The sequence below is a fragment of the Trinickia sp. genome (genome assembly GCF_036503415.1).
Taxonomy (GTDB): Bacteria; Pseudomonadota; Gammaproteobacteria; order Burkholderiales; family Burkholderiaceae; genus Trinickia.
Genome location: NZ_DASXWY010000170.1, coordinates 1 through 57,671 on the forward strand (window position 1 = coordinate 1; position 57,671 = coordinate 57,671).

48 protein-coding genes (1 of these 48 running past the window's edge) are annotated in these 57,671 nt (G+C 62.5%); 25 read left to right on the forward strand and 23 right to left on the reverse strand.

Annotated features, from left to right (window positions below; all coding sequences use genetic code 11):
• Positions 1–263: 263 nt before the first annotated feature.
• On the forward strand, positions 264–1,187 hold the full coding sequence (locus tag VGL01_RS21280; RefSeq protein ID WP_331572872.1) for a glutaminase: 924 nt from the start codon (positions 264–266) through the stop codon (positions 1,185–1,187).
• 31 nt (positions 1,188–1,218) lie between these two features.
• On the opposite strand, the gene VGL01_RS21285 is transcribed toward VGL01_RS21280, so the two are convergent.
• On the reverse strand, positions 1,219–2,013 hold the full coding sequence (locus tag VGL01_RS21285; RefSeq protein ID WP_331572873.1) for a hypothetical protein: 795 nt from the start codon (positions 2,011–2,013) through the stop codon (positions 1,219–1,221).
• Positions 2,014–2,168: 155 nt separating this feature from the next.
• Here VGL01_RS21285 and VGL01_RS21290 point away from each other — a divergent pair, with 155 nt between their 5' ends.
• From VGL01_RS21290 to VGL01_RS21305, 4 genes are all read left to right on the forward strand, one after another.
• Positions 2,169–3,326: a hypothetical protein gene (locus tag VGL01_RS21290; protein WP_331572875.1), complete on the forward strand. Its 1,158-nt coding sequence runs from the start codon at positions 2,169–2,171 to the stop codon at positions 3,324–3,326.
• Between the two features lie 249 nt (positions 3,327–3,575).
• Positions 3,576–5,084: an NfeD family protein gene (locus tag VGL01_RS21295; protein WP_414720321.1), complete on the forward strand. Its 1,509-nt coding sequence runs from the start codon at positions 3,576–3,578 to the stop codon at positions 5,082–5,084.
• Complete coding sequence (locus VGL01_RS21300; protein ID WP_331572879.1) at positions 5,084–5,839, forward strand: slipin family protein; 756 nt, start codon at positions 5,084–5,086, stop codon at positions 5,837–5,839. The genes VGL01_RS21295 and VGL01_RS21300 overlap by 1 nt, the downstream gene beginning before the upstream one ends.
• Before the next feature lie 190 nt (positions 5,840–6,029).
• Positions 6,030–7,331, forward strand: coding sequence for an NCS2 family permease (locus tag VGL01_RS21305; RefSeq protein WP_331572959.1), 1,302 nt, complete (start codon positions 6,030–6,032; stop codon positions 7,329–7,331).
• A gap of 54 nt (positions 7,332–7,385) precedes the next feature.
• On the opposite strand, the gene VGL01_RS21310 is transcribed toward VGL01_RS21305, so the two are convergent.
• Positions 7,386–7,676, reverse strand: coding sequence for a DUF1488 domain-containing protein (locus VGL01_RS21310; RefSeq protein WP_331572881.1), 291 nt, complete (start codon positions 7,674–7,676; stop codon positions 7,386–7,388).
• A 259-nt stretch (positions 7,677–7,935) separates the two neighbouring features.
• Here VGL01_RS21310 and VGL01_RS21315 point away from each other — a divergent pair, with 259 nt between their 5' ends.
• Complete coding sequence (locus VGL01_RS21315) at positions 7,936–8,235, forward strand: 2Fe-2S iron-sulfur cluster-binding protein (RefSeq protein ID WP_331572883.1); 300 nt, start codon at positions 7,936–7,938, stop codon at positions 8,233–8,235.
• Positions 8,236–8,296: 61 nt separating this feature from the next.
• Here the strand turns inward: VGL01_RS21315 and dbpA are convergent, their stop codons facing one another.
• Positions 8,297–9,694 (reverse strand): ATP-dependent RNA helicase DbpA, encoded by a 1,398-nt coding sequence (gene dbpA / locus VGL01_RS21320; protein ID WP_331572885.1) that lies wholly within the window; start codon positions 9,692–9,694, stop codon positions 8,297–8,299.
• Between the two features lie 150 nt (positions 9,695–9,844).
• A complete protein-coding gene (locus VGL01_RS21325; protein ID WP_331572887.1) occupies positions 9,845–12,757 on the reverse strand; it encodes a hypothetical protein in 2,913 nt (970 codons plus the stop codon).
• A gap of 525 nt (positions 12,758–13,282) precedes the next feature.
• Here VGL01_RS21325 and VGL01_RS21330 point away from each other — a divergent pair.
• Positions 13,283–14,140, forward strand: a complete 858-nt coding sequence (locus VGL01_RS21330; RefSeq protein WP_331572889.1) for a class I SAM-dependent methyltransferase — start codon at positions 13,283–13,285, stop codon at positions 14,138–14,140.
• A gap of 13 nt (positions 14,141–14,153) precedes the next feature.
• Here VGL01_RS21330 and VGL01_RS21335 read toward each other — a convergent pair whose 3' ends face one another.
• Entirely contained in the window at positions 14,154–15,053 is a 900-nt protein-coding gene (locus VGL01_RS21335; protein WP_331572891.1) for a DMT family transporter, read from the reverse strand.
• Between the two features lie 204 nt (positions 15,054–15,257).
• Here VGL01_RS21335 and VGL01_RS21340 point away from each other — a divergent pair, with 204 nt between their 5' ends.
• The 4 genes from VGL01_RS21340 to VGL01_RS21355 are packed head-to-tail and all read left to right on the forward strand — an operon-like array spanning position 15,258 to position 19,346.
• Entirely contained in the window at positions 15,258–16,310 is a 1,053-nt protein-coding gene (locus tag VGL01_RS21340; protein ID WP_331572893.1) for an NADP(H)-dependent aldo-keto reductase, read from the forward strand.
• 47 nt (positions 16,311–16,357) lie between these two features.
• Positions 16,358–17,335: a quinoprotein relay system zinc metallohydrolase 2 gene (locus VGL01_RS21345; protein ID WP_331572895.1), complete on the forward strand. Its 978-nt coding sequence runs from the start codon at positions 16,358–16,360 to the stop codon at positions 17,333–17,335.
• 23 nt (positions 17,336–17,358) lie between these two features.
• On the forward strand, positions 17,359–18,243 hold the full coding sequence (locus tag VGL01_RS21350; protein WP_331572897.1) for a quinoprotein dehydrogenase-associated SoxYZ-like carrier: 885 nt from the start codon (positions 17,359–17,361) through the stop codon (positions 18,241–18,243).
• A gap of 2 nt (positions 18,244–18,245) precedes the next feature.
• Positions 18,246–19,346 (forward strand): MBL fold metallo-hydrolase, encoded by a 1,101-nt coding sequence (locus VGL01_RS21355; RefSeq protein ID WP_331572899.1) that lies wholly within the window; start codon positions 18,246–18,248, stop codon positions 19,344–19,346.
• 35 nt (positions 19,347–19,381) lie between these two features.
• Here the strand turns inward: VGL01_RS21355 and VGL01_RS21360 are convergent, their stop codons facing one another.
• Positions 19,382–19,939, reverse strand: a complete 558-nt coding sequence (locus VGL01_RS21360) for a hypothetical protein (protein WP_414720319.1) — start codon at positions 19,937–19,939, stop codon at positions 19,382–19,384.
• 414 nt (positions 19,940–20,353) lie between these two features.
• On the opposite strand from VGL01_RS21360, the gene VGL01_RS21365 reads away from it, so the two are divergent.
• Positions 20,354–21,043 carry a hypothetical protein gene (locus tag VGL01_RS21365; RefSeq protein WP_331572901.1) on the forward strand — a complete coding sequence of 230 codons (690 nt, stop codon included), beginning with the start codon at positions 20,354–20,356 and terminating at the stop codon, positions 21,041–21,043.
• Here the strand turns inward: VGL01_RS21365 and VGL01_RS21370 are convergent.
• On the reverse strand, positions 21,040–21,717 hold the full coding sequence (locus VGL01_RS21370) for an HAD family phosphatase (protein ID WP_331572902.1): 678 nt from the start codon (positions 21,715–21,717) through the stop codon (positions 21,040–21,042). The two genes, VGL01_RS21365 and VGL01_RS21370, sit on opposite strands and share 4 nt — an antisense overlap.
• Positions 21,718–22,026: 309 nt before the next feature.
• On the opposite strand from VGL01_RS21370, the gene VGL01_RS21375 reads away from it, so the two are divergent.
• From VGL01_RS21375 to VGL01_RS21410, 8 genes are all read left to right on the forward strand, one after another.
• The gene (locus tag VGL01_RS21375; RefSeq protein WP_331572903.1) at positions 22,027–23,373 is read left to right on the forward strand and encodes an MFS transporter; all 1,347 of its coding nucleotides are present in this window, start codon (positions 22,027–22,029) and stop codon (positions 23,371–23,373) included.
• Between the two features lie 36 nt (positions 23,374–23,409).
• Complete coding sequence (locus VGL01_RS21380) at positions 23,410–25,242, forward strand: ATP-binding protein (protein WP_331572904.1); 1,833 nt, start codon at positions 23,410–23,412, stop codon at positions 25,240–25,242.
• A complete protein-coding gene (locus tag VGL01_RS21385; RefSeq protein ID WP_331572906.1) occupies positions 25,239–26,576 on the forward strand; it encodes a sigma-54 dependent transcriptional regulator in 1,338 nt (445 codons plus the stop codon). Before VGL01_RS21380 ends, VGL01_RS21385 begins: the two co-directional genes overlap by 4 nt.
• A 100-nt stretch (positions 26,577–26,676) precedes the next feature.
• The gene (locus VGL01_RS21390; RefSeq protein ID WP_331572908.1) at positions 26,677–28,029 is read left to right on the forward strand and encodes a hypothetical protein; all 1,353 of its coding nucleotides are present in this window, start codon (positions 26,677–26,679) and stop codon (positions 28,027–28,029) included.
• 80 nt (positions 28,030–28,109) lie between these two features.
• Positions 28,110–30,254: a LodA/GoxA family CTQ-dependent oxidase gene (locus VGL01_RS21395; RefSeq protein ID WP_331572910.1), complete on the forward strand. Its 2,145-nt coding sequence runs from the start codon at positions 28,110–28,112 to the stop codon at positions 30,252–30,254.
• A gap of 83 nt (positions 30,255–30,337) precedes the next feature.
• Positions 30,338–31,429: a tryptophan 7-halogenase gene (locus VGL01_RS21400; protein WP_331572963.1), complete on the forward strand. Its 1,092-nt coding sequence runs from the start codon at positions 30,338–30,340 to the stop codon at positions 31,427–31,429.
• Between the two features lie 97 nt (positions 31,430–31,526).
• On the forward strand, positions 31,527–32,180 hold the full coding sequence (locus VGL01_RS21405) for an HAD-IA family hydrolase (protein ID WP_331572912.1): 654 nt from the start codon (positions 31,527–31,529) through the stop codon (positions 32,178–32,180).
• 228 nt (positions 32,181–32,408) lie between these two features.
• A complete protein-coding gene (locus VGL01_RS21410; protein WP_331572914.1) occupies positions 32,409–32,708 on the forward strand; it encodes a DUF3331 domain-containing protein in 300 nt (99 codons plus the stop codon).
• A gap of 23 nt (positions 32,709–32,731) precedes the next feature.
• On the opposite strand, the gene choX is transcribed toward VGL01_RS21410, so the two are convergent.
• The 3 genes from choX to VGL01_RS21425 all read right to left on the reverse strand — a co-directional run bounded on the left by choX (position 32,732) and on the right by VGL01_RS21425 (position 36,437).
• Positions 32,732–33,694, reverse strand: a complete 963-nt coding sequence (gene choX / locus VGL01_RS21415; RefSeq protein ID WP_331572916.1) for a choline ABC transporter substrate-binding protein — start codon at positions 33,692–33,694, stop codon at positions 32,732–32,734.
• Entirely contained in the window at positions 33,691–35,256 is a 1,566-nt protein-coding gene (gene betC, locus VGL01_RS21420) for a choline-sulfatase (protein WP_331572918.1), read from the reverse strand. The genes choX and betC overlap by 4 nt, the downstream gene beginning before the upstream one ends.
• Positions 35,257–35,480: 224 nt before the next feature.
• Positions 35,481–36,437 carry an oxidoreductase gene (locus tag VGL01_RS21425; RefSeq protein WP_331572920.1) on the reverse strand — a complete coding sequence of 319 codons (957 nt, stop codon included), beginning with the start codon at positions 36,435–36,437 and terminating at the stop codon, positions 35,481–35,483.
• 276 nt (positions 36,438–36,713) lie between these two features.
• On the opposite strand from VGL01_RS21425, the gene VGL01_RS21430 reads away from it, so the two are divergent.
• Positions 36,714–36,968: an XRE family transcriptional regulator gene (locus VGL01_RS21430; RefSeq protein ID WP_331572922.1), complete on the forward strand. Its 255-nt coding sequence runs from the start codon at positions 36,714–36,716 to the stop codon at positions 36,966–36,968.
• Positions 36,969–37,169: 201 nt separating this feature from the next.
• Here the strand turns inward: VGL01_RS21430 and VGL01_RS21435 are convergent, their stop codons facing one another.
• Complete coding sequence (locus tag VGL01_RS21435) at positions 37,170–38,111, reverse strand: LysR family transcriptional regulator (protein ID WP_331572924.1); 942 nt, start codon at positions 38,109–38,111, stop codon at positions 37,170–37,172.
• A gap of 178 nt (positions 38,112–38,289) precedes the next feature.
• On the opposite strand from VGL01_RS21435, the gene VGL01_RS21440 reads away from it, so the two are divergent.
• The 3 genes from VGL01_RS21440 (at position 38,290) to purU (ending at position 41,928) form a co-directional block, all read left to right on the forward strand.
• Entirely contained in the window at positions 38,290–39,801 is a 1,512-nt protein-coding gene (locus tag VGL01_RS21440) for a CoA-acylating methylmalonate-semialdehyde dehydrogenase (protein ID WP_331572926.1), read from the forward strand.
• A gap of 155 nt (positions 39,802–39,956) precedes the next feature.
• Complete coding sequence (locus VGL01_RS21445; protein ID WP_331572928.1) at positions 39,957–40,895, forward strand: choline sulfate utilization transcriptional regulator; 939 nt, start codon at positions 39,957–39,959, stop codon at positions 40,893–40,895.
• Between the two features lie 154 nt (positions 40,896–41,049).
• On the forward strand, positions 41,050–41,928 hold the full coding sequence (gene purU / locus VGL01_RS21450; protein ID WP_331572930.1) for a formyltetrahydrofolate deformylase: 879 nt from the start codon (positions 41,050–41,052) through the stop codon (positions 41,926–41,928).
• 50 nt (positions 41,929–41,978) lie between these two features.
• Here purU and VGL01_RS21455 read toward each other — a convergent pair whose 3' ends face one another.
• From VGL01_RS21455 to VGL01_RS21505, 11 genes are all read right to left on the reverse strand, one after another.
• Positions 41,979–43,109, reverse strand: a complete 1,131-nt coding sequence (locus VGL01_RS21455) for an acyltransferase (protein ID WP_331572932.1) — start codon at positions 43,107–43,109, stop codon at positions 41,979–41,981.
• Positions 43,110–43,423: 314 nt separating this feature from the next.
• Entirely contained in the window at positions 43,424–44,290 is an 867-nt protein-coding gene (locus VGL01_RS21460) for a glycine betaine ABC transporter substrate-binding protein (protein WP_331572934.1), read from the reverse strand.
• Positions 44,291–44,406: 116 nt separating this feature from the next.
• Entirely contained in the window at positions 44,407–45,567 is a 1,161-nt protein-coding gene (locus VGL01_RS21465; RefSeq protein WP_414720320.1) for a 2Fe-2S iron-sulfur cluster-binding protein, read from the reverse strand.
• A gap of 27 nt (positions 45,568–45,594) precedes the next feature.
• Positions 45,595–46,836 (reverse strand): aromatic ring-hydroxylating dioxygenase subunit alpha, encoded by a 1,242-nt coding sequence (locus VGL01_RS21470; RefSeq protein ID WP_331572936.1) that lies wholly within the window; start codon positions 46,834–46,836, stop codon positions 45,595–45,597.
• An 88-nt stretch (positions 46,837–46,924) separates the two neighbouring features.
• Positions 46,925–47,719: an electron transfer flavoprotein subunit beta/FixA family protein gene (locus tag VGL01_RS21475; protein WP_331572938.1), complete on the reverse strand. Its 795-nt coding sequence runs from the start codon at positions 47,717–47,719 to the stop codon at positions 46,925–46,927.
• A complete protein-coding gene (locus VGL01_RS21480; RefSeq protein ID WP_331572941.1) occupies positions 47,716–48,900 on the reverse strand; it encodes an electron transfer flavoprotein subunit alpha/FixB family protein in 1,185 nt (394 codons plus the stop codon). Before VGL01_RS21480 ends, VGL01_RS21475 begins: the two co-directional genes overlap by 4 nt.
• A gap of 5 nt (positions 48,901–48,905) precedes the next feature.
• On the reverse strand, positions 48,906–50,831 hold the full coding sequence (locus tag VGL01_RS21485; RefSeq protein ID WP_331572943.1) for a (Fe-S)-binding protein: 1,926 nt from the start codon (positions 50,829–50,831) through the stop codon (positions 48,906–48,908).
• 2 nt (positions 50,832–50,833) lie between these two features.
• Entirely contained in the window at positions 50,834–52,897 is a 2,064-nt protein-coding gene (locus VGL01_RS21490) for an NADH:flavin oxidoreductase (protein ID WP_331572945.1), read from the reverse strand.
• 43 nt (positions 52,898–52,940) lie between these two features.
• On the reverse strand, positions 52,941–53,471 hold the full coding sequence (locus tag VGL01_RS21495) for a DUF5943 domain-containing protein (RefSeq protein ID WP_331572947.1): 531 nt from the start codon (positions 53,469–53,471) through the stop codon (positions 52,941–52,943).
• A gap of 55 nt (positions 53,472–53,526) precedes the next feature.
• Positions 53,527–54,498 (reverse strand): dipeptidase, encoded by a 972-nt coding sequence (locus VGL01_RS21500; protein WP_331572949.1) that lies wholly within the window; start codon positions 54,496–54,498, stop codon positions 53,527–53,529.
• Between the two features lie 71 nt (positions 54,499–54,569).
• On the reverse strand, positions 54,570–55,844 hold the full coding sequence (locus tag VGL01_RS21505) for a serine hydroxymethyltransferase (protein ID WP_331572951.1): 1,275 nt from the start codon (positions 55,842–55,844) through the stop codon (positions 54,570–54,572).
• 390 nt (positions 55,845–56,234) lie between these two features.
• Here VGL01_RS21505 and VGL01_RS21510 point away from each other — a divergent pair, with 390 nt between their 5' ends.
• Positions 56,235–57,263 (forward strand): GlxA family transcriptional regulator, encoded by a 1,029-nt coding sequence (locus VGL01_RS21510; protein ID WP_331572953.1) that lies wholly within the window; start codon positions 56,235–56,237, stop codon positions 57,261–57,263.
• On the opposite strand, the gene VGL01_RS21515 is transcribed toward VGL01_RS21510, so the two are convergent.
• A protein-coding gene (locus VGL01_RS21515; RefSeq protein WP_331572955.1) for a PLP-dependent aminotransferase family protein crosses the window boundary here: on the reverse strand, positions 57,253–57,671 show its final stretch. It continues 1,030 nt past the right edge of the window; only the last 419 of its 1,449 coding nucleotides appear in the window; its start codon lies off the right edge, out of view; the stop codon is at positions 57,253–57,255. The genes VGL01_RS21510 and VGL01_RS21515 overlap by 11 nt on opposite strands.

Genomic DNA, 57,671 nt, shown 5'->3' on the forward strand with positions numbered 1-57,671 from the left:
TGCAGCCCTTCTCGTACATCGTCAACTGGTTTTTTCTCGCTTCGCTTAAAACCCGTCGACCGCGGCACGCTGCAATCCTGCGCCTCTCAAAGAGGATGCGAATAGTAGGCCAAGCAGACTCGCATGACAAGCCCGTGAACCCAACATTTTTTCAGCGCCCGCGCGCGGCCGCCACGACCGCCTCCAGTGGAGGCCGCACGCGCGCCAAACCTGCTGCGGTATCATCGCGGCCGCACTCACTGCTGCCTTCAGATGCGCCGTCAATGACCGAGCAGAACTATCAATCGATTCTCGAGCAGATTCGTCGCGACATCGAACCTTGGCGCACCGCCGGGCGTGTTGCCAATTACATTCCCGAACTCGCCAGAGTGCCCGCTGAACGCTTCGGCATGGCTGTCGTCACCGTTGGCGGGAACGTCTTCAGCATCGGCGACGCCAACGTACGCTTTTCCATTCAGAGTATCTCGAAGCTATTCGCCTGCACGCTCGCGTTCCAGTTGCTGGGCGACGCACTATGGGAGCGCGTCGGCCGAGAGCCGTCGGGTACGGCATTCAATTCGCTCGTGCAACTCGAGACCGAACGCGGCAAACCGCGCAACCCGTTCATCAACGCCGGCGCACTCGTCGTCACGGACATCCTCTGCCGCCGCTTCGTCGGCGCGGAGACTGCACTCGTGCAATTCATGCGGCGGCTGACAGGCGCCACGGACATCGACTATGACCTGCGCGTCGCCCACTCCGAACTCGCGCACGCCGAACGCAACCGCGCCATGGCGCACTTCATCGCAAGCTTCGGCAATCTGCAGATGCCGCCTGAAGTCGTCATCGACGCATATTGCCGCCAGTGCGCGATCGAGATGAATTGCGTCGAGCTCGCCAAGGCGGCGCTGTTTCTCGCCAACGGGGGCGTCGCCCCCGTGTCGGGCGAACGCATTCTCGACGAAAGCTCGACCAAGCGTCTGTCCGCACTGATGTTGACCTGCGGCACTTACGACGCAGCGGGCGACTTCGTTTATCGCGTCGGGCTGCCGGCGAAAAGCGGCGTCGGGGGTGGCATCGTCGCCGTGCTGCCTGGCGAAATGGCGGTGTGCGTGTGGTCGCCCGGGCTCGATGCCAATGGCAATTCACTCGCCGGCACGTTGTCCCTGGAATGGTTGACCACCCTGAGCAAGCGGTCGATCTTTTAAGGACAGCGATCGCTCGGAACCTCGCTCGAACTCAATCGGTAGCAACGACGTTCGTTGCCGCACTCTTTGCTCGCGGCATGGTTGCCAGTCGCCTGGTACCCCACTGCACGATCATGGCCAACAGTGACGCCTCCAGGAACGCGACAGCCGGATGCTGATGAGGCAACGAGAACGCAAGCAGCAAGCAAAAAGCCGCAAACGAGAATCTGCCGAGCACCATGCCTCGCAGCAGCGAAATCACAAAGTCTGGTCCATACGCGCGGTGCGATGAGACCGACAAGACGATTCCGAGCAGCGGAAAGACCGCGAGCAAACCGCTCCATGCGGCGCCCAGCCGACCAGACAAGGAAGTAACCAGCAGCGTGAGGACCGCGCCTGCAACCATCCGGCCGATCAAGTCGGAGCGCCCAAGCGATGCGCCTGCGGCGCTGGACGAACTGCGCGGCAAGAAGAACTGGCCGAAGCTCACAGCAGCGAGGGCTGCGGTGACGGCCCAGCCAGGCGATGCCGGCAGCATCGACAACCCGCACGCAGACATGAACCACGCAACCAGGCCGGCAGCTAACGCTATCGGCCACGAATGGGAGCGACAACTCCACGCATAGGCGAAATTGAATGCTTCCGATGCGAGGATCGCGGAGAGGGAAAGCGTAGCAGCATGCGCGCCGAAGACAGGGCCATGCGTGAGCACGAGGATGAACAATATCGGCCCGGCGACAACGGGTAAGCCGGCTAACCATCCAGCAATCGATGGCCCCCACCACCTGCCCGACATTGAAACGATAGCCAAGAAGAACGGAACAAGCGTCAGTTTGAGCGCGAGCATGCCGGATCGAGCTGATTTAAAGCACGATCATACCTTTGCGAGCGCGAACGGCTGGCTAAAAAAGCGATTTTCCTCTGACCGATATAGGCACGTCCGTTGCGGTTATCCCACCATCCGGATGCCGATAGGCCGTAGCCAACCGGGAGGAGGCAATCATGAGACAAACCGTCGTAGGCGTTTATGACGGCTATGCCGATGCGTGCGCGGCACAGCGCGCGCTGACTGAAGCCGGTCTATCGCAGGCCGACATTTCGATTTACGCGGCGTCGGTTGGCACGTCGTCCACGGGCGGCCCGCGCGTCTATGCTCCCGGGGGCACAGAGGTGCGCCGCGAAAAGCCGGTCTTCGATCAACTCGAACAATTGTTCTCCAGGCTGTTCAAGCCCGGCGAGTATCCACCCGAGACGGAAGATTATCGAGAAGTCATCCGGCGCGGCGGAGCGGTCGTCAGCGTCGATGTACCGGACGTGCAAACCGATCTCGCGTGCGACGTCATGCGCCGAACCGGTGCGAACGACATCGCAGAACGTGCCAAAGCGTGGCGCGATCGCCTGGACGAACAGTCCCGGCGGGCACAGGATGAAGAGCGCACGATGAGCAGCCGTGAAGAGCCGCCACTGGCATCTGCGCCGCAGCATTCACTCGGGCAGCAACAGCATCAATCGACGAATACGAGCGAAGCAAGCTCGGCCTCCGTCGGCGATATGCCCGCCGCCGGCGGAACGCCGACGCCTCGTACTACACCGGCACCGTTTGCCGCATCGGCTCCAAATTCGAGCAGCCGCATGCAGCAAGTATCGACACGCACGGATGACGGCACGCTCCTTCGCACCAACGAATCCGCCGCGCAACCGGGGCTTTCCTCGGGCGTTCCAGGCGATGCTTCAGACGTCTTCGAGAGAGAGCCGCAGTCTGCTGGCACGACTCGCGAGTCGGAAGACAATCCATCGGATTCCGATCGACGGCGCGACGAGGCGGTGAAGGCATCCGCGCCACAATACACCCCCGGTACCGGATACGCCGGCGACCCGGGTATGGACACGGCGTTCAGCGACGATAGTGCATACGATGAAGAATTCCGCCGTGACTATGACAGCCGTTATGCGAATGCGGACGCGCCCTACGATGACTATCGCCGCGCATATGTCCACGGCGTGTCGGTCGCGCAGGACGAACGAAATCGCGGACGGGATTGGTCTCAAGTGGAACCCCATGCACGCGAGCATTGGGAAACACGCTATCCGGAAAGCGCCTGGGAACGCTTCAAGGCCGCCGTCCGGCACGGATGGGAGCGGGTGACGGACAAGCGATAGCGCTCGCATCGCCTCTGCTAGAACAACGGGGAAGCGCCGGCCGAGCGGCGCTTCCCCGCCTTCCCTCCGCCCCTCTCTCCCAGCGTCAGCCGTATCGATCGACGTGTCGCTCCTCGGGCGCTACGTTTTCTTCGATACGTATCTACCGATTCCCCCTTACCGCTGCGTGCCGATTCATCCTAAGCTTTAGCCATCAGCGCGGCCTTTCGCCGCCGGCGGCGGCGTCTCGGAGGGCGCCGGATGAAAAAAATGGAAACCCGCCTGTTCCCGCAGCGTCACTGCCCGCCGTTTGCCTGCGCGCCTAGGCGCCGGGCGCGATCCATTCCGATACCGTTCGGCAGGGTAGTCGCCTTCCTTTCGGTGTGCCTCGCTTGCGCGCTCGCCGGTGCGCAAGCCAGCGCGAACGAAGTCGTCGTCGCGACGGTCGCGGGTGCCATTGGGCCGGCCAGTGCGGATTTCATCATGCGAGGCCTTGCCCGAGCGGCCCATGACCGGGCCGAACTCTTCGTCCTGGAGATGGATACCCCCGGTGGGCTCGATACGTCGATGCGGCAAATCATCAAGGCGATCCTGGCGTCGCCGGTGCCGGTCGCCGCGTACGTCGCCCCGAGCGGCGCACGCGCCGCGAGCGCGGGAACCTATATCGTCTATGCGAGCCATATAGCGGCAATGGCCCCCGGCACAAACCTTGGCGCCGCTACGCCGATCGAACTAGGTGTCGGCGGGAGCCCCGCATCGCCGCCCACGCCCGCCGCAGCGCCACGCGACCGTCCCAACGACGCGAATACCGAAGCCGCCTCCGCCGCCTCTACACCGTTGCCGTCCGATACGCGATCGACAGAAGCTCGGAAGCGCATGGCAGACGCCGTGGCCTATATCCGCGGCCTCGCGCAAATGCGCGGGCGCAACGCCGAATGGGCCGAACATGCGGTCCGCTATGCGGCAAGCCTGCCTGCGGGCGACGCCGCAACACAGCATGTCGTCGATTTCATCGCGAACGACCTGCAAGACCTGCTTGCCAAGTCAAACGGTCGTACGGTGCAGACCTCGACCGGCGCTCACCGCCTCGACACATCGCATGCCAACCTCGTCGTCCTCGAGCCTGACTGGCGCAGCCGCTTGCTTGCCGTCATCACCGATCCGAACGTTGCGCTGATCTTGCTGACCATCGGGGTGTACGGTCTTTTCTTCGAATTCGCGAATCCAGGGTTCGTATTGCCCGGCGTGGCAGGCGCAATTTCCCTGCTCATCGGACTCTTTGCGCTGCAACTTCTGCCGATCAACTACACCGGCCTGGCGCTCGTATTTCTCGGCATCGCCTTCCTGATCGCGGAAGCATTCCTGCCGACCTTCGGCGCGCTCGGCTTCGGCGGCATCGTCGCGTTCGCGGCCGGTGCGCTCATGCTGATCGATACCGACGTCCCCGGTTACGGAATCCCGTTGCCGGTCATCGCCGCGCTCCTCACGGCAGGCATCGCGTTCGTCTTCCTCATGTCCCGGTTCGCTCTCAAGGCGAGACGCCGGCCCGTCGTAACGGGAGCCGAGGCAATGATCGGCAGCGTCGGCGAGGTGATCGACGACGGTCTGTCGCCGGCGCTGAGCGGATCGCCCGAGAGCGAAGGAATGACAGGATGGGCGCGCGTACATGGCGAGCGCTGGCGCGTACGCGCACAGGCCGCCCTGCCCGCCGGCACGCGCGTGCGCGTCACGCGCCGCGACGGGCTCGTGTTGATCGTCGTCCCCACAGGAGAATCGTAATGATCGGATTTACCTTCGGCTTCAGCAGTCTGCTCATTCTCTTCGCCATCGTTCTCGTTGCCTCGTCGATCCGTGTGTTTCGCGAATACGAACGGGGAGTAGTGTTCACGCTGGGCCGGTTCTGGAAAGTCAAAGGCCCCGGGCTCGTGCTGATCGCCCCTGTGATCCAGCAAGCCGTACGTATGGATTTGCGCACCATCGTCTTCGACGTGCCGCCGCAAGACGTCATCACTCGCGACAACGTGTCCGTCAAAGTCAATGCGGTCGTGTATTTCCGGGTCGTCGATCCCGAAAAGGCGGTCATTCAGGTCGCGCGCTTTTTCGAAGCGACGAGCCAGCTTGCGCAGACGACGCTGCGGGCCGTTCTCGGCAAGCACGAGCTCGACGAACTGCTGGCGGAACGAGAGCAATTGAACGCCGATATTCAAAAGACGCTCGATACCCAGACCGACGCATGGGGAATCAAGGTCTCGAACGTCGAAATCAAGCATGTCGATATCAACGAAACGATGATTCGCGCCATCGCGCGCCAGGCCGAAGCCGAACGCGAACGCCGCGCGAAGGTGATCCATGCGGACGGCGAACTGCAAGCGTCGGAAAAACTGTTGCAAGCCGCGCAGACGCTCGCTCGGCAGCCGCAGGCCATGCAATTGCGATATCTGCAAACACTCACTACAATCGCTGCCGACAAAAACTCCACTATCGTTTTCCCGCTCCCGATCGATGTCCTGGAGAGCCTGCTGAGCCGCCGCTAAGGCGCGCGCCGCCTGATTTTCGGGGCATGTTCGATGCGCGAGCGATGGCGCGGCTCAAATAGTCGCTATTACGCCTGACAGCTGGCATCGGTATATCGGCTGTGTACAGTGGGACCCACCGCATTCGACGTCGGACCGCACCGCATCAGGAGACACACCGTCCATGGAACAAGTGAAAGCCTTCCCCTTGCTGGAATCGGCAAAACGGTATTTCGGCTTCGAGGAAGCCGGCACGAATCTGCGCACCGAATTGCTTGCCGGACTCACCACGTTTCTGACGATGGCTTACATCATCTTCGTCAATCCGGCCATTCTGGGCGATGCCGGCATGCCGAAGGAGTCGGTGTTCGTCGCAACCTGCCTCGTCGCGGCGCTGGCCACGCTCATCATGGGTCTTTATGCGAACTACCCGATCGCCTGCGCGCCGGGCATGGGCCTCAACGCCTATTTCGCCTATACCGTCGTGAAAGGCATGGGCTTTACCTGGCAAGCCGCGCTTGGAGCCGTTTTCATCTCCGGTTGCCTTTTTCTCGTCGTCACGCTCTTGCGTGTGCGCGAAATGATCGTGGACGGCATTCCGCACTCGATCCGTGCTGCCATTACAGGCGGCATCGGGCTGTTCCTTGCCATCATTTCGCTGAAAACGGCCGGCATCGTGGTCGGCAATGCCGCCACACTCGTAACGCTCGGCGATCTGCACAAGCCGCCCGTCATCCTCGCGACGATCGGCTTTTTCCTGATCGTCACGCTGGACTTCCTGCGCGTGCGCGGTGCCATTCTCATCGGCATCCTCGCCGTGACGGTGCTGTCATTCTTCTTCGCCGGCAATCAGTTTCACGGCGTCGTTTCTCCGCCGCCCTCGATCGACGCGACACTCTTTCACCTCGATATCGCCGGTGCGCTGTCGACTGGCGTCATCAACGTCATTCTCGTCTTCTTCCTCGTGGAGTTGTTCGATGCCACCGGGACGCTGATGGGCGTTGCCAATCGGGCGGGCTTGCTCGTCGAGGGCAAGATGGATCGGCTCAATAAGGCGCTGCTGGCCGACAGCACCGCCATCGTCGCCGGCTCGGTGCTCGGCACCTCGTCCACCACCGCCTATATCGAAAGCGCATCGGGCGTGCAAGCCGGCGGCCGGACGGGCGTCACGGCGATCACCGTCGCCGTGCTCTTTCTTGCCTGCCTTTTCATTGCGCCGCTGGCCGGCGTGGTGCCGGGCTACGCAACGGCGCCGGCGCTGCTCTACGTCTCGTGCCTGATGCTGCGCGAGCTCGTCGAGCTGCCCTGGGACGATGCGACCGAGGTCGTTCCGGCCGCGTTGACCGCGCTTCTGATGCCGTTCACTTATTCCATCGCCAATGGCGTGGCATTCGGATTCATTTCCTATGCCGGACTGAAGCTGTTCACGGGGCGCGCTCGCCAGGTGAAAGCCATCGTATGGATCATCGCGGCAGTCTTTCTGTTCCGATTCTTCTATCTCGGCTCGGAATGACAATGCGCGCGGCGCAGGCCGCGCGCATTCAGTGAATCGTCCGCCCCCCGCGCTTCAGGCGCGGGCGTTCGCTTCGTAAAAGCGTACGTAACCGCTTCTCAGGACCGCGCATTGGGCGCGCGTCTCGTAGAGCAACCGGCGGGCTGCCGCTTCGATGCGCGCACGATGCGCGTCGAAGGCGCCGACCATGTCCTCCAGCCGCGGGGAGGCTGCGCCGAAATGGTCTTCCAGCGCCTCCGCCGTGATCTCGCATTGCACACGCTCCCCGTCGACCAGCGCTGGGAACGCCAGCGTCAACTCGCGTGCCGAGTATTCGGGAATTTCGTTCGGAAAACTGATCTGCATGGGATTCGCCTTTGCCATGACGAAAGCACCGAACCGCGCCGTGCGGGGATTGCTGCCTTCTTGAAGACAGCGCGGGCTACACGGCGGAAAATGACAGAATTCCGACCGTTGGATGTACTTTAGGCGTTTTGCGGCGACAAGCAAGTTTTCGCGAGCCGTGCTTGTCCCGTACCGCCTTGCGTTGTCTTCGTCGCTCGTCAGGTATGCTGCGCTGCAAAACTCATCTGCCGGCGCTCCGCCGCTCGCGCCCAAACCACTCATGTCCGACATTGCCCGCTACCCGTTGGTCCGCATCGAACCGCTCGGTCTGGAATTCGATGCGCCGGCGCACTTGACGCTCCTAGAGGCGGCTACCGCCGCCCGGCTCAGACTGCCGAGGTCGTGCCGCAACGGGGCATGTCGCACGTGTATGTGCCGCTTGGCGAGCGGCCGAGTCAGCTACCGCATCGAATGGCCGGGACTGACGAAGGAGGAAAAGGCTGAAGGCCTCGTGTTGCCCTGTGTCGCGGTAGCCGAGACGGATCTCGTGTTGACGGTGCCGGATGCCGAAGCGCTTTGATCCGGAAGCAGCGACGTCACTGCGCGTGCCCTGAGAACGCGTCACCACCGCGTTGGGCAGGCTATTCGTCCATCAAACGAACCTTCACCTTCTTCCCCTTCACCTTGCCCGCGCCGAGCTTGTGCAACGCATCGCGCGCAACGCCGCGTTCGATCGCCACGTATGTCGAAAACTCGGTCACATTGATCTTGCCGATCTGCTCGGCGCGAAAACCTGCTTCGCCGGTGAGCGCACCCAGCACGTCGCCGGGCCGAATCTTCTCCTTGCGGCCACCGAGGATTTGCAGCGTTTCCATCGGCGGTAACAACGGCGCGGTGCTTGCGGGTGTCAGCTCCGCAAGCGGGTGCCATTCCACTTCGCGCATTTGCGCCTGTTCTAGGTTCCCGACGCGCCCCATCTCGTCCATGCTCGCGAGACTCAGCGCCCAGCCGTCCTTGTCCGCCCGGCCCGTGCGGCCGATTCGATGCACGTGGACTTCCGGATCGGGTGTCACGTCGACATTGATGACCGCTTCGAGATCCGCGATGTCGAGACCACGCGCGGCGACGTCGGTGGCGACGAGCACCGAGCAGCTACGATTCGCGAATTGGATCAGCACCTGATCGCGTTCGCGCTGCTCGAGTTCGCCGTGCAACGCCAGTGCATGAAAACCCTGTGCACGCAGCACGTCGAGCAGATCCCGGCATTGTTGCTTCGTGTTGCAAAACGCAAGCGTGCTCACAGGTCGGAAGTGGTTCAACAGCATGCCGACCGCATGCAGCCGCTGATCCTCGGTCACTTCGTAAAAGCGCTGGCGAATCTTGCTGTCATCGTGACGCTCTTCGAGCACCACTTTTTTCGGGTCGCGCAGGAACTGCTGGCTCAGCTTGCCGATGCCTTCCGGGTAGGTCGCCGAAAACAGCAGCGTCTGGCGCTGCGCCGGACATTGACGCGCCACCGTCGCGATATCGTCGAAGAAACCCATGTCGAGCATGCGGTCTGCTTCGTCGAGTACGAGCGTATTCAGCGTATCGAGCGTCAGACTGCCTCGCTCGAGATGATCGATGATGCGCCCCGGTGTGCCGACGACGATATGCGCGCCATGTTCGAGGCTTGTCGTTTGCGGACGCATCGGTGTGCCTCCGCTCAACGTCAGCACCTTGATGTTCTCCTCGGCTCGCGCAAGACGCCGGATTTCCCGCGTGACCTGGTCGGCCAGCTCGCGAGTCGGACATAGCACCATCGCCTGGACCCCCGAGCGGCGTACATCGAGCCGCGCGAGCAGCGCGAGCGCAAACGCCGCGGTCTTGCCGCTTCCGGTCTTCGCTTGCGCGATCAGGTCTTGTCCCGCGAGCGCAATCGGCAGGCTCGCGGCTTGGATCGGCGTCATGTCGACATAGCCGAGTTGGGCAAGATTGGCGAGCGTGGCGGGCGCAAGCGGAAGGTCGCCGAAGTGTGAGACTGTCGATTTATTTATCATGTCGTGGCGCGGGAAACAGCTTGCGCAGCAAGGCTTGCGGCGATACCTGGCTTCGGGTCGAAGCCAGTACGCACACGGGAATCCGCGGGCGTCGTCGGCACCAGCACTGGCCGCGTAGGAGGCGTCATTGTCTCCTATCGGCGTCTCGGATCAAAGCCCCAATATGTCCGCGACATCCTCCTCGAGGCCCTCGCCCGCCCTGCTCGTGACTTCGTGGATGCCCAGGCCGCGCAAAACTTCCCGTCCAGCTTCGTACCGCTCGTCAGGCCGCGCGTCGGACGGTGCATAGAATTCGATGAATGGATCGTAAAGCTTCTGGCCGCGTGACATGGGGGCGTTGAGTAGCACAAATGTCCGTTTGCGCATCAGCGGATCAGCTGCGCCGATCTCGACACCCGTCTCTTCCGCCTTTTGCACCGCAGCGTTCACCGCGGCCACGAATGCCAGTTCCTGAAGCGTGCCGTCACCGCCTTTATCGACGAAACCGAAATCCGCCGGCGTCACGATTTGCTTCATTCGCATCACGATGTCGGAAGCGATATGCCCGATATGGAGCCATGACGGCAACCGACCGTCCTCGTTTTCGAGCTTGATGACCATCGGTGTACTCACGCCCAACAGGCGCTGGTCCGCGTCGCGGGATCGCACCGTATCCACAAAGGTCTTTGCGGCGTGGAGCATCATCGCCTTCGAGCCTGCACCGTAGCCCATGTCGAAACCGTTTTCCGCCATGAAACGCCCGATGGCCTCGGAGCCGCGGAGTAGTTCGTCGTTGACCGACTTGGCCGAACTGAAAAAGGCCCCCAGCGGTGGGCGCTCCACCCTCCCCTCCATGAGCTCGGCCTCAGGGTCGAACAGATCGAACGGGTCGATCCGTGACGCGGGCACACGCCGGTATTCTTCCCAGTGCTTCCGGACACGCGCCAGAGCATGCGCGCCATCGGTGTACACACTCGACAACAAGCTCGGTTTCTCGGCCAGGCCGTTTCCGTAGACTACCCGGGACTGGCGTCGCAGAATCTCGAGCTTGGGATCGCCGCCATTGAGTAGCACGAGCATACGCTTGCGATCGGGATGCTCGTGTTTTGCAACATGAGCCGAAAAGTATGCGTACGCAGCTTTCGAAAGATCGAGCACGTCATCGGTTGTGTGTGCGAGAACGAGTGCATCGTTTCCGTACATCCGCCACTCGATTTCATGAGGATCGAAAAACGCCTGCGCAGCGGACAAAGCGGCTGAAGACGCCAATTCCGGTGGCTCGGACGATTTGATCAACGCTGGTGTTTGCAACAGCAACGACTTTGCCTCGGCGCGCATCGTTCGTTGCAATTGCTGACCGAAGATGGTCGCTTTTTCGTCTCCGAACGTATGAATTCTGTAGTCGTGAACGAGCGGCCTGTCTCCCGTATCGACAAACTGCACGCCTGAGGCCACCATCGCCGCCTTCACTTTCATCCAGGGCAGATCCTCCACGTATCGGCCGTCAATACCAAGTTCGATGCGCTCCTCGACAGATCGATTGTCGATGCCGACTTCGTCTTCGGGCACGCACCACGAGAACGAATCGTTTTGATCCACATGCTCAGGGGGCCTCCTTAGCGCGTACGTGGTACTGCCCGAGAAATTGCGCACGACAGGCTTCGCCTCGCGAGCGCTTTGCGCATCGCGACCCAGCTCGACTTGTACGAGTGTCGCCGCGCATACGCTGCGAATGCGACGCTTGAGCCGGACGCCCGGGTTGGCCTTTTCGTACGCGTCATACGCCTCGTCGATCAGTTCGAGTGCCGCGTGGACACCGCCGAACTTGTTGAAGAACCATGTCGTTTCCGCGCCCGGCATCGATTGCAGTTTGGGATCGTGGCCGCCTACCTTGTCGTCTACTTCCTCGAAGAACTTCTCCAACATGTGCGCCGGGAAGTATGGCCCGATCAGATGCCAGTCCGGGCACTCGATGCCGCGATCGTCTGTGATGAAAGTCAGCTTGTCGCCGCGATCGGCATCGATGCCAAGCCCCTTCAGGCGCGCGAGGAACTCCTCGCGCGTCACGGTCGGATGTTCGCCCGTCAAGGCATGATAGATCGTCCGGTAGAACGACTCCGCCTTACCGGATCGTCCGTCGAGCGCGGGAGACCGGCCGCCGGAATTGGCCTCGTAGGCGTGGTAGCGCTCACTAGGCTCGCCCAATGGAAGATCCGTCTGGATCAGAGAAAGCAACTGAGTAACCTCTTTGCCGAACGCTCCTTCCCAATGAGCGAGCTTGTGCTGCTGAGCGCTGCCAAAGAAAGGGTGACTGACGATGATTTTTTCACCTGCCGACTCTGCCGACGGGAGGGTGCCGGGCTGCGCATTTTTCGCTTTCGTCGCGTCACCTGGCGCGCGCGATACCGGTACCTGCTTCAGCGAGTCGGCAAATACGACTCTCGCTCGGGGCGAGCCGTCGTGCGTGGTGCCGACGATTTTTTCGAGCGCTTGCCGATAGTACTCGCGCACCGGTGCGTTGCCTGGCGCAGCGTCGCCCGGCGGCAAGCCAAAGAGTCCTAGCAACAGGGGACGATAGAATCCGTAGTTGGTGACGACCAATTCCTTGGGCAACCTGTCGGCCGACTGTTCATCCGCCATACCAGCCCGCAACTGCCGCACAACCTCGAGGAACTGTTGCGCCGCATGCGGACCGCCTTCCGGCAGCACGAATACATCCGCGTCAGCGTAGCGGGCGAACCGCTCTTCGTGCTCGCGCGGATTCTCGTTCGTGCCGAGTATCGTTACGCGTGGGACGCCGATGAAGTGCGTGCGCGCAGCGCTGAGGGCGCGCACCGCATCGCCCGACAACGCGACGCCGGCCGTATGAATGTGATCCGTGCGGGACTTGCCGGCCTGGTTGACGTATTCCGCGCCGTGCTGGGTCACGAAGTCGAACCGCTTCATGTTCTCCAACTGCCTCGGCACCCACGATTCGGATGCATCGAGAAACGGCTTGCGGGTCACATAGGGATCGCTGAGCATATCGAAAATCTTCGCGGCCCGCCCGATCGCACTTTCGGCATGGCTGATAGCTGCGTTCAATTCCAGGTTCGGCCGAGACACCGCACGCGGCCCAATGGAAGGCAACCCTCTCAATTGCCCCGACGCCACACGCCGGCGCAACGCTGCGCCTTGGAGATAATCGAGCCCGCCCTCTGGCGGCTGACTTCTGCTCTGCGCCGGTTCCAAAGGCCGGCCCGCAAGCGCGTCTCGTCCTGCCCCGGCACCCCTCGTGGTCATGTCGTTCACTCGTTCACCTTTTAAGAAAAGCGTTGGGCCATGCGCACGGTTGCGCGCGAGGCGCATTGTCACGGAATGACCGCACCTGCCGTTACGCGCACAACGAAGTGACAAGCGACGATCCGAATCGATTGGTGCAACGCATCAATCAATTCAGGAATGGCCCATTTCGATGTCTTTTCGGGTATTCCGCCCAGGCGGATGCGCTCGACCCGGGCGGGATGCCGAGTTCGAAGCCCTCCCGTGCGCCGAGCGGATAAACTCGTCGGCACACCGTGGATCGCTACCCACGCTCACTCACTCTCGAATTCAATAGGGAAATGAGCCATGCCTGACAAACCATCCGCCACCCCCGACAGCACGGCGGTGCGCGTTGCGCTTTGGCGAGCCCTGCACACCGAGGTCGATGCCCCGCCGCACGTGCTGGAAGACACGATCGGTCTGCAGATCGCCGCGCCCGACGAGGACTGGCGCGCGCGACCCGATATGCATCCGGAAGGCACAAGCGGCTATCGCGCATCGATCGTCGCGCGCGCCCGCTTCGTCGAAGACGAACTCGCCGAGGCGCTCGCATGCGGCGTAACGCAATATGTCATCCTCGGCGCCGGCATCGATACGTTCGCGCAACGCCGGCCCGAGCTTGTCGAGCGGATGCGCCTCTACGAGGTGGACCAACCGGGCCCGCAAGCATGGAAGCAGCAACGTCTGGGCGAGATGGGTCTGGCTATTCCAGACGGGCTGAAATTCGTACCCGTCGATTTCAAAGCGGGCGATTCGTGGTGGGAAAAGCTGGTCGCGGGCGGCTTCGATACAGCCCGCCCGGCCATGGTCGCGTCGACCGGCGTCTCGATGTATCTGACGCGCGAGGCCGTGGCGGCCACGCTGCGTCAGATCGCAACGCTCGCATCCGGCTCAACGCTCGCCATGACATTTCTGGAGCCGCTGGAGCTGATCGATGTCCCGGAGCGCGCGCAGCATCAGGCGGTTTACGAACGGGCGCGCGCAGCCGGGACGCCGTTCCTGAGCTTTTTCGCTCCCGATGAAATGCTGAAACTCGCGCTTGAAGCCGGCTTCAGGCAAGCGCGGCATGTGTCGACAGCCGATCTCATCGATCGATACTTTGCCGATCGAACCGATGGCTTGCGACCGTCGAGCGGCGAATCGATTCTCGTCGCCGGGACCTGACGAACGGTGGCCTTCAGCGCCGCGAGGCCACGACGATTCCGCCGACGATCAACGCGAAGGCTTCACCGTGATAGAGCTGCGGCCATTCGCCAAGAAACGCCGCGGACATCAGCGCAGCAAAAAGCGGCGCGAGATTGGCGAAAAACCCGGCAATATTCGGTCCGACACGCTGAACGCCGAGTCCCCAGCAACAATAGGCGAGGATGGCCGGTCCCAGGCCGACATAGAGCAGCGCCGTAACCAAGGGCCAGCCCCAGACGATATGCGCACCGGTCAACGCCCATTCGCCGGCTGAAAAAACCCCGGACCAAAGCAAACCGAACGCGATCTGCGCCACCAGAAACGCCGACCAGTCGTTGCGCCATCGAGCGGGCTCGCGTGTACGCATGAGCAGCCAGCTGTATAGCGCCCAGCCGAACGCCGCCACGAGCATATAGAGATCGCCCGCCACGAGATGAAACTGGGCCAGCGCGGTCCAATGCCCGCGGCACAGCACCAGCAAAACGCCGGCAATCGAGAGCGCGGTGCCAACCCATTGCCGCCCGGTAATTTGCTGCCCGAAGAAAAGCCGTCCCACACAGAGCATCCAGATGGGAATGCTCGCGGCCATCAGCGTCACGTTCAACGGCGTTGAAGTCTTCAGTGCAAGGTATTGCAACGCGTTATAACAACCGACGCCGAACAGGCCGAGCAGCGCAAACCGGCGCCAGTGCGCCCACAATCCGCTCGATGGGTGCAGCACACGGCCCGCGAACGGCGCGAGAAAGACAAAGGCTACGAGCCACCGCAAAAAGTTGAGCGTAAGCGGCGGTACGAGCCCACCGACCATCCGGCCGACGACGGCATTGCCCGCCCATAGAAAAGGCGGCACGGTAAGCAGCAAGGCGGTGCCCGGTGTTAAGCGCTGTTGCATGGAATGCGCACTTATGTGCGTTCTCGCGTGAGAGGTGGGGGACATCGGCAATTCGTGCAGATCATAGCGAGATTGCCGTAGCCGACGCGGACTATCCCTCATAGACGCAAGGTCTTGGCTACGGTGCTCGGGACTCATCGCCTGCACGATCAACGCCGTCATGGTAGTTTCGCGTCTTTATTCGACAACGAATGGATCGGATCGATGGAATACCGCAAACTCGGCGACTCGGACGTCAAAGTCAGCGCAATTGGCCTCGGCACGATGACTTGGGGCGAGCAGAACACGGAAAGCGAAGCACACGCGCAGATCGACTACGCACTCGATCAAGGCGTCAATCTGATCGATACCGCGGAGATGTACCCAGTCCCGCCTAAAGCCGATACGCAGGGTTCGACCGAACGCTATATCGGCTCTTGGCTGGCGAAGCACCCCAGCGCACGCGAGAAGATCGTGCTCGCGACGAAAATCGCGGGCCCGGCGCGTCAGCCGCACAACCCGCGTCACATTCGCGGCGAACAGAACCAGTTCGATCGGGCGAATCTCACCGAGGCACTGAACGGCAGCCTCGAACGTCTACATACGGACTATATCGACCTATACCAGTTGCACTGGCCGGATCGAAGCACCATGACGTTCGGAAGGCCAACCTATCCATGGATCGACGACGAATACACGGTGCCGATCGAGGAAACGCTGAGCGTACTCGCCGAATTCGTGAAAGCGGGCAAGATCCGTCACATCGGCGTATCGAACGAGACTCCGTGGGGGGTCTCGCAGTTCCTGCGCGCCGCCGAACGCCTCGGTTTGCCGCGCATCGTCAGCATTCAAAATCCTTACAGCTTATTGAACCGGACATTCGAAACCGGACTGTCCGAGTTCAGCCATCGCGAACGGATCGGTTTGCTCGCTTATTCGCCCCTCGCATTCGGTTGGTTATCGGGAAAATACGAACGCGGGGCGCGGCCGGCCGGAGCGCGCATCACGCTTTACGAGCGTTTCCAGCGGTACAGTAAGCCGCAAGCAATCCAGGCGACGAGCGCTTATGTTGCGCTGGCCCGACGCTACGGTCTCTCGCCCGCGCAATTCGCGCTGGCATTCGTGAATTCCCGGCCGTTCGTGACGAGCAACCTGATTGGCGCGACCTCGCTCGACCAATTGCGCGAGAATATTGCGAGTATCGACGTGACGCTGCCCGAGGCGGCGTTCGCCGAAATCGATGCGCTTTACGAGGCGCAGCCCAACCCGGCGCCCTGAGCTGGGGGCGGTGCTCCTCGCGCGTCCTTAGGAGTCCTCACGAAGCCATGCGTCTTTCGCGACATTGGCGTCTTTCGAGCGGCGCGCTTGCCCAGGCAATCGGCGCCGCGCTCGCATGGGTCGTGACGTTCTCGCCGGGATACGCCGCGGCGCCCTCACCGGCCGCGCCGCTCAGCGTGAAAGAGCTGGCGCCGGGACTCTACGCGCACCGCGGACATGACGACGTGGCCACGCCTCGAAACGGCGGCGATATTGCCAATATCGGCTTCGTCATCGGCACGCGTTGCGTCGCAGCGATCGACACGGGCGGCACACTGGCCGAAGGGCGCGCACTGCGGGCGGCCATCCGCCGCGCCACGCCGCTGCCGGTTTGCTATGTGATCAACACACATATGCATCCCGACCACATCTTCGGAAACGCCGCATTCCTCGACGATCACCCGCAGTTCGTCGGCAGCGACAAGCTCCCGGAAGCCGAGCTCTCGCATTCGCAAAGCTATCTGCACGTGCTGACGCGCGAACTCGGCAGCGTTGCCGCGGGCAGCCGGGTGATCCCGCCGACGCTGCTCGTTCACGGCACGCTCGATCTGGACCTGGGTTCCCGGGTGCTGACGCTGCAAACCTGGAAAACAGCACATACGAACAGCGATCTGACCGTCTACGATAAAAGCAGTGGGACGCTGTGGCTCGCCGATCTACTCTTCGCGGGCTGCCTGCCGGTGGTGGACGGCAGTGTAGCGGGTTGGCTCGACGATCTCGCCGCAATCCGCGCGTTGCCGGGAGTCCGGCGCGCGGTGCCGGGCCACGGTCCGCTCGACGCGCCCTGGCCCCAGGCGCTCGACGCCGAGCGCGGCTATCTCGAGCGACTCGCCAACGACGTGCGCGCGGCCATTCGCGCGGGCCGGACGATGCGGCAGGCCATCGACACGATCGGTGCGAACGAACGCCCGCAATGGAAGTTGTTCGATGTCTATCAACGCCGCAACGTCACGACGGCGTATGCTGAGCTCGAGTGGGAGCCCTAGCTGCCTAGCTGTGGAGGCGACACATGAAGACCGAATCTATTCGTCGGGCAATTGCGGCCGCGGCGTTCGCCGTGGGCGCGATAGGCTCGCTCGTCGCAGCGCCCGGTGCCCGGGGCGCGACACCGTCGGCCGATGACGACCCCAACAAGGTAGCCAGTTGGGTCGATTTCCGCGACGGCACCTTCAAAGACCGCCAGATCGATCCGCACGGGGAGGCGGTCATCAAGCTCGATGCACCCGCCCGCGCGGCGGACGCCGCGATCGTGCCCATCTCGATCACGGCGCAGTTTCCTCAAACGCCGGCGCGCTACATTCGGCGGATCTACCTGTTCATCGATCAGAACCCCGAGCCCTACGCGGGCTGGTTCGAATTCACGCCCGAATCGGGGCGCGCGAGTATCGAAACGCGCGTACGCGTGGAGGACTACACGTTCATGCGCGCGATTGCCGAGACCAACGACGGCCACCTCTACAGCGCGATCCGCTTCATCAAGGCATCGGGAGGCTGCTCGGCTCCCGTCGGTAAGGATGACGAAGCGGCGCTCGCAAACATCGGAAAGATGCGTCTGCGCGCGCAAGGGAGTGCCGCCGCGGGCCAACCGCAGCTTGCGCAGTTGATGATCAGCCATCCGAACCGCACCGGCATGGCGATGAACCAGATCACTCGGCAATACGCATCGGCGTATTTCGTCCGCAAGATCGAGGTCTCCTACGGGGGCAAACCGGTGATGACCGCAAACGTCAACTTCTCGATCAGCGAGAATCCGAATTTCCGCTTCTACTTCCTGTCGCGCACGCCCGGCGAGTTGAAAGCGACGGTCCGCGATTCACAGGAGCACGTGTTCGAAGCCACCATGCCGGTGCCGGCCAAGAACGCGAGCGCCGAGCCGGCGCCCGCGCGGATGTGACGATGGGGGAAACGCCTCTATCGCGCACACGCGGCGCGCGGGTCGGGCTGCTCGGAAAAACCGCCGCGCGCGCGCTGCGCGTGAGCGTTGCGACGGTATGGGTGGCGAGCGTCTGCATCATGGCGCTACCCGTCGCGGCCGCAACGCCCACCGCACAAATCAGTGCGGCGAGCACAGAGCAGACGATCAGCGCGGCGTCCGGGGCGGCGGCCGCCGTCGATCGCGAGCCAGAAGTCGCGAACGAGCGCGACATCCCCCGCCCCGTGCAAATCGCGCCGGGCGTTTATGCCATGTTGGGCAGCGGGGACGCCGTCGCGCCGCGCAATCACGGAATCGTCGCAAACAACGGATTCGTCGTCGGCAAGCGCGGCGTGGTCGTGATCGATACAGGCGCGTCCTATCGCTACGGCCGTGCCATGATCGAAGCGATTCGCAGGGTCACACCGCTGCCGATCGAACTCGTCGTCATTACGCATCAGGCGCCGGAGTTCGTATTCGGCGCGGCGGCTTTTCGCGACGCAGGTGTGCCCATCCTTGCGCATCGCCGTACCGCCGAGCTGATCGCCGCCCGTTGCTCCATTTGTCTGACGAACCTGCGCCGCACGCTGGGCGAGGAGGAAATGAGCGGTTCGCGCGTGACTGTTCCGGACCGCACAGTCGAGGCGACCACGCGCATCGACGCGGGCGATCGGCAACTGGATCTGCTGTATTTCGGTACGGCCGCAACACCTGGGGACCTCGCGGTTCGCGATGCGCAGACCGGGGTCTTGTTCGCCGGCGCGCTCGTGAGCGTGGGCCGCATTCCGGAGTTGCGCAACGAATCCATTCCTGGGTGGCTCGCAGCCCTCGACCGGATTCATGCGCTCGATGTCAACGAGGTCGTACCGGGCTTCGGTCCGGTCGTGAAACCTGACCGGATCGATTCGGTCGGACAATATTTGAGAGAGCTCGATCGTGGCGTACATGACGCCTATGGCGCAGGCGTTGGGCTGACGAATGCACGGACGCAAGTGCAAACGCCGAACTTTCGCCATTGGAAGCTGTATTCGGTCGCGCACCCCCAAAACGTGCAACGCGTTTATCTGCAATTGGAACCGCACTGACCAAGGGCGGCGATGTCTTGCCCGCTTCGTGTTTCCTAATGCCCGCGAATGATGTCCGAACGCGAAGTCGTATAAACGACGCCTTGGGCGTTGAAATGAACGTTGAAGTAGGCCTCGCCCGCGGGCGGCCCTTCATTCCATTTCCAGCTCCAGACCGTCTCCGGCTTGAGCCGATAAACGGCGACCTCGCCGGGCTTGCCGAGCAATCGACGCACCTCGTCCTCGGTCATGCCTTGCCGGACCTTCGCGAAGTTTTCCGCACTCAGCACCTGCGTGACGGCACGTAGCTTGCCTTGCGGGTCGATGTCCACCATATACGTCGTCACGCCCTGCGGGCCGCGCGGATATTCGAGCCGCTTCGAACCGTCGGTGAAGGTGCGCTCGGTTTCGGGTTGGCCCATTTGGTCGCGAATCTGCGCCTCGGTCGTAACGCCCGGCGTCAGCCCTCTCAGCAATAGCGCATCGGGCTTGATTGCGTTGAGAAAAGCCTTGAATTTTTGCATGGCATGTTCGCTGTCCTGTTGATCGCAGCCGGCCAGCAGCACTGCAACGCCGACAGAAGCGACGGTCATCAGCCGGAAGACGAATTTCATTTTGCGCAGAAGTCCCGCGGAGTCATGGAGTTCCATCGTACCCCAAAGCCTCCCATGAGCCGCTCCGGGAGTCGGGCACGAGGGCGCGAGGGCGCGATGCCCGCGCCGCGTTACCTCGAACACGCCGTCGCTGCGCGCAACGCTTTGCCGCTTCGCACGTGCACGAACCGGGGCCGCGAACCATCCTACCATTGGCCCATTCGAGCCACCTCGCCCAAAAACCAGATGCCAATATCGATCGACGGAAGCAACTTTCCTCCGCGCCATGAGACAAGCACGGCGCATGGCGAAACGCCGGCCGCCGTATCGCCCCCTGCTGTCCGCGCGTTGGGCCGCCATGGCGATGCGCCGAGCAGACTTTCCGCTGGCCGTGACAGTGGCGCGCCCCGCATCGATGGTGAAACGCCGGGAGCGATGGCTACCACGCGCTTTGCGCATGCAAAGAACGCGGACGGCGTACGCGCGCCAGACACGTCATCGTCAGCAGCGCCCCTCGTGATACGCGACGGCGCCGCGCTCAAGCGGCTCGGCGAGCGGTACGACGGCACGGAGGCACTGCCGCTGAAACTCGAAGGCTATTTTGGACCCGGCGAGTTGCAATACCTGCCGGAATGGGTCGGCGCGCTCGATCTCTCCGAATGCCGCGGACTCAGGCACGCCGACCTCGAAGGTTTGTCGTCGTTGCGGCTCACTACGCTCGATGTGAGCGGACACCCGATCGGACAATGGAAGGCCGCGCCGACGCTTGCGCAAACTGGCACTTTGACATCGCTGACGGCGTGCGGCTGCGGTCTCGACGATGCCGACGTGAAATCTCTCGCCTCGCTGCCCGCGCTGACGTCGGCCATGCTGGGGAACAATCGCATTGGCTATGAAGGGATAGCGACGATCTTCGAGAGCGACACGCTTCGGCGCATCGACGTCAGTCGCAACGAGTTCGGCACCCTGGGCGCGTTGTCAATCGCCCGAGACTCCACGTCGCGCGAGTGGGTCGACGTGTCCGGCAACCATATCGGAATCATTGGAGAACAGGCGCTTCGCGAACGCCAGGCAAATAGCGGCGTCTCGATCATCGGTATCGGCGAACATCCGAAACGCGCCTAAGCAGCGACGCTGGCTTGCGACCCGAACCAGGCGGGCACGTGCGCGAGCGCGTCGTCGAGCTGGACGAGCACATGCAGACTCAGCGCGGCGATTTCATCGGTTGGCGCTTTGAGATCCGGCACGGCGACGACTGCCATGCCAGCATCGACGGCCGCTCGGATGCCGTTCTCGCTGTCCTCGAACGCAAGACAATGAGCGGCCGGGGCACCCAGGCGCTCGGCCGCGAGCAGATAAACCGCGGGATCGGGCTTACCGCGGGCAACTTCGTCGCCACCCGCTATCGCGCGAAAAAACGGCAGCACGCCGACGCGCCTCAGGCGCACTTCGATCTCCTCCCGCCCAGAGGACGAAGCCACGGCACAGGGAATCCCTGCGCGGGCGAGCGAGGCGAGCAAGTCGCCGGCGCCCGATTTCAACGGAAACAACGGCCCTGCTTGCGAATCCGTCAATTGCGCGCGCACGCGAGCGCGCGCCTCGCTGAAAACAGCCTCGCTGCCCAGCATCTCGGCCAGCATCACGTGACACTCGCGCAACGATCGCCCAATGATCCGAACATAGTCGCTCGGCAGCAGCGTGATGCCCAACTCCCGCGCGACGGCAATCCAGGTATTCATGATCGTGCGCTCGGAATCGATGAGCAATCCATCCATATCGAAAACAGCAGCTGAAAACATCTATTCCGTCCGAGCGCATGCGTGAAGACGACGCACTATACCAAACCGTTGCCCTCGCCGCGCGAATCGCTTTGTCGTCAAGACGGGGCCGGCGGCCGCGTTCCAATGCGGAATTCCGCACACGAGGGAGGCTGAATTCCGACGCGTCGCACAGGGCGCCCGTCGCATCTAGCAGGTCACGTCCGCTTTTCTTTTAAAAACAATGGCTTGTAACATGATCGGCGTGTAGGCGGAATTGGCATACCCATTGCGTTGCCAAGCGCCGTCGCTCCTTCCCGAGCGAATGGTTGACAACATTCCGGAGACACGATGAATCCTGTTCCTTCAAACGTGGCCGCACCCGCGCGCGCCGCCAGTGCCGGCGAATTGCCGGTTTCCACCTCGAAAGACACGCGCTGGCGTCTGCGCTCGATCTTTTCCGGCTCGGTCGGCAACCTCATCGAATGGTACGACTGGTACGTGTATTCCGCGTTCGCGCTCTATTTCGCGAAGTCGTTTTTTCCGGCCGGCAACAGCACCGCCCAGCTGCTCAATACGGCAGCGGTCTTTGCCGTCGGCTTTCTTGCCCGCCCGATCGGCGGCTGGTTGATGGGTATTTATGCCGACCGGCACGGGCGCCGCTCAGCCCTGCTCATCTCCGTGGTCATGATGTGCCTCGGTTCGCTCATCATCGCGCTGTGCCCGAGTTATCAAACCATCGGTGCGGCCGCTCCGGCACTGCTCGTGCTCGCGCGCCTGCTGCAGGGTCTCAGCATCGGCGGCGAATATGGCACGTCGGCCACCTATCTGAGCGAGGTCGCCACCGCAAAGCATCGCGGCTTTTACTCGAGCTTCCAGTACGTGACCTTGATCATGGGTCAACTCGTGGCGATCGTGCTTTTGATCGTCATGCAGCAATTCCTGCTGACGACGCAGCAACTCGAGTCGTGGGGCTGGCGCATCCCGTTTTTTGTCGGTGCGGCGTGCGCGCTCGTCGGCATGCGTTTGCGCGCAACGATGGAAGAAACGGGCGAATTCGAAAAAGCCCGTAAGGCGCGCAAAGCGCGCGGCTCGCTGGCCGAGTTGGCCAGGCATCCGCGTGCGGTGCTGACCGTCGTGGGGCTCACGATGGGCGGTACGGTCGCGTTCTACACCTACTCGATCTACATGCAGAAGTTTCTCGCGAACACCGTCGGCATGAGCAAGCTCGACGCAACGCTCGTTTCGGGTGCGTCGCTTGTGCTTTTCGCCGCGCTGCAGCCGCTCGTCGGGGCCATTTCGGACCGCATTGGCCGGCGCCCGATTCTCATTGCCTTCGGCATTTTCGGCACACTGTTTACCGTGCCGATCATGACGGCCATCAGTCATACTCACAGCGCGTGGACCGCCTTTTTCCTGATCGTGGCGGCACTCGTCATCGTCTCGGGCTACACCTCGATCAACGCAGTGGTGAAGGCCGAGCTTTTCCCGGCCGAAGTGCGTGCTTTGGGTGTGGGCCTTCCATATGCTGTTACCGTATCGATTTTCGGCGGTACCGCCGAGTACATTGCGTTGTGGCTCAAGCAGGCCGGACATGAGGAAATGTTCTATTGGTACGTCACGGGAGCGATCTTCTGTTCCCTGCTCGTCTATATCTTCTCGCGCGATTCGAAACGGCATTCGCGGATCGAGGACTGATCCCGGCGCGGCCGGCTGCGCGGCGGGACGCACGCGATGAAGCTGCGTTCCGCGCTGCGCCTACGGTATGTCGCGACCGGTGCCGGCGTTCTGGCATGCTGCGCGCTGATGGCGTGGTTCGCCTACGTGGGGGCCCTGCGCCACTATGAACGCGTCCGTGCCGCAGAGGTGGCGCAGCGCGCCTCGTTTTATGCGTTATCGCTCGAAGCGCAGCTTGCGCGCTACGAGTCGCTGCCGCGTATTGCCGCGCTGGCCCCGGTGCTGTCGCGGCTGCTGCGCAATCCGGGCGATGCCGCGGAGCAAGCGGCTGCCAATAGCTATCTGAAGGCGGTGCAGATAAACGCACAGCTCGCCGCGGCCTATGTGATGGATACTCGCGGCAATACGCTTGCCGCGAGCAATTGGAACGAGCCCGGCAGTTTCGTCGGCAGGAACTACGCTTACCGGCCGTACTTCAGCGACGCCATCGCACACGGCGTCGGCCGCTTTTACGGTGTCGGCAGCACCACCGGGGAAGCCGGCTACTTTCTGTCGGTGCCGATACGAGATCCCGAGCATCCGAATGCACCGCCCGTCGGCGTAGTGACGATCAAGGCGCCACTCGCAAGCTATGAGGACGCACTGGCCAACAGCGGCGATATCGTCGTGCTCACGGATCGCGACAACGTGGTGTTTCTCGGTTCGGTACCCCAATGGCGTTATCGTGCGCTCGCCCCGCTTTCGGCCGAAGCTCGGGCACGTTTGCGTGCGACGCGGCAGTACGGGGACGCTGCGCTCGAGCCGCTCCCGGACGAAACGCGACATCGATACCGCGTGCATTATCGGCCGACGGGCTCGCTCGGCTGGCGCATCGCCATTCTCACGGCCCCCGCCGAAGATCGCCAGACGGCCGCGCTGGCGGCCATCGGTGCCGCCACGGCCAGCGCGCTCGCCTTCGCATTAGCCGCGGCGCTGTGGCTGCGACAGACCCGCGAGCGCGAACGCGTGCGAGCCCGCCTTGCATTACAGGCGGCACATCGCGATCTCGAAGCGCGCATCGCGGAGCGTACGGCCGAGCTGACGCAGGCCAACAGCGATCTCGCCCGCAAGGTGGAAGCGCTCGATGACGCGCGGCGGATACTGCGCGATACGCGCGATGCGGCGATCCAGGCCGGCAAGCTCGCCGCATTGGGGCAAATGGCGGCGGGCATCACGCATGAACTGAACCAGCCGTTGACGGCCCTGATGACGCTCTCGAACAACGCGGTCCGTCTCATCGAGCTTCAACGTATTCGCGAGCTGGCGCGCAATCTCGAGCTCATCGACGATCTCGCCGCGCGGATGGGAAAAATCGTGGCGCACGTCAAGGCATTCGCACGCAACGATGCGGTGGAGCGCGAACCGGTATCGATCGGCGAGACGATCAAGCAATCGCTCGCGCTCGTGCAGGCGCACCGCAAAGCAAACGACGTGACGATCCGCGTGGCGCACATTCCCGACGAAGCCATTGCATTGGCTAGCGCGATTCGCGCGGAGCAGGTGTTCGTCAACCTGCTCACTAATGCAATCGACGCGTGCGCCATGAGCGAAGATCGAAAGGAAGTCGTCATCGAAGCCGAGATGACGACCCGCACCGTGCGGGTGAGTTTCCGCGACAGCGGGCCCGGCATCGCGCCCGAAGCGTTGTCCAGACTGTTCGAACCGTTTTATACGACGAAGCAACCGGGCAAGGGGCTCGGGCTGGGACTGGCAATTTCGCAGGCCATCATCGACGAATTCGGCGGCAGCCTCAGCGCCGCCAACGTCGAAGCCGAGCCCGGCCGACGCTCGGGTGCGGTGTTCGTCGTCGAACTGCAACGCGCAACCGTTCAATCAGAGTCCATCAATTGAATTCAGTCGATTTTCAGGGCGAGCACCCCGTGTATGTCGTGGAGGACGATCCCGCCGTACGGCTGGGATGCTCGCAAGCGCTCTCGCTCGCCGGCATTGCCGTGCGCGAATTCGAAGACGCGGAAAGCGCCTTCGCGGCACTGTCCCACGCGGTGCCCGCCGCGATCGTCAGCGATATCCGTCTGCCCGGCATCGACGGACTCACGCTTCTGGCAAGCGTCAAAGCGCGTGCGAAGGACGCGGATATCCCGATCATCCTCATCACCGGCCACGGCGACATCGCGATGGCGGTGACCGCCATGCGCGCCGGCGCCTACGATTTCATCGAGAAGCCGTTTCAGTCGGACCGTCTCGTCGAGTCGGTGCGCCGCGCGCTCGAGCATCGGCGGCTCGTCGTGGACAACCGCCACTTGCGGGCGCAACTGCGCGGCGAGCAGCTCATGCTGGGCCGCTCGCCGGCCATGCGTAATGTCCAGGCGATGATCGATGCCATCGGTCCCACACCGGCCGATGCGCTGATTCGGGGCGAAACGGGAACCGGCAAGGAGGTGCTCGCGAGAGCGCTGCACGCGTCCAGCCGCCGCAGCGGGCCCTTCGTCGCCCTCAATTGCGCCGCACTACCCGAGGCGCTCTTCGAAAGCGAAATCTTCGGCCATGAAGCCGGGGCATTCACGGGCGCGCAGCAAAAGCGGATCGGCAAGTTCGAGCACGCACACGGCGGCACACTGTTTCTAGACGAGCTCGAAAGCCTTTCGCTGGCATTGCAGGCCAAGCTGCTGCGTGTCTTGCAGGAACGCAGCGTCGAGCGTCTTGGCAGCAACACGGCAATGTCCGTCGATGTGCGCGTCATCGCGGCCGTCAAGGACGACCTCAAGCAGCTGGTCGAACGCCAGACGTTTCGCGCCGATCTCTATTACCGCCTCAACGTGGCGACGATCGATCTTCCACCGCTGCGGGAGCGGCGCGACGATATCCCCGAGCTCTTTGCGCACTTCGTCCGCGATGCCTGCGCACGTTATGGACGCGCCGAGCCGGCATGGACAGCCTCCGATATGGCGCGCTGGCAAGCCTACGATTGGCCCGGCAATGTCCGGGAGCTCAAGAACATCGCCGAGCGCTTCTCGCTCGGACTCGACGATGGCTTGCCGCAACCGGCGCACGATGCGGGTTCGCTCGAAGCTCGGATGGCGCGCGCCGAACGCGCATGCATCGAGGAGGCATTGCGAAGCGCCGACGGACAGGTGCTGCGAGCAGCGGAGCTGCTCGATCTGCCGCGTAAAACGCTCTATGACAAGATTGCCCGGCATGGGATCGATGTGAACGCGTTTCGATAAGCGCCTGCCGATCGCGCCGCCGGTCCCATCCGCTATCCCATAAATCCATCGATGCCCACCCGTCAACGGCGATAGGTGCCCCTCTCCGCCGACGACGCCTATGCTGAATCGACTCACTTGTCGACGGCGGCGTCGCGCATCTCATCCGCCGTCTGCTGCATCCACTGAGCGGAGAAGACGAATGATGAATCCAAGAATCTGGGTTGCCATCGCTGTCGCCGGATGCTGCGCGTGTCTCGGTCAGCCCGCGTCGGCGCAAGAATGCGAGGCCTCCGACACTTGGTTCGCGTCGACCGGCGTTCCAAAGCCGGACGATGCGCACCGAAGCAGATTCAACTCGAACTGCGCGTTCCATCAATTCTCGTGGCAAGCGTTCTTATGGCTGACCGACGCCCTACAAAACGGCACACCGCGGTTCCAGAGCATGTTTTCGGATGCTTCAATCGATTCCGAGGCCAAGAATCCAACTGAACACGTGCTCGACGGCGTGCAGCAGGCCGATTCGCTCGGCATTCTGGTGGACCAGAATGGCCGAGCGGTCTATACCAACATGCTCATCAACGATGTCTATCGCCAGTTCGTCCTCGACCGCCGACTGAACACGCGGGAAGGCATGAAAGAGGCCGCTGCCAACCTGGTCTTCCCGACCGGCGCCATCTCGCTGAAAGCCGCCTGGAAAATCGTCGGCCCGAACGAAGACGTCAGCCGCTTCTATACCACCACTGCAAAGATTGCCTTGCTCTCGAAAACGGGTAACACCGTGGATATCGACCCACAGCGCAAGCTCGAGACCGTAAAGGTCGCTCTGGTCGGCTTTCATATCGCATGGGTGGTAGACGGCCATCCCGAAGCCATCTGGGCCACGTTCGAACACGTCGATAACGCGCCGGATTTCAAGGAAAACCAGCAGATGTCGCAACCTGTCGCGAACAAGTCCTACACGTTTTACCGTGCCGGCACCCCTGCTCAGGATTGCAACGTCAACAATGCATCAGTGATCGAGCTCGATAAGTCGACACAAAAGCTCACGCCCGTGACTCAGACTTGCCGGCAGTACCGGACCGGAGGGGGCGAAGAACCCAACGTCAAGAATATCGATTCGCTCAACAAGAGCGTTCGGGACCACCTCGCAACCAAGCAGTCAGTCTGGCGAAACTACGAAGAGGTGGGTGCCGTATGGATGGGAGAGGATCAGGCCTCGGCGAAACCATTTCATCCTGATTGGAGTCCGCAGATCGATAACTCGCAGATCAAGGGCTCCGATCAGCTCTCGAACTCGGTGATCGAGACGTTTACGCAGAACAAGGTTTCCAAAAATCAATGCTTCAGTTGCCACAACACGATGGCAGTCACGGATACACGCGACCTGCCGCTCGTATTGCCGGGCAAAGATATCAACACCAGTCATATCTTGCTGCGCAAATACATGAACAACCCCGTCATCAAGCGATAGCCGGCACACGACGCGGACATTCATTTCCGCGCGATACCGACACATCCCGCACGTTCGCCGTCAAGATCAGGGAGCCCGCCATGTCGAAAACCAGCCTACGCATTCATCCCAGCATCGGATTCGCGCGGGTCGGCAGCAGTGAGGAGTACTACATCGGCCCGGAAACGTCCGCTGGCTTGCCCGTCGCCGGGCAAGAGGCCACGGGAGGACTTCCCATCAAGCCGGGTACGGAAGAAAACACCCCCATTACCAGTGCGGACCTCCGCGATCAGCATGGACGTCTCAAGCGCCAAGCCGCACGCTTCCGAATTTACCAGTACGACGATACCGGCTCCACCGGATATCCCTGTGGCGCAGGCACGGAGGTCGTCATCGGCTCGAGAGTCGATGGCAAGCTCGTGAAGGACATCGTTTGGACCGTGCATCTTGCCAACAAGAAAGCGAACTGCTGGCGGATCGAGGCAGCGCCGTGGCCCGGCGGCCTCGACGGCTATGAAGGCGATAAACAGCCACCGCTTCGCAATCCGAATTTTATGCGGGACCCTTCCGGCAAGCCGTCGGACCCTGGCGACGAGATCCGCCTGAGGCACCTGGTCATCGATGCCGGTCCTCGAGCGATTGCAGCATCGAAACAGGAGAAAGTTGCATTCGATAAGACCACGATGGCGAGCTACTGCAACGCCAAAGGCCAGCTGGTCGACTTACACCACTATCCGAAGTCGTTTCCGCCGTCCGATGGTACGGAACAGGTTGCGTCGTCGGCCAGCCAGCCGATTACGAAGCTGGGAGAGATGACCACCGAGCCAAAGGGGCGTCTGCTTGTGCTGGGGGCTTACGGTCGCGCTTGCGGTTTCGATTCCAAGGGACATGCCAACCCGGATGCACCGTTGAACGAGGATGTCGATAACGACAATTGGTTCGACGACACCGCTGACGGCCCCGTTACCGCATGGCTCGTTTTGGACGATGGCAGCAAGCGTGAAGTGAACAGCGGTGCGTGGGTGGTGTCGACCGACCCGGCCTATGCGCCGCAGACGAGAAACGTCGTGACGCTGTGGGACGACATCCTGAACACATGGATCGAGAAGTTCCAACTCAGACCTGACATCTACAGAGATCTCAACTACCAGACCGACTTCCAGCCGTCGTTCGATGAGGACGTCTTCCCGATTCTTCGCGCGGCCTCATTGCAGATGTGGACCACGAATCTGCCGAAATCGGCGATCAGTAGCCATCGCAACCTCGACCAGCTCAAGGCGACGAAGCCTACGTTCAACATTCTGTCCTTCATTCGCGACCCAAAGTCTTCGACGCAGATAAAGACCGGCTCGCCGCTGATGCCGCTTTCCCTGGGCGATAACGGGAAAAGTTTCCTGACGCTCACCACGTCGCAGTATTTCTTCATCAAGCAGTGGACCGACGGCCGGTGCCAGCCGTCCGGGCGGCAGGCGCATCTCGGCCCGGGCGAAGCGCTCGATAAAGCCGTGCTTTCCAACTGTCTGGGTGGGCGTTTCAGCCCCGGAATCGACCTGACGTTTATCGTCCGGGATCCGAATCTGTACAAGGCGAACTGGCATGACCCGACGATCGGACCGTTTCGGATCAACATGCGCAAGCTCGACTACGGAACCGCGACCGCGGACAAGCCATTTCTCGGCATCGGTTATATACCGCGATCAACAAAAGAGAAATATCAGACGGTCGAGCCCGGAGATCTTTGCAAGTTCATGTCCATTCCATGGCATACGGACTACAACTCATGTGCGACGCATGTCCCCGACCCCAACCCGAACGGCCCGTTGACCGAGAGCAACGTATATGGAGGACGGGTGAATACGACCTTGTTCTGGTCCTGGCCAGCACAAAGACCGGTGGCGGTCTACACCTATGACGATCTTGCGGCGAACGGCGGTGAGTTGCCCGTTCAGCGTTATTCCGTTCGCGGCGAAGGCACGGCGGCCGTGTCTCATGCCGGATCCGACAAGTTCAATACGCCGGCCATGAACGTCGGGCGTTATCAGCAGCGCCGGGATATTCTCGTCAACTGGGACAAGATCGGCTTCGTCATACAGGGTGTTGCGATAGAGGGATATCACCCCAGCTATCCGCGAGACTACTATCTGGAGGTCCAAAGCCGCTTCAAGAAGGATCACAGCAATCTCGTCGAACCTTGGGCCAACACAGTGACCGATCCGGTCCATCCGCCGAGGAACCGCGATAGGTGAACACCCAATGCGAAGGGGCCCATGCCGCCCTCGTGGAGAATCGGCTTTCACCGGCACCCAGTCAATCGCACTATCGGGTCGCGGTGATAGGAGGCGGACCCGCCGGTAGCAGTTGCGCACTGGCGCTGGCAAACGCCGGCGTCAGCGATATCCTGGTCGTCGAAGCTTCTTCATACAGCGGATTCAAGGTGGGCGAAAGTATTCCACCCGAATCCCGGATGTTGCTCAGAAGCCTGAATATCGACGAGGCGTTTCTCACGCGGCATCATGAGCCCTGCTACGGGAGTTGTTCCTATTGGGGCAGCGACAAACGCGGCTACAACGATTTTCTTCTCAACCCCCATGGGCACGGATGGCATCTCGACCGAAGCCGGTTCGATGCCTTTCTCGCCGCGCAAGCGCACGCCGCCGGCGTGGAATTGCTGACCGGAAGTTCGCTGTCGGGATCCGAGCCGCTCGGTTCAACGGGGTACATGTTGAGCCTCAAATGCCCTGGTGGGGTCCTCGCGCGCGTACACGCGGATTTCGTTGTAGATGCAAGCGGTCGACGTTCCGTGTTTGCCCGACAACGCGGTGCCAGACAAATCAATTCAAATCCCCTCATCTGCTTTGCTGCGAGCTTGCGTCGCCACAACGCCGACGTATCGTTTTCCAGGCTTACTCATCTCGAGGCTGTCGAGCAAGGTTGGTGGTATGTCGCGTCCATACCAGGCAACGCCGTCATCATTGCATTCGCAACGGACGTGCCGATCGTGCGCACGATGCAGTTGCAAAAAGCTGAGCGCTGGTACCGAATGCTGCGCGCTGCGCCTCATACATCGCAACTGATGGAGGGCATCGATCCGCGGGACGCGCAGGTTCGGTGTTATCCCGTGCCGTCGTACTGCCTGGACCGCCTATGCGGCGAACGGTGGCTCGCGATCGGCGATGCCGGGTCGGCCTACGATCCCATTACCGCTCAGGGAATCGTCAAATCTCTCTCAAATGGGATTCACGCGGCCCAGGCGATCCAGAGCCACATGAGTGGAACCTCCGATGCGCTCGAAGCGTTTGCGCAAATTGTCCGCACACAGTACCGCCGCTATCTGGACTTGCGACGCGATCTCTATTGCCTCGAGCAGCGTTGGCCGGCCTCGGAATTTTGGCAAAGGCAAATCACGTCGGCGAGCATGTAGCACGGATAAATCGTACAGTTAGCGACGCTTAACCCTACGTCGTTTCTCGAAACGTATACTCGAACGCATCCGAAATCCATGTCGAGGTTGCGCAACGATGAACGCCCGCTCGGAGCACTATCCCAAGGCCATACTGTTCGATTTGCTGACCGCATTGCTCGATTCGTGGAGCTTGTGGAATCGCAGCGCCGGGACGATCGAAGCCGGCCGCGCATGGCGCGCCGAATATCTGCGGCTCACCTACGGATGCGGACGATACGTGGCGTACGAAACGCTCGTCAGACAAGCCGCCGAGAACGTGGGATTGCCGCCGTCCGCGCCGCACGCTCTCGAGGACAACTGGCTGACACTCGAACCTTGGCCCGAGGCCGCCCAAGTGTTGGGCCGGTTGCGCAGCCGCACGAAACTCGCGGTCGTCACGAACTGCTCCGAGCGGCTCGGCAGACAAGCCGCCTCGATCGTTCCTGTCCAATGGGACGCCGTCGTGACGGCGGAAGAGGCCGGCGCCTACAAGCCTGACAAGCGCCCCTACGAGCTCGCGTTGAAAAAGCTCGGCGTGGGCGCGGGCGATGCCGCCTTCGTTGCCGGATCGAGCTACGACATGTTCGGCACCGCCGCGCTCGGGATGTGTACCTACTGGCACAACCGTGTCGGGTTGCCGCTCGCCGCCGGCGCCCAACGTCCCGCAATCGAATCGCCCTCGCTCGATTCGCTCGATGCCTGGGCGAGCCACTTCCGCAGTCCCGCGTGAATCCGATCGCCGCATGCCTGCACAACGCGCATGCGGCTTCAATCGTCGATTAATCCGCCAAAACGTAGTTCCAGCCCAAAAATTAGCCGGAGATTACGAACAATCCGTCAAATATGAAGTAACGACACGTCATTATTGCGCTTTCAAGAATTGTGTTTCTACGGATATAGCGATGTTCGTTCCGCGCGCAGGCGAATACATTTAGGGAGCTCGATTCAAGGAGCTGCAATGAGGACTAGAAAATCTCCCGCCCCCGACCTAAGCCGCGTCCAGATCGAAATACTCGAGCAGTCCGAAAACACGCTCGTGATCCGCTGGGTCGAGCCGGGTCGTTGCCATTATGGCGAGCAGCGCTGGCGCCGCCGCTCGGCCAATTCGTCGGGAACCTGCGTCGTTTCACGCCGTGCCATTCGCCGCGGCGACGCCGTGTTTCGCCCCGCCGAGCGGCCTGCACCGGCCAATGCGTCGGCCATGATTTCGGTGGAAGCGTTCATGCAAGGCGAGACGAGCTGTCCACGGGCAACCTGAGTTAGCCCTGGCCGCCGCTTGCGCTAATGCGCATCGAGCGATGCACGGACCGCCTGCAAACCGTTCGCTCCCTTTACCGTCGTCACACCATCGAGCCACTTTTCGAGCATCGCCGGATGAGCCGATAAAGCTTGTCGCGCGGCGGTCTCCAGGCTGGCCTTATCGCGCAGCACGCGCGCGATCATCTGGTTCTCTATCGCCACATCGAACGTCATCTGCTTGAACAGCCGCGCGAGATTCGCGCATTCGCCGGTGAAGCCACTACGCGCCACCGTATTGACCGTTGCGCCCCCATAGTTGGGACCGAAATAAGTGTCGCCTCCCGATAAATACGTGAGATGAAACTCGGTATTCATCAGATGTGGCTCCCACGCAAGAAACACGATCCACTGTTTCTCGCGCACCGCGCGCGAAACCTGGGTCAGCATGCCAGTCTCGCTCGATTCGACGATCTTCCAATCGCCGAGGCCGAACGCTTTATCGGCAATCATTTTCTTGATGTTCTGATTGGCCGGCGCTCCGGGCTCGATGCCATAAATCCGGCCGCCGAAGCGCGACGCATTGCGGGCGAGATCGGCGAAGCTGTGAACGCCGGCCGCGGCCACGTAATCGGGCACGGCAAGCGTGAACTTCGCCCCGGTCAGGTTGGCCTGCACCACGTCCAATGAATGAGCGTCGATAAACGGTTTGATTAGCGGCGCCTGAGCCGGCATCCAGTTGCCGAGAAAAACGTCGATCTGTCCTTTGCGAAGACCTTCATAGGTGATCGGCACGGACAGGTTCTGCACTGTCTGCCGGTAGCCCAGCGCCTTGAGTACGACGCCCGCCATCGCGTTCGTCGCATCGATATCGGTCCAACCCGGATCGGCCATGCGCACCGACGTGCAGGTCGCGCCGTCGGCCGCGGCAGCCGTCGACGCCCAACTGATGAAGAATGCGGACAAAAGCGACGACAGGCACCAAAAAGCAAGCGTGGTCTTCCTCATTGCGGCTCTCCATGAGAGGCGGTTGGGTTCAGCGCGACGCGGGGCAGGCGCGCCATCGCTTCGAGCGTGTCGAGTTCGAGATGGTTACGCATGAAACGGCGGCTCGCGTCGGAAAACGGTTGCCAGTCCCATGACGCGATCTTCCCTTGCGTCGTGGCTTCGTAGTGAAAACGCCGGCGCCGCTGGCTCACCAGCACCTGTTCGCGCAAGCGCGCCAAATCCCACCGCTGCAGCACGCGCGCACGAAACGCGTCGAGCACGCGGGCCGAACCCGGATCGGAGGCCAGGTTATGCAGCTCCCGCGGATCGTCCGCAAGGTCGAATAGCTGATCGGGGTCGGCCGGCGAGTGAATGTATTTGTATCGCCCGTGCCGAATCATCACGACGGGAGCGATCGCGCCTTCGGCGAGATACTCGCCGAAAACCTCGTCATGGCCGTCCTCGCCGCGCAGATGCGGCATCAGACTCGACCCATCGACGGGGTCCGGCCAGCTCCCGCGCGGCTCGCCGATCGCCAACTCGACGAACGTGGGTAACAGATCGATGTGCGAAACCGATGCTTTGACCCGGGCGGCGGCGAAACGCTGTGGCGCGTGCACGATCAGGGGAACACGGCAAGCGTTTTCGAAGAACGTCATCTTGTACCAAAGCCCGCGCTCGCCCAACATGTCTCCGTGGTCCGACGTCACGACGATGACGGTGTTCTCGGCGAGGCCCGTCGAACGCAGCGCGTCCAGCACCGCACCGAACTGTGCGTCGACGTAGGAAACCGCACCGTAATACGCGTGTCTGGCATTGCGGACCTGCTGCGGCGTCGGTGGCGTGCGGTCGATCTCGCAAACGGCACGCACACGCCTGGAATGCGGATCGCTCTCGTCATGCGAGAGCGACACGGCGGGCATATCGATCTCATCGTCGCGATAGAGGTCCCAGTACTCGCGTGGGATTGCATAGGGATCGTGCGGATGGGTCAACGAGACGACCATGCAAAACGGCCGATCGTCGATGCCGGCTTCCCGCTCGCGGGCCATGTCATAAAGCTTTTGCTTCGCGCAAAACGCCACCTCATCGTCGAAGTCGAGCTGGTTCGTTCGAACACATGTGCCCGCGTCGATCACCGAACTCATGTTGTGATACCAGCTTGGCCGAACATCGGGATGGTCCCAGTCGGGCACCCAGCCGAAATCCGCGGGATAGATGTCGGTCGTCAGGCGTTCCTCGAAACCATGAAGCTGATCGGGGCCGCAAAAATGCATCTTTCCCGAGAGTACCGTGCGGTAGCCGGCAGCCCTCAGATAGTGTGCGAAGGTCAAGGTCTGGGCGGGCAATTCGGCTGCGTTGTCGAACGCGCCGATCGCGGAGGGCAGTTTCCCCGCCATGAATGCGAAGCGCGACGGCGCGCACAGCGGGCTCGCGCAATAAGCCGATTCGAATACGACGCCCTCGCGGGCAAGCGTATCGATATGCGGCGTCTTCGTGAGGCGATGTCCATAGGCGCCCAACGCGAAGGGCGTCAGTTGATCGGCCATCAGGACGAGCAGATTGGGTTGAGTGGCGTGCATTGTCGATCGATGCGGATTCGATGGTTCGAATAGTCAGGAGTCCGTGGTAGACGGCGCTTGGCCGCGCAAAACGCACCGAGCGGGCGGCATGCGAAATGCGCGACATCGAATCCACTATTGCGCTTCAATATGTGCTTGAGAAGCGCTGGGGCGTTATGTGCTCATAAGGTGGGCTTATGGCTGCGAGCCGCCGGCCGCGCTTACGGAGGGCCGCGTGTCGCGGCTCAAACGGGAAGGCTTACGCCGGTCAGTTTTTCGCAGACCTCGATCAGACGGTCCCCCGCCGCAACGTCGCGTGCACGCCGCGCGACGCGGGCGTTCCCCACGCGCTCACCGCGCATTTCCATCAAACCTCGAGGGCCGTAGTAGCCGCCGCTGATGGCTGCGTCGGAGGTTGCCGCGAAAAGCGTCGGCAATGCGCCGGCGTAGTCGCTATTGAAAAAAAGTCCGATGAGCCTGCCGATCATCCCGCGTGCCGCACGCTCGACGGCCGGTCGGTCCGAGCCGCGAAAGAGATTGGTATTCGCCACGCCCGGGTGCGCGGCAATCGACATGATGGGCGAGTGGGCCGCGCTCAACCGCCTGGCGAGCGCGAGTGCAAAGACCAGATCGGCCAGCTTCGATTGACGGTAGGCCGCCATCGGTGAATACGATCGCTTCGATTGAAGATCGTCGAACGCCAGACGTCCGCCCTTATGCGCGATGGATGCGACGGTCACGATGCGAGGCGGCTCGCTGGCCTGAGCCGCAGCCTGCTCGATAGCCGGAAAAAGCAACGCGGTCAACGCGAAATGGCCGAGGGCATTGACACCAAATTGAAGCTCGAAACCGTCGGCGGTCGTGCGCCGGCGGCGCGGCGCCATGACACCGGCGTTATTCACGAGTACGTGCAAGGGGCGCTGCCGCGCGAGTTCGGCCCGGGCGAATGCCCGCACCGATGCCAGCGACGCGAGATCGACGATCGCGACCTCGACGTCGGCGCCGGGTATTTCGGCTCGAATCGCGGTTGCCGCGCGCTCGGCGCGCTGCAAGTCGCGGCAAGCGAGCACGACCTGCGCGCCCTTGCGCGCCAGCACACGCGCCGCCTGATATCCGATGCCGCTGTTTGCACCGGTAATCAGGACGCGTTTGCCGCTCTGCTCGGGGAGATCGGAGACGGTCCAGGACTGGGCGTTCTTCATCGGCGCTCCCGTTATGGGTACAGTTGGCATCGAAGACTAACACTGGCAATGGGCCGCGTGGTTACGGGGTTGCCGAGCAACGGAGGCGTAGCGCATTGGCCCGCTGGAACCGGGGAGACTGTGCCCTCGTCACCGCGGTAGCCAGAGAGGCAGACCAGAAACCGACACGGCCGTTATCTCCTGCAGGAATAATCTTCCTCTATCTCTGACACAAATATTTGCGTTATATCTCTTGTACGAATATCTTGCGGAATATTTGTATCGGAGATATCTGCCATGGAGATCATCATTCGGACCCCGGCGCAATTGGGCCAGGTTCTTCTCTCGGCGAGGAAGACGCAAGGCATCACGCAAACGCATGCGGCGGCTCAAATCGGCGTACAGCAGCCAAGGCTGTCAGCGCTCGAGACCACGAGCACCGGAAGCCTTTCGCTCCAACAGATGCTGATGCTGTTTGCGCTGTATCGGCTGGAACTCTGCGTGCAGACGCGGGACCGAGACGAGCCGGATCACGCACAGCCGGAATGGTGACGAGGCCCCGATGCCGAGCCTCTCATTACGCGGCTCATTGCGCGCACTCCCGACGTTATCGCGAGCGTCTCGCGGCATCTGCCAACCGGATTTCCGGAGCGCGTCGCGGTGCGCGTTTTCGGAGGTCTCCAGCAATCCGTCTCCAGCCTCGAAGCAACGGCGAACGCTGCGGCATACCGGTGACGTCTGCAGCTTCGCCAATCATTCCAGCGGAAATCCATCCCTGAACGCTTGCCGCAAGAAGTCGGTAAAGCACTTGACCGCGCGTGCCACCTGTACGCCGTGCGGGCGCACCACATGCAGTTGCGAAGCGAATGCGCCCACCGGGCGCCAGTTATTCAACAGCACCGAGAGCTTGCCCGCTTGCAAGGCGGATTGCGCGGTGAAGTCCGGCAACAGCGCAATGCCGAGATGCTCGAGCGCCGCATCGCGCAATATCTCGCTGTTGTTCGCCGAAACCGGTCCGTTCACCGTCACATTGACGCGCGACTTTTCGTTGCGTCTGCCGACCTTCTCGAAAGACCACACGCCGGAACCCACTGGGCGCGGATAGTAAAGGCAATCATGCTGCGCAAGATCGGCCGGCGCCCGCGGCGTGCCACGCCGCTCGAGGTACGCGTGCGTCGCGACGATCACGGAGCGCGTATCGCACAGCTTTCCGGCCACATGGGTATCGGGCACGTTCGCGCTATGGCGGATGGCAAGGTCGAAACCCTCGCTCGCAATCGAGGTAAGCCGATCGGATAGCTCGAGCTGCACCCTCACCTCCGGATACGCGCGCGAGAATTCGGCGAGGCGCGGCACCAGTTGCTGGCGCGCGAACGCGACCGGCGCAGTGACGCGCACCGTCCCACGCACCGCATCGGCCAGTTCCCGCACGCTCGCGAACGTCGCGGCAATGCGCTCGAAATCCTCCCGCGTGTCGTCAACGAGGCGCCTGCCCGCTTCGGTGAAACGCACGCTGCGGGTGGTGCGCTGCACCAACACCACCCCCGCTGCCCGCTCGAGCTCCGCGATGCGCTGGCTGACCGCCGCCTTGCTGACCCCGAGCCGAGCTGCCGCCGCCGTGTAAGTACCCTGCGATGCCAGCACGTTGAGCCAATGCAAGTGGGTCCAGAGCGCCTCGATCTTTTGCGTATCCATATATGGAATCCCGTAGCACGCCGATAAGCGTGCCGATGATAGCACCGCGTCGAGTTATGTTTTACGCATCGCTCATTGATTGTTCGCCGGAGAAAACAATCAATTCAGTTGGAGATGCTTTGCACGCGGCCCCCGCATTCGTACACTGTCAGCATCAACCAACCCGTGAGGAGACGAAATGCAGCCCTATGCCGATTCCGCAGACGTGATTCACTTCATTGGCGGTAAAACCGAGCGTGGCGCGGGCGATCGCACGCAGGCAGTCTTCAATCCGGCGACAGGCGCAGTGGCCCGCCGCCTCGTGCTCGGCACCGCAGCCGACGTCGATGCCGCCGTGGCGAGCGCGAAAGCCGCGTTCCCGGGCTGGCGCGACACGCCGCCGATTCGGCGCGCACGCGTGCTGCTGCGCTTTCTCGAGCTCATGAATCGTCACAAGGACGAACTTGCGGCCATCATCGTCGCCGAACACGGTAAGGTCTTCTCCGACGCCCAGGGCGAAGTCGCGCGCGGCATCGACGTCATCGAATTCGCGGCGGGGATCCCGCAACTGCTGAAGGGCGACTACACGGAGCAGGTTTCCCGCGGCATCGACAACTGGACCGTGCGGCAACCGCTCGGTGTCGTTGCCGGCATTACGCCCTTCAACTTCCCCTGCATGGTCCCCTGCTGGATGTTCCCCGTCGCGTTGGCCGCCGGCTGCACGTTCATTCTGAAGCCGAGCGAGCGCGACCCGTCGGCATCGCTGCTCATGGCGCGTCTGCTGAAGGAAGCGGGCCTGCCCGATGGCGTGTTCAACGTCGTGCAGGGTGACAAGGTCGTGGTGGATGCCCTGCTCGAGCACCGGGACGTGAAGGCGGTCAGCTTCGTCGGCTCCACCCCGATCGCCAACTACATCTACGAAACGGGGGCCAAGCACGGCAAACGCGTGCAGGCGCTGGGCGGTGCGAAGAACCACCTGGTCGTGATGCCGGATGCGGACATCGATCAAACGGTGGACGCATTGATCGGCGCGGGCTACGGTTCGGCCGGCGAGCGCTGCATGGCGATCTCCGTCGCCGTGCTGGTAGGCGAGGTAGCCGACAAGATCGTGCCGCGCCTTGCCGAGCGCGCGCGCCAGCTCGTCGTGAAGAACGGCATGGAGCCCGACGCGGAAATGGGGCCGGTCGTGACCCAACAGGCGCTCGAGCGCATCGAAGGCTATATCGCGACGGGCATCGAAGAAGGCGCGACGCTCGTGGTCGACGGCCGCGGCCTGAAGGTGCCGGGCCACGAAAACGGCTTCTTCACGGGCGGGACGCTGTTCGACGATGTCACGCCCGAAATGCGCATCTATCGCGAGGAAATCTTCGGCCCGGTACTGGCGTGCGTGCGCGTGAAGGATTTCGCCGAAGCCGTGCAACTGATCAACGACCATGAGTTCGGTAACGGCGTGGCGTGTTTCACGCGCGACGGCCACGTGGCCCGCGAGTTCGGCCGGCAAATCGAAGTGGGCATGGTCGGGATCAACGTACCGATTCCTGTGCCGATGGCCTGGCACGGGTTCGGCGGCTGGAAGCGAAGCCTGTTCGGCGACATGCACGCCTATGGCGAGGAAGGCGTGCGTTTCTATACGAAACAAAAATCGATCATGCAGCGCTGGCCCGAAAGCACCGAGAAAGGCGCGGAATTCTCGATGCCTGTCGCGAAGTAAGCCCGCAACGCGTCGCCGCGCGTTGGATTCGCGCGGCGACGACACGATTGCCCGGAACCCGGAAACTCCCTAATATCGGAGAGGATTGCCCTACTCGCTTCGTACTCCTTCACTTTTTCACACTGTTTGTTATCCGACCGCGGTCGGAGGCCGGCATGAACGATCGATTTCGTCGCCCCGACAGCTTGCCGCCGATGCAGGCAGTCTTCGTGTTCGAAGCGGCGGCTCGCTTGTCGAGCTTCACCGCCGCTGCACGCGAGCTCGGTTCGACCCAGCCCGCCGTGAGCCAGCGTATCGTTCAACTCGAAACCGATCTTGGCGTCCCGCTCTTCGAACGCAGTCATCGCGGCGTGAGATTGACCGCGGACGGCATACATCTTTTCGAGGCCGTGAAGAAGAGCCTCGACGAAATCCGGCATGCCGCCGCGGATATCCGAATCCGCACGGCGCATGGCACCCTCACGATCCTGACCGACTTCGGTTTCGCGACCTACTGGCTCATGCCGCGTCTGGCCGAGTTCAAGCGCGCCGTGCCCGGCGTCAACGTCAAGATCGTCACCTCGCAGGAAGGCTTCGATCCCGAGCGGGATCGCGCCGATATCGCGATCGCTTTCGGCTCGGGAGATTGGTCGCCTTATCGCTCGACACGCCTTTTCCCCGAACAGGTGACGCCTGTTTGTACGCCAGCCTTTCGAAATGCGCACCCCGGGATCGTAAGCCCCGCGGACCTTCGCGCGGTGCCGCTGCTGCATGTGCAGCCGACACACCCTGAACGCTGGCTCGACTGGACAGGCTGGTTTGCCGCGCATGGCCTCGGCGCGCCGCCGGAAGACCAGGGCATGACGTTCAACAGCTACGCGCTCGTGATCCATGCCGCGCTCTCGCATCAAGGCGTGGCGCTCGGCTGGGTGCCGCTTATCGACGAGCTGGTTGCAACGGGACAACTCGTGCGCGTGGCTGAGCCCCCCGTGGTCACCGAGCGCGGCTATTTCCTCGTCTGCCCCGCCGCGCGCCCCGAAGCGCCGGCTGCACCCGCGTTCCGGCGGTGGCTCTTCGCCGCCTGCGGCTGCGCCGCAAACGCCGCGCCCTACTGACGGGCCGATCGTTGACGGGCCGATACCAACGGGACGGCGTTTCGGTTCTATCCTGCGCTCCTTTCACCTGATTTACTTCGGCATGCTACGCGCCGCATCCGCATTCCACCGCGGTAGCTCGCGCATTTCCCAATGAGATTCAGAGGCCACGCGCATGCCATCGACCGATCGCACTCATCAGTTCATTTTGACGCTCGATTGCCCCAGCGCCGCGGGGCAGGTCGCCTCCGTGGTGGGACTGCTCGACAAGCATCAGGGTTATGTCGACGAACTGACCGTCTTCGATGACGACAGCAGCGAGCACTTTTTCATGCGCTGTGTCTTTCACGGGGCGCGCGGCGACGGGGCAGCGCTCGACATCGACGCGTTGAAAAAAGAGTTCGCGCCGATTGCCGATCGGTTTCGCATGCAGTGGGCCATCCACGATGCGAACATGCGACCGAAAGTGCTCATTTTGGTGTCCAAGCTCGAGCACTGCCTCGCCGATCTGCTGTTCCGCTGGCGCATGGGCGAGTTGAAGATGGATATCGTCGCAGTGGCTTCGAATCACACCACGCTCGAACCCCTGGCGCACCAGCACGCGCTCCCGTTTCAACACCTGCCGATTACGCCCGAAACGAAGGCGCAGCAAGAGGCGCGGATTCTCGATCTCTTCGATACGACCGGTGCCGAACTCATGGTGCTTGCGCGCTATATGCAGATTCTTTCGGGCGAAACCAGTCGCAAGCTTGCCGGACGCGCGATCAACATCCACCACTCGTTCTTGCCGGGCTTCAAGGGCGCCAAACCTTATCACCAGGCGCATGCGCGCGGTGTGAAACTGATCGGCGCAACGGCGCATTTCGTGACCGACGATCTCGACGAGGGGCCCATCATCGAACAGGTCGTCGAGCGGGTCGACCACTCGCATCGGCCCGAGCAGTTGCTTGCGGTGGGCCGGGATGTCGAGTGCATCACGCTCGCGCGTGCCGTCAAGGCATTCATCGAGCGGCGTGTATTCATCAATGGCGATCGGACCGTCGTCTTGCAGTGAGAGGAATCGAACGCGGGCGGCTATGCGGTCGGTTCGAACAGCCGAGCGAGTCAACGGATGCCCGCAACCGGAGAGTCTGACGGTACGTCGTAGGATGCTTGTACATTTTTTGTCGACGGGCGCTCCCACCTGCGCGACATGCGGTTGACCCGGTCGCGGCACGGCGCTTCGACGAACCGATAGACGACGTGTGCAAGGAGGACCGAGCCCCCGAGATAGACAGCCGTAGTGGCCAGAACGGCCGCGAGTGGACGAGGATGGAGTCCAGCGAGGGGAGCGAACAGCGGGCCGAGCAGATCCGCGTGCACGAGGTAAAGCGAATACGATACCTTGCCAAGCGACTGCCACATCGGACGTTGAAAGAATCGTGCAGCGGGTCCTTCATCGGAGGCTACGGCCGCGATCAAGAACACAAAGACGACGGGCGCGGCAAATGCAAGGCCGCGCACCGAGCCCGCGAGATTCATGTAGACCAGCGCGGCAACGGCGACAACGAGCTGTGCATGTCCTCGAGATAAAGCGCGCACTATGTGCGTGTCGCGGTATTCAGCGAGCAGTGCACCGAGGAAGAATCCGGCGACACATCGCGCCCAACCGAACCAGAAGGTGAGCTCGAGGCATCGACCGCGATGCAAACAGTCGTCTTGCATGGTCGAAGCCCAGACGCATATCGCCCAGGCAGAAAGCGCACATACCGCAAGGATCGCCACACGGTGTCGTCCCCTTGCGAGTATGCAGATCGCCGCGAACATCAGATAGACATAGAACTCGTCCGCGGACGACCAGCTTGCAAAGTCTCCGACGAGACGATCGAACAAGTTGAACCCATGAACCATCGTCAGGTTTGCCACGAATTCGCTCAGGGGCGGCAGCCCGACAGGGTGCGCGGAGAGGATCCAGGCGACGAGGTTCCAGTTTGCGATATACAGCATCAACCCCACAAGATGGACGGGCCATAAGCGGCCGAGCCGCCGGGCCACGAACGTAGGGAGATCGGCGATGCGCTGGAGCCGCGAGCCGTAGGTGGCGCAGATGACGAACCCGCTCAAAACGAAGAAGAGATCGACAGCCAGGTAACCGTTGTCGAATATTGGCGGCCGCGAGACTTTGGCATGGTAAAGCACGACAAGAAGCGCCGCGAGGCCGCGCATACCTTCCAGGCTTTTTATTGGGCGGTTCATCAGCGACCTTTTTTGCCGTGTCAATTGCCGGCCGGGAGCAAGGTGCCCGTTATGGCTACGCTTCGACACTGAGCCCGGTCGAAACGACATGCCCCGCTTTCAATCCCCGTGTGCTCGCATAGTTACGTGGAAAGTCGCGGGATAACGTGCGGAACGCCACAAAAAAACCGATCTTTCCAATCCCGGAATCGTCGGCGCGCCTGAAGGCCAGGCTTTTTCCGCGCTTCCCCGATATCGAGCCTCAGCCCCAAAAAGATTGCGCCCGGCATCGTTCCAAGATGCCGGGCGCTCAGTCGCTTCGCTAAGACGATCGATTACTGCGAACCGGCCACCCACTCGTTGATCCGGTCCTTATGCGCGGCGATCCACGTGTTCGCCGCATCCTGCGGCTTCGCACCGTTTTGCGTAGCCAGCATCACGCTGTCGATCTCGCCCGGCTTCCACTGGAATTTCTTCAGGAACGCCACCACCTGCGGTGCCTTCTTCTCCAGCCCCGGATTCACGACGTTATCGACGTGCTCCGCTCCGCCGAATACCTTCTTCGGGTCCTCGAGGAACTTCAGCTTCCACTTCGCGAACATCCAGTGCGGCGCCCAACCCGTCACGATCACCGGCTTCTTCGCGTTTTCCGAGCGAGCCAGCTCGGCCGTCATCGCGCTGCCCGAGCTCGGCATCAGCGTGTAGTTGAGGCCGTAGTTCTTGATCGCTTCCTCAGTCTTGCGCATCACGCCCGCGCCCGCGTCGATGCCGACGATGCGGCCACCGAACGCACCCTTCTCGGTGTTGAGATCGTCGATGCTGTTCGCCTTGGCGTAGGCGGGAACGATCAGGCCGATCTTCGCATCGTTGAAGTTCGGGCCAAGATCTTCCACCTTGCCCTTGAACTCATCCCAGTACGAGCCGTGCGTGACCGGCAGCCAGGCGGACAGCGTCGCATCCAGATCGCCGCGGGCCACACCTTGCCACATGATGCCCGCTGCCACCGGCACGAGCTGTACCGGATAACCGAGCCGCTTTTCGATGACTTGCGCGGCAACGTTCGACGTTGCGACGCTGTCGTCCCATCCCTCGACGTAGCCGATCTTGATCGTCGGCTTGCTATCGGCCGACGCGGAAAACGCCGTACAGGCGAGACCGGCTCCAATAATAGCCGTCAGCACCAACTGCTTGATAAGTTTCATGTTCAGGTCTCCTGATCGTCGAGATCAGCGCATCTAAGGAGTCTCTAGAGTGCGCAGCCATTAAAACGCGGTAGTCAAGTTTTCCGACACCGTCTTGTCCGTAAACGACGTTTCTTTTATTTATCGATGACGAGATCCGTCAGAGGTTTACTACAGCACAGCAAAACCATGCCCTGGTCGATTTCGCGCTGACGAATTCCACCGTTGTGCTTCATCTCGACCTGCCCCGACACGAGCTTGACCTTGCAGGTGCCACACATGCCTTGCGTGCAGGAGGACGGCAAGCGCACGCCTGCCTGCCGTGCCGCGTCGAGTACGTGTTGATCGGCCGCGCATTCGATTTCGCGTCGGCTCTTCGCAAACGAAACGGCAAAACGCTCGCCGGCGGGCGCCTCATCGGACACGGCCGGCGACGCTGCGACAGCGTCCAGCTCGGGCGCCACCGTTTCCTCGAACGAAAAACTCTCTTCGTGATACTGGCTGCGATCGAATCCGGCATCCGCCAGCATCTTGCGTACGGCCTCCATATACGGCGCCGGGCCGCACGTGAAGATTTCGCGCTCCATGAAATCCGGAGCGATGAGCGAAAGCAGCGGCAAGGTCAGAAAGCCGGTGATACCGGACCAATTGCTTCGTTGTCCTATCCGTTCGCAGACGAACGCAGTCCGGAAATTCCGGTGGTTCGATGCGATCAGATCGAGCTCGCGCGCGAAGATGATGTCGTCGGGCGTCCTGGCGCTATGCAGAAAAACGATGTCCCGGTCTTCGCCGAGTTCGTGGTGGGTACGGCTCATCGACATGAGCGGCGTAATGCCCGACCCCGCGGAGAGAAACAAATACTTGCCCGAGGGGCGCCGCGCACAGGTGAACGCACCGGCAGGCCCCAATACGCGCACGGTATCGCCGGCGCGCAGATTGTCATGCAGCCAGTTCGACACCTTGCCGCCCGGCACGCGCTTGACCGTGATCGAGATCGTATGGGGGCGCGTGGGCGCCGACGAAATCGTGTAACAGCGATTGATCGTTTCGCCGTCGATTTCGAGTTCGAGCGTCACGAACTGCCCGGGCTCGAAGACGAACGTCCGCCCTTCCCGCGACATGAAGAAAAAGCTCTTCACGTCATGCGTTTCCTCGCGTACCTGGCAGCACACGAGCGTTTCCTCGTCGTCGCTCGTCCACCGCTCACCCAGCCGGCTCCAGAACGCGGGCCGCGTGAGCCGGCTCTCGCCGGGCTCCAACATTTGCGCGTCTCGCATCATCGTATGCCTCGCTTCCATTCCCTTTCGGATGTTTTCCGTTGCCCGTTATGCCGCGATCCCGGCACGCAGACGTCGCACGTACCAATCGCTGAACTTCTCGACGAGACCTTCGGTGAAGGGCGAGTAAGGCCCCGGCTCGTAAGCGCTGCTGCCGATGCCCCGTTGCGAATATTCAACGAGCGTACGGTCCTGATCGTTCGTCGCATTCCAGACGGCCATCAGGTTCTCGATGTCGTAATCGACGCCTTCGACCGCGTCCTTGTGCACGAGCCATTTCGTACGCACGAGCGTCTTGCCGGCCGACAGCGGAATCACCGTGAAGGTCACGATGTGATCGCTCATGAAGTGATTCCACGAGTTCGGCTGCGTCCAGAACGAAAGGCCGCCCAGATCGGCGCGCTTGAATTCACCGAGCAGCTTCTTGCTGGCGACCTTTGCATCGAGTGTCTGCGATTCGCCGCTGCGGTCCAGCGGCAGCCGCTGGGTCCGGAAGCCTGTCACATCGGACAGGCGCTCGACCTCGACCGACGGCAAATTCATCGCTTCCCATTGCGCAGCGCGTTCGAGGCAGGCGCGCTCGAAGGCCGCCATCCCCTCCGCATTCGACGGCGACGGCTGATACCCGAAACCGTACTCGTAGAGCGAGATCGTCAGCTCGGGATGGTTTGCCACGCAGTGATAGCACTCGCGATTGTTCTCCATCGTGAGCTTCCAATTGCCGTCTTCGACCAGGTCGACCTGAGCCGCAATCTTGCAGGTGGGCAAGTCGTGCGGAAGCAAATAGGGTTCCATCGCCGCGCGCATCACCTCGAAGTCGCCCGGAGGCTCGTCGGCGAGGCAGATGAAAATGAGGCCCGCGAGGTTCTGCAATGCGACCGGCTTGAGACTATGCTTGCAACGGTCGAACTTCTCCCCCATGTGCTCGGCGAACATCAGCTCGCCGGTCAGGTTGTAAGTCCAGCTGTGGTAGGGGCAGACGATATTGCCCACTGCGCCCTTTTCCTCGTTGCACAGGCGCGCCCCGCGATGGCGACACACGTTGTGAAAGGCGCGAATCGCCATATCGTCGTCGCGTACGATCAGCACCGATTCGCCTGCCAGTTCGACCGTGACATAGTCTCCCGGCTCGGGGATATCGGGCTCCACGGCAACCTGAATCCAGTGTTTGCGGAAAATCGCGTCCATATCGAGCGCGAAGATCTCCTCGCTCCGGTAAAACGGCGCCTCCAGGCTGTAGCCTGGCTTGCGTCGTTCCACGAGTTCGCGAATGGCTGCCGATACGTTCATGTCTACTCCGGATTCGTGACGTCCTGGTTCCAAAACACATTCCATCTGCTCGACGATGCGGCCCGACGATGGGTCCGCAGCCGTCGATTCAGTAATCGATGAGTCGATGCTCGCGCAAATAACCAAGGATGACTTGCGCTTTTTCGACCGAACTCCCCTCAATTACGACGTTTCCGCCGCGGCTCTCGGTAGTCGTCGCCATCAGCATCCGCGCGTGGCCTGAACGCTTCTCGCTCGCCACGAGCTTGCGCGGCTTGCGTTCCGTCGGCGCAACCGACCAACACGGCGAATCGAGGTCCTTGCGCGCCGCGGGCGGGCCCTGCACGATCGCGCCGTCGGGCACGCGCGCATAGGCGTAGCGCGGCTTCACGTTCGCCTGAGGATGAATAGCGACGACGCACGGCAACGCCACCTCCACCCGCCGACGCACGCCCTTCGGCATGAACTGCGTGACGGTCGCAAAACCGTCGCCGAGAGTGACATCGAGCGCGGAGCCGACGAACGTGTAGCCAAGCTGTGCCGCCAGCTGGTAGGGCAGCATCCCGGTGTCGTAGGCGCCTTCGGCGCGCGTACCGGTCAGCACGAGCGAAACGCCCCGCAGCCGCTCGGCCAGCGCCGGTATCGGATCGTCGCCGTCGAGTCCCGACGCGCAATCGATGACCTCGATCCGTCGCGCGCCAAGCGCCAGATAATCGGTGAGCGCTGGATTCGAGGCGTCGCCCGCATGGAGCACCTCGACCGAGCAACCTTTGGTTTGCTCGAGTCCGCGCGCAATTTCGAGCGCGGCCGCGTCGTTTCGGCTATAACAAGGCGCCGCGCTGACGCGATGCCTGCCGACCGAGACGAGCACCGCGATGCGTGCGTCATTCATCGCTGCGTTCATGCGGCTACTCCTTCGTTGAGCGTCGCGCGCGAGGACGCCGTGCCCGGCGCCGGCTGCGCGCCGCGCGCGGCCGTTACGGCTTGGGTCAGCGCGGCGATGGTCGCCTGCGCGTCGCCGACGAGCGTCAAATCGGCGCGCTTCGCGATCGGTGCGCTGGCGTCGAGGTTCACGGCGATCACGTGGCGACAGTCTTTGATCCCTTGCAGATGCTGTACCGCGCCGGAGATCCCGAAAGCGATATAGACGCTCGCGCTGACCGTCTTGCCCGTTGCGCCGACTTGCTTGTCGCGCGTGAAATAACCGTTGTCGACCGCCACGCGGCTGGCGCCTATCGCCGCTCCGAACGCACTTGCGAGCGCCTCGAAAGCCGCAATATCGGTCACCCCGTTGCCTGCGGAGACGATGAAGTCCGCCTCCTCGAGCGCGACGTCGGCCGCATCGAGCTGAACCGTGCCGAGGTCGCGATAGAGTTGGTCGCGCGTGTCGACGACGCCCTCGGCCGCCGATTCCACCGGCAATGGGGCGCGCTCGCCGGCGCCAACGAATGGAAGCTTCGAAGAGACGGCGTCCGCGGCGAGCAGCACCACATCGGGCCACGCACGCGACGCGAACTGTCGTTGAGCGTCGACGTAAACACCCACGTGCGACGCATCGATTTCCACTACCTGCGTGGCGATGCTCGCCCCCGCTAGCGCCGCATAGCGACGTCCGAGATCGCCGTCTCCGGTAGCGTTATCGGGCATCAGGACATGCGCCGGCGAAAACGCGGCAACGCACGCCTTCAGCGCGGCAACGGCGCGATCGGGCGCGAAAACCGGACGGCCCAGCGCCGGCAATTCGATGACTTTATCCGCGCCCAGTTCGGCGGCGTCGTCCGTCAGTTCACCGAACACGACGAGCACGACTTCAGTACGCGCATCGGCAACGATCGCGGCCGCGGCCACGGCCTGTCGTGCATGTTCGTCAAGCGCACCCCGGTCGCTATGCGCGGCCACGAGCAAAACCCGCCCGGCTTGCTCCACGGTGCGGCGCGGCTTCTCGCGCTCGCCATGCGCGCCCAGACGCGGGATATCGTCCGTCGCGGCGCCCGCCACGTGCTCCTGCCCCAGCGTGATGCGGCGCAGCCCCGACGACGCAATGACGAACGGCCGGCGCGGATCGATACGTTTGATCGGATTCATCGTCTTCACTCCAGCGCCGCTGCAACGAGTTCGGCTACATCGAGCACCTCGGGCCGAGGACCGACCACGCCCTCGAGCATCGCCGTGCAATTCGGACAGCCGACGGCCACGATCTCGGCACCGACTTCGCGCGCATCGGCCATCCGCAAATCGGGAATACGTGCCTTGCCCGGGATATCGGTGAGCGGCGCGCCGCCGCCACCCCCGCAGCAGCGCCCGCGCATACCATGGCGCTCCATCTCCACGACTTTGATGCCGATCGATTTGAGGGCGCGGCGCGGTGCTTCGGTCTCGCCGTTGTAGCGGCCGAGATAGCACGGATCGTGATAGGTGATCCGCTTGTCAGCGAGCGCGGCCGATGCTTTCGGCGACAATTTCCCCGATTGCACGAGCTCGGCAAGGAGGCTCGTATGATGCTGGACCGTATAACGCGCACCGAGCGCGCGGTATTCGTTGCGCAGGCTATGCATGACGTGCGGATCGGCCGTGACGATGCGTTTGAAGTTCAATCCATCGAGCGTTGCGATCAGGCGCTTGGCCATGCGCTGGAAGGTTGCCTCGTCGCCAAGGCGGCGCGCGACGTCGCCGGTGTCCGTTTCGCTCGGCCCCAGCACGGCGTAATCGATGCCCGCCCGGTTCAGCACCTTGACCAAGGCGCGCAGCGTGCGCTGATAGCGCATGTCGAACGCGCCTTCGCCCGCAACGAGCAATACGTCGACAGACTTGCCCGGTTCAGCGATGCGTGCGTTCAAGTCGACGGCCCAGTCGTAGCGCGCCGCGATGTCGTAGCCGCCGGCACTGCCCGTCTCGCGCAGATTGGCCAGTACTTCGGGCGCCTTGCCCGGCAGATCGCCCTCGGTGAGCGTGCGATTGCGGCGCATATCGACGATTGCGTCGACGTGCTCGATCAGCATCGGGCACTCCTGAACGCAGGCGCGGCATGTCGTGCAGGACCAAAGCGTGTCGGCTTCGATCAAACCCGAAACGATCGGCAGATCCGGCTGGCCGCCATGCTTGCCGAGCGCGATGCCCGGGGTGGGGCTGCCCGCATAAGCAGCGTCCGTGCCGCCCACCATGCCGGTCACCAGGTCTTGAATCAGCTTCTTGGGATTGAGCGGCTGTCCTGCCGCGAACGCTGGGCACGCCGCTTCGCATTTGCCGCATTGGACACATGCGTCGAAGCTCAAAAGCTGGTTCCAGCGGAATTCGACAGGCTTGCCGACGCCGTACTCGCGAGCATCGAGCTCCGGCATCTTGAGCGCCGTCGGCGGGACGACACCCGGCTTGTCACTTTCCGCCGCGCCAGTGCGGAAGCGTTCCTGACGCGGGTGGAAGGCGAGATGAAGAAGGCCCGCGAGCGCGTGCTTCATCGGCCCGCCACGCGCGGCACCGACGGTCATCGCAAAGGCGCCGATCGCGATCAGGACTGCGATGATGACGGCGACGAAGCCCGAGGCGGCCGCGCTCGGCACGACGGCGAGCAAGGTCAACCCGAGTGCGAAGGAGCCGAGCAGCCAGGGCAGCGCATTCCACGGCCCGCGCGAAAGCCTGGCCGGCATCGCACGTTGGTCGCGCCGGCGGCGCCAGACGAAGACCGCACCGATCAGCATCGTCACGGCGGCCACGCCGATGAGCTTATCGAGCCACGGCGAGTAAATCGCGAGCCCGTAGTTGACGAAGACGAGCGCGAGCGCCGCGATGGCCCCTCCGGCCGTCGCCACGTGCGTCTTCGCGATGTAGGGATCGCGTGCAACCACGTGATGCAGATCGACGAAGTACCGCTTGGGAATCGTAAAGAGATTGGCCACCCCGAATGCGCCGGCCGGCGTTGCGCGCCCCACGCGCCAATATGCGGCGCGGCGCGCGAGCGCGTAGGCGAGGCCGGCCATCGAGAGCCACAGCAACCCTGTGATGACGAACGCCGGGCTCATGATCAGAAGTCCTTGCAAAGACGAAGCGAATCGTAGATTGCGCCGTGGATGTTATGCATCGAGATGCAGTCGCCCACGCGGAACAGCAGGAACCGGCCGTTGCCGAGTTCCTCCGAGAGGGACGGCTGCGGCTCGGCCGCGAACAGCTTGTGCACATCGGTCTGTCCGCGGTTCAGCGACTCGGGTTTGAGCTTCCAATAGAGTCCATCGTTGGGCGTGCTGCCGTTCTCGATCACGACCTGATCGACGGCGCGCTCCTCCTGCTCCTCGGTGTACTCGTTTCGAAGCACGGCGATTTTTTTGCCGTCTTCCTCGTACACGCGATCGAGCCAATAGTTCGGCGTATGGATCACGCCTTCCGCATAGAGGCGCCGATAGAAAATCGGGAACGTGGTGCCGCCGCAATCGTCGGCTACTTTCACATCGGGCGTCACGATCTCGACTTTCGAGCCGCGGCTCGCGATGAAATCGGCCACCCCGGCACCGGCATGTGTGCTGACCCCGTCGTAGACGAGCACGTTCTTCATCGGCTCGACACGGCCCGACAGGATGTCCCACGAGCTCACCGCGAGCCCCTGGGCGACACCCCAGTCCTGTACCTGGTCGGAGAATGCGCGGCCGCCCGTGGCCAGCACGATGATGTCCGGCTTTTCCGCCATGATCGCCTTCTCGTCGGCCTCGACGCCGAGACGCCTATCGACGCCCAGACGTTTCGTCTCCATGTCGAACCAACGGACGATGCCGGCCATCTGCTCGCGCTGCGGCGCCTTCGAGGCGAGGACGATCTGACCGCCCACTTCGGTATGCTTTTCGAACAGCACCACGTCGTGGCCGCGCGAGCGGGCAACACGTGCCGCTTCCAGACCCGCGGGACCGGCACCGACCACCACCACCTTGCGGCGCGGACCACGCGACTTCTCGATGACGTGCGGCATCGTCGCTTCGCGCGAGGTTGCGGCGTTCTGCACGCACAGCACGTCCAGGCCGTTGTACTGGCGATCGATGCAATAGTTGGCACCGACGCATTGCTTGATCTCGTCTTCGCGGCCGTCCCGGATTTTGATGACCATATGCGGGTCGGCAATTTGCGCGCGCGTCATGCCGACGAGATCGATCATGCCCGAGGCGAGCAGCCGCTCGGCCTGTCCCGCATCGCGGATGCTTTGCGCGTGCATGACGGGAATGTCGACGACCGACTTGATGCCTGCGGCCAGATGCACGAATGGCTCGGGCGGCAGAGCCATCGGCGGCATGCAGTTGGCGAGCGTATTGTGCGTATCCGCACCGGAGCCGATGACGCCGAGGTAATCGATGAGCCCCGTGTCGGACATCGCGTGGGCGATTTCCTTCAGTTGCTCGTGATCGAGGCCGTCTTCATGGAATTCGTCGCCGCACATGCGCAGACCGACGACGAAGTCCGGCCCGACTGCTTCGCGCACCGCGTTCAGCACTTCGACGCCGAAGCGCAGACGGTTCTGCAGACTACCGCCCCATTCGTCGGTGCGAAAATTCGTACGCGGGCTCCAGAACTGGTCGATCAAGTGCTGGTGCGCCGCCGAGATTTCGATGCCGTCCATCCCAGCATCCTTCACGCGCTTCGCGGCGGTCGCGAAGTCGGCGATGATCCGGCGGATTTCTTCGACCTCGATGATCTTCGCGTTGCCGCGGTGCACAGGCTCGCGAACGCCGGAAGGCGACATCAGATGCGGCCAGTGTTCGCCGTGAAACGCGGAGCGGCGCCCCATGTGCGTCGCCTGGATCATGATCTTGGCGCCGTGACGATGCATCGCCTCGGCCAGTCGCGACAGCGGATCGACGATGCGGTCGGTCGCCAGGTTGACGGATTTCCACCAGCCTTGCGGGCTGTCGATCGATACCGGGCTCGACCCGCCGCACACCGCCAGACCGACGCCGCCTTTCGCTTTCTCCTCGTAATACCGGATATAGCGATCGCCGGGCAATCCGCCCGGCTCGGCGTAGACCTCCGCATGTGCCGTGCTGACGATGCGATTGCGCAGCGTCAGCTTGTTCAGCGTCATCGGTTTGAACAAATGGGGGTAGCGCATTTCGATCGACCTCGAATCTGTTTCCTTGAGCGGCCTTCGTCGTTCAGACGAGCGGCGACACTTCGAAGACGCAATGCGCGTGGCCCTCGCCCGCGCATCGCACTTCCTGCGATATCGAACGCGGCCCGCGAGAAGCGGCCTCGACGGTATCGTTGACCCAATCCATCGCGCCCGCGAACCAGCCGGCAAACATGTAGCAGAGCTTGCCGTGCTTGTTGGGCTGAGCGAGAACGAACGACGAGTTCCTCAGTTCGATGCGCGCCCGTGCCGCCTTCGGATCCGCCTCGACGATGCTGAAGAGCCCCCAGCCGCGCTGCGACAACCGCTTCAGGTAGTGCTCGAAGACGGCCATGCCCGAAAGGCCATGCTGCTTCGCTTCCTTGTCGCACCAGTGATAGGCCGACTTGTAACCGGCCTTGTAGAGGATGTCGGCATACGCCTCGCGGCCCAACGCCTCTTCCACGGCGACGTGGTTGTTCGTGAAGAAATGGCGCGGCACATAAAGCATCGGCAGCGCGTCCGTGGTCCAGACACCGGTTTCGGGATCGACGTCGATCGGCAGTTGCGGTTGCATGATTGGCCTGTGGCTGTGTTGTGGGGTGGATGTTCGATTCGGATGCGCGGGCGGCCTATGCGCCCCAAACGTCGCGGAAAACGCGTACCCAGTTCTCGCCCATGATCTTGCGGATGCGCGTCTCGCTCCAGCCCGCGCGCTCCATGGCAGCGGTCAGGTTCGGAAACTCGCCGATGGTCCGGATCCCCTCCGGATTGACGACCTTGCCGAAATTCGTGAGGCGGCGGTAACGGCCCTTGTCGTGTGTGAGCCAATCGAAGAAATCGACGCTGTAGCCCTGCGTGAAGTCCGTGCCGATCCCCACCGTGTCCTCGCCGATCAGATTGACGACGTAGTCGATGGCTTCGATGTAATCGTCGATCGTCGCCTCGATGCCGCGCTTGAGGAACGGCGCGAACATCGTCACCCCGACGAACCCGCCGGCGTCCGCGATCTCTTTCAGTTGCGCATCGCTCTTGTTGCGCGGGTGCTCCTTGAGCCCCGAGGGCAGACAGTGCGAGTAACACACCGGCTTTTTCGAAAAAGCGATCGCTTCGGAAGAGGTATTGCCGCCGACGTGCGACAGATCGACCATGATGCCGACACGGTTCATTTCGGTAATGACTTCGCGGCCGAAGTCCGAGAGGCCGCCGTCGCGCTCGTAGCATCCCGTACCGACGAGGTTTTGCGTGTTGTAGCAAAGCTGCACGACGCGCACGCCCATGTCCGCGAACGCCTCGACATAGGCGAGGTTATCCTCGAACGCATGCGCGTTCTGAAAGCCCAGGATGATCCCCGTCTTGCCTTCTTTCTTCGCACGCAGGATGTCGTCGGTCGTCCGCACGAGCGTCAGCAGTTCGCCATTGTCGCGAATTTGCTTTTTCATCGAGCCGATGTTGTCGACGGTCTTCGCGAAGTTCTCCCAGACCGATACCGTGCAGTTGGCGGCCGTGATGCCGCCCTTATGCATGTCTTCGAATACCGAACGTTCGAACTTCGAAATGTTCAGCCCGTCGATGATGATGCTGTCTTGATGCAGTGTGCTCATTTATCGCTCCAGCGTAGGTCGATCGTCGCTTTCGTCGGTTTCGTCGGTTTCGTCGGTTTTGCAGCCCGGGCTCAATAGATCGGGAAACGCTCGCACAGCGCGAAAATCTCGCGCCGCACGCGTTGTTCCGTCTCGGCATGGCCTTCGGGATGTTGCGTGAGCGCATCGAGCACTTCGAGAATCAGCCGCCCGACCTGCTCGAACTCGGCCACGCCGAAACCACGCGATGTACCGGCCGGCGTGCCGAGCCGCACGCCCGAGGTCACCGTCGGCTTCTCGGTATCGAACGGAATGCCGTTCTTGTTGCACGTGATGCCGGCCCGCTCGAGCGCAGTCTCGACTTGCGTACCCTTCAAACCCTTGGGGCGCAGATCGACGAGCAGCAGGTGGTTGTCCGTTCCGCCCGTGACGAGATCGACCCCGCCCTCGCGCAACACGGCGCCGAGCGCCTGCGCGTTCGCGAGTACGTTACCGATATAGGTCTTGAAGCCCGGCTGCAGCGCCTCGCCGAACGCGACCGCTTTGCCTGCGATCACGTGCATGAGCGGGCCGCCTTGCAGTCCGGGGAAGACCGCGGAATTGATCTTCTTGGCGATATCCTCGTCGTTCGTCAACACGAAGCCGCCTCGCGGGCCGCGCAGTGTCTTGTGCGTGGTCGAGGTGACGACGTGCGCATGCTCGATCGGGTTCGGGTGCCGGCCGGCCGCGATGATGCCGGCGATATGCGCCATATCCACCATCAATTTAGCGCCGACGGCGTCCGCGATAGCGCGAAAGCGTGGGAAATCGAGCACGCGCGGATAGGCGGAGAAGCCCGCGATGATGAGACTCGGCTTGTGTTCGTGCGCAAGCGCTTCGATACGGTCATAGTCGATGCGCAGCGATTCGCGATCCACGCCGTACTGCACCGCGTTGAACCATTTGCCCGAGAGCGCGGGCTTCGCGCCGTGCGTCAGATGCCCGCCCGCGTCGAGCGACATGCCGAGCACCGTGTCGCCCGGCTTGGCCAGGGCGAGCATGACCGCGCCGTTGGCCTGGGCGCCCGAGTGCGGCTGGACGTTCGCATAGCCGGCGTTGAACAGTTGCTTGACGCGATCGATGGCGAGCGTCTCGATGTCGTCGGCGAACTCGCAGCCGCCGTAATAGCGCTTGCCGGGATAGCCTTCCGCATATTTATTGGTCAGCACCGAACCTTGCGCTTCGAGCACGGCTCGCGACACGATGTTTTCCGATGCGATCAGCTCGACTTGCGACTGTTGCCGCTCGAGTTCCTTGAGGATCGCACCGCGTACGGGCGCATCGCGCTCGGCGAGTGACTGGCTGAAAAACGTCTGAGTATTCGACATTGTCCTATCCGTGATGGGTCCGACGCGGCACCCGCTTGCGGGGCCGCCACGGACATGCGTTGGCGACGACTCTATTCTTCTCGTTCGCCTTCACGCCGGATTGACGAATTCAGACGCGTTCTTTGCCTTTTCCGACACGTTCGTCTGTTTTGGACAAGTCGCGCCGTGGCCGGCTGGCATACGGCGTTCCCGCACCGTCTCGCGTCGGCCTTGCCCGAAACGGGGGCGAAACGGGCACGGTTGCAGTGCAAGGCTGCGGCTGCCCGGTGGATGAAATGTGCGCCCGCATTAGGGTTAGGCCGTATGGCATGCTTGTTGCCCTGGAACCCAAAATGAGACGCCGAGGCTCCCCCAATCGGCCGCGCTATCCCGGATTCGAGGAAGGTCACCATGTCACCCCAGCGTACTGCGTCGCTCGCGAACTTCGCGTTCATGGCGCTGCCGAACTTCACGATGATCGCGTTCTCGAATGCGATCGAAGTTCTGCGGATGGCCAACTATCTGAGCGGCCAGACGCTTTATCGATGGTCCGTGGTCAGCCCGGACGGTGGTCCCGTGATGGCCAGCAACGGGCTCTCGGTCATGACGGAGCCGATCGCATCGCTGCAGGAACAACCCGACATCGTCTTCGTCTGCGGCGGCGTCGACGTGCAACGCGCAACCGATAATGCCCATCTTTCCGCGCTGCGGCGCTTCGCTCACTCGGGCATCGCGCTCGGCAGCCTCTGCACCGGAACCTATGCCTTGGCGCGCTCGGGCCTGCTCGATGGCTACGCTTGCGCGATCCATTGGGAAAACATGTCGGCGCTCAAAGAGGAATTCCCCAATACGCGGTTTCTGAAGGAGCTGTTCGTCATCGATCGAGACCGTGTCACCTGCACGGGCGGTGTCGCGCCGCTCGACATGATGCTGCATCTGATCGCCCCGCGTATCGGTACTGCGCGCGTGACGCAAATCGCCGAGCAGTTCATCGTCGAACATGTGCGCGATACGAGCGCGCAGCAGCGCATGCCGCTCGTGGCACGCCTCGGCTCCGCGAATAAATCGCTCTTCGAAGTCATTGCGCTGATGGAGAGCAATATCGAGGAGCCGCTTTCGCGCGAGGAGCTCGCGCGGCTGGCGAACATGTCACAGCGGCAATTGCAACGGCTCTTTCGCGAGCACCTCGGGATGACGCCGACGCATTACTACCTGACGCTGCGTCTGCGACGCGCGCGCGAACTTCTACTGCAAACCGACATGTCGATCATGCACATCACGATGGCATGCGGATTCCAGTCGGCCTGCCATTTCAGCAAGAGCTATCGCGACGCGTTCGGCACCGCGCCGACACGCGAGCGGCGCAAGCAAGTCGCCCCGCTTGCGCGCGGCAACGCGCCTGCCAGTACCACCTTGGCACGCGATACGCTCATGCACTGACGTTGCCCAGCGCAAGCGCGTCGCGCAAGGCCGCTGCCAGCCGCGCCGCTTCCTGCGCCGTTGCGACGTTCGTAAACCCCATCAGCAAGCCCTCCTGTTTCGTCTGCCCGAGGTAGCGTGGCGACAGCGCCTGGCAATTGAGCCCGGCGCGTTGCGCACGTCTCGCGAGCGTTTCGTCGCTCGTCCTCCCCGCAAAGCGGGCCACGAGATGCATGCCGCCGCGTGCGAGATCGATCGTCATACGCGCGCCGAATGCGTCGGTCAATGCGGCGGCCAACAGCGCGCGGCGGTGGGCATAAAGCGCGCGCATTTTCTTCAGATGCCGCGAGAAATGCCCGTTGTCGATAAAGTCCGCCACGATGGCCTGGGTCGCTCGCGCAACGTAGTTCGGCCAGATCTGCACGGACG

What these genes read in the sequence shown, in the direction of transcription:
- VGL01_RS21350 (WP_331572897.1), top strand. Translation starts at nt 17,359, where the DNA reads ATGAAGACCGAATCTATTCGTCGGGCAATTGCGGCCGCGGCGTTCGCC.
- VGL01_RS21345 (WP_331572895.1), top strand. Translation starts at nt 16,358, where the DNA reads ATGCGTCTTTCGCGACATTGGCGTCTTTCGAGCGGCGCGCTTGCCCAG.
- VGL01_RS21440 (WP_331572926.1), top strand. Translation starts at nt 38,290, where the DNA reads ATGCAGCCCTATGCCGATTCCGCAGACGTGATTCACTTCATTGGCGGT.
- VGL01_RS21380 (WP_331572904.1), top strand. Translation starts at nt 23,410, where the DNA reads ATGAAGCTGCGTTCCGCGCTGCGCCTACGGTATGTCGCGACCGGTGCC.
- choX (WP_331572916.1), bottom strand. Translation starts at nt 33,694, where the DNA reads ATGAGGAAGACCACGCTTGCTTTTTGGTGCCTGTCGTCGCTTTTGTCC.
- VGL01_RS21410 (WP_331572914.1), top strand. Translation starts at nt 32,409, where the DNA reads ATGAGGACTAGAAAATCTCCCGCCCCCGACCTAAGCCGCGTCCAGATC.
- VGL01_RS21510 (WP_331572953.1), top strand. Translation starts at nt 56,235, where the DNA reads ATGTCACCCCAGCGTACTGCGTCGCTCGCGAACTTCGCGTTCATGGCG.
- VGL01_RS21455 (WP_331572932.1), bottom strand. Translation starts at nt 43,109, where the DNA reads ATGAACCGCCCAATAAAAAGCCTGGAAGGTATGCGCGGCCTCGCGGCG.
- VGL01_RS21340 (WP_331572893.1), top strand. Translation starts at nt 15,258, where the DNA reads ATGGAATACCGCAAACTCGGCGACTCGGACGTCAAAGTCAGCGCAATT.
- VGL01_RS21460 (WP_331572934.1), bottom strand. Translation starts at nt 44,290, where the DNA reads ATGAAACTTATCAAGCAGTTGGTGCTGACGGCTATTATTGGAGCCGGT.
- VGL01_RS21370 (WP_331572902.1), bottom strand. Translation starts at nt 21,717, where the DNA reads ATGTTTTCAGCTGCTGTTTTCGATATGGATGGATTGCTCATCGATTCC.
- VGL01_RS21435 (WP_331572924.1), bottom strand. Translation starts at nt 38,111, where the DNA reads ATGGATACGCAAAAGATCGAGGCGCTCTGGACCCACTTGCATTGGCTC.
- VGL01_RS21490 (WP_331572945.1), bottom strand. Translation starts at nt 52,897, where the DNA reads ATGCGCTACCCCCATTTGTTCAAACCGATGACGCTGAACAAGCTGACG.
- VGL01_RS21390 (WP_331572908.1), top strand. Translation starts at nt 26,677, where the DNA reads ATGCTGAATCGACTCACTTGTCGACGGCGGCGTCGCGCATCTCATCCG.
- VGL01_RS21480 (WP_331572941.1), bottom strand. Translation starts at nt 48,900, where the DNA reads ATGAATCCGATCAAACGTATCGATCCGCGCCGGCCGTTCGTCATTGCG.
- VGL01_RS21310 (WP_331572881.1), bottom strand. Translation starts at nt 7,676, where the DNA reads ATGCAGATCAGTTTTCCGAACGAAATTCCCGAATACTCGGCACGCGAG.
- VGL01_RS21405 (WP_331572912.1), top strand. Translation starts at nt 31,527, where the DNA reads ATGAACGCCCGCTCGGAGCACTATCCCAAGGCCATACTGTTCGATTTG.
- VGL01_RS21365 (WP_331572901.1), top strand. Translation starts at nt 20,354, where the DNA reads ATGGCTACCACGCGCTTTGCGCATGCAAAGAACGCGGACGGCGTACGC.
- dbpA (WP_331572885.1), bottom strand. Translation starts at nt 9,694, where the DNA reads ATGATAAATAAATCGACAGTCTCACACTTCGGCGACCTTCCGCTTGCG.
- VGL01_RS21375 (WP_331572903.1), top strand. Translation starts at nt 22,027, where the DNA reads ATGAATCCTGTTCCTTCAAACGTGGCCGCACCCGCGCGCGCCGCCAGT.
- purU (WP_331572930.1), top strand. Translation starts at nt 41,050, where the DNA reads ATGCCATCGACCGATCGCACTCATCAGTTCATTTTGACGCTCGATTGC.
- VGL01_RS21445 (WP_331572928.1), top strand. Translation starts at nt 39,957, where the DNA reads ATGAACGATCGATTTCGTCGCCCCGACAGCTTGCCGCCGATGCAGGCA.
- VGL01_RS21280 (WP_331572872.1), top strand. Translation starts at nt 264, where the DNA reads ATGACCGAGCAGAACTATCAATCGATTCTCGAGCAGATTCGTCGCGAC.
- VGL01_RS21430 (WP_331572922.1), top strand. Translation starts at nt 36,714, where the DNA reads ATGGAGATCATCATTCGGACCCCGGCGCAATTGGGCCAGGTTCTTCTC.
- VGL01_RS21395 (WP_331572910.1), top strand. Translation starts at nt 28,110, where the DNA reads ATGTCGAAAACCAGCCTACGCATTCATCCCAGCATCGGATTCGCGCGG.
- VGL01_RS21500 (WP_331572949.1), bottom strand. Translation starts at nt 54,498, where the DNA reads ATGAGCACACTGCATCAAGACAGCATCATCATCGACGGGCTGAACATT.
- VGL01_RS21295 (WP_414720321.1), top strand. Translation starts at nt 3,576, where the DNA reads ATGGAAACCCGCCTGTTCCCGCAGCGTCACTGCCCGCCGTTTGCCTGC.
- VGL01_RS21360 (WP_414720319.1), bottom strand. Translation starts at nt 19,939, where the DNA reads ATGAAATTCGTCTTCCGGCTGATGACCGTCGCTTCTGTCGGCGTTGCA.
- VGL01_RS21355 (WP_331572899.1), top strand. Translation starts at nt 18,246, where the DNA reads ATGGGGGAAACGCCTCTATCGCGCACACGCGGCGCGCGGGTCGGGCTG.
- VGL01_RS21485 (WP_331572943.1), bottom strand. Translation starts at nt 50,831, where the DNA reads ATGAGCCCGGCGTTCGTCATCACAGGGTTGCTGTGGCTCTCGATGGCC.
- VGL01_RS21335 (WP_331572891.1), bottom strand. Translation starts at nt 15,053, where the DNA reads ATGCAACAGCGCTTAACACCGGGCACCGCCTTGCTGCTTACCGTGCCG.
- betC (WP_331572918.1), bottom strand. Translation starts at nt 35,256, where the DNA reads ATGCACGCCACTCAACCCAATCTGCTCGTCCTGATGGCCGATCAACTG.
- VGL01_RS21425 (WP_331572920.1), bottom strand. Translation starts at nt 36,437, where the DNA reads ATGAAGAACGCCCAGTCCTGGACCGTCTCCGATCTCCCCGAGCAGAGC.
- VGL01_RS21285 (WP_331572873.1), bottom strand. Translation starts at nt 2,013, where the DNA reads ATGCTCGCGCTCAAACTGACGCTTGTTCCGTTCTTCTTGGCTATCGTT.
- VGL01_RS21465 (WP_414720320.1), bottom strand. Translation starts at nt 45,567, where the DNA reads ATGGAAGCGAGGCATACGATGATGCGAGACGCGCAAATGTTGGAGCCC.
- VGL01_RS21470 (WP_331572936.1), bottom strand. Translation starts at nt 46,836, where the DNA reads ATGAACGTATCGGCAGCCATTCGCGAACTCGTGGAACGACGCAAGCCA.
- VGL01_RS21300 (WP_331572879.1), top strand. Translation starts at nt 5,084, where the DNA reads ATGATCGGATTTACCTTCGGCTTCAGCAGTCTGCTCATTCTCTTCGCC.
- VGL01_RS21475 (WP_331572938.1), bottom strand. Translation starts at nt 47,719, where the DNA reads ATGAACGCAGCGATGAATGACGCACGCATCGCGGTGCTCGTCTCGGTC.
- VGL01_RS21290 (WP_331572875.1), top strand. Translation starts at nt 2,169, where the DNA reads ATGAGACAAACCGTCGTAGGCGTTTATGACGGCTATGCCGATGCGTGC.
- VGL01_RS21315 (WP_331572883.1), top strand. Translation starts at nt 7,936, where the DNA reads ATGTCCGACATTGCCCGCTACCCGTTGGTCCGCATCGAACCGCTCGGT.
- VGL01_RS21330 (WP_331572889.1), top strand. Translation starts at nt 13,283, where the DNA reads ATGCCTGACAAACCATCCGCCACCCCCGACAGCACGGCGGTGCGCGTT.
- VGL01_RS21505 (WP_331572951.1), bottom strand. Translation starts at nt 55,844, where the DNA reads ATGTCGAATACTCAGACGTTTTTCAGCCAGTCACTCGCCGAGCGCGAT.
- VGL01_RS21495 (WP_331572947.1), bottom strand. Translation starts at nt 53,471, where the DNA reads ATGCAACCGCAACTGCCGATCGACGTCGATCCCGAAACCGGTGTCTGG.